The organism is Humibacillus sp. DSM 29435 (assembly GCF_001758225.1).
Taxonomy (GTDB): Bacteria; Actinomycetota; Actinomycetes; order Actinomycetales; family Dermatophilaceae; genus DSM-29435.
The window spans coordinates 115,344-172,373 of record NZ_MAST01000004.1 but is presented as its reverse complement, the minus strand read 5'-3'; the positions used below and the strand labels follow the sequence as shown (position 1 = coordinate 172,373).

51 protein-coding genes (2 of these 51 running past the window's edge) are annotated in these 57,030 nt (G+C 68.9%); 26 read left to right on the top strand and 25 right to left on the bottom strand.

What is annotated here, in order from left to right; genetic code table 11:
• From BA895_RS04615 to BA895_RS04585, 7 genes are all read right to left on the bottom strand, one after another.
• Positions 1-551: the beginning of an RNA polymerase sigma factor gene (locus tag BA895_RS04615; RefSeq protein WP_371327689.1), read on the bottom strand. It extends 739 nt beyond the left edge of the window; 551 of the gene's 1,290 nt are visible here — the first part of the coding sequence; its start codon is at positions 549-551; the stop codon falls past the left edge of the window.
• Between the two features lie 33 nt (positions 552-584).
• Positions 585-1,028, bottom strand: a complete 444-nt coding sequence (locus BA895_RS04610; RefSeq protein ID WP_070190700.1) for a YciI family protein — start codon at positions 1,026-1,028, stop codon at positions 585-587.
• Between the two features lie 103 nt (positions 1,029-1,131).
• Positions 1,132-2,100, bottom strand: coding sequence for a hypothetical protein (locus BA895_RS23850; protein WP_070190699.1), 969 nt, complete (start codon positions 2,098-2,100; stop codon positions 1,132-1,134).
• 32 nt (positions 2,101-2,132) lie between these two features.
• Positions 2,133-2,990: an HAD family hydrolase gene (locus tag BA895_RS04600; protein WP_070190698.1), complete on the bottom strand. Its 858-nt coding sequence runs from the start codon at positions 2,988-2,990 to the stop codon at positions 2,133-2,135.
• 20 nt (positions 2,991-3,010) lie between these two features.
• The gene (locus BA895_RS04595) at positions 3,011-4,390 is read right to left on the bottom strand and encodes an NAD(P)/FAD-dependent oxidoreductase (RefSeq protein ID WP_070190697.1); all 1,380 of its coding nucleotides are present in this window, start codon (positions 4,388-4,390) and stop codon (positions 3,011-3,013) included.
• Between the two features lie 125 nt (positions 4,391-4,515).
• A complete protein-coding gene (locus tag BA895_RS04590; RefSeq protein WP_070190696.1) occupies positions 4,516-4,989 on the bottom strand; it encodes a hypothetical protein in 474 nt (157 codons plus the stop codon).
• An 84-nt stretch (positions 4,990-5,073) separates the two neighbouring features.
• On the bottom strand, positions 5,074-6,441 hold the full coding sequence (locus BA895_RS04585) for an aminopeptidase C (RefSeq protein ID WP_083282969.1): 1,368 nt from the start codon (positions 6,439-6,441) through the stop codon (positions 5,074-5,076).
• 106 nt (positions 6,442-6,547) lie between these two features.
• On the opposite strand from BA895_RS04585, the gene BA895_RS04580 reads away from it, so the two are divergent.
• Both BA895_RS04580 and BA895_RS04575 read left to right on the top strand, forming a co-directional pair.
• The gene (locus BA895_RS04580; RefSeq protein ID WP_070190695.1) at positions 6,548-7,303 is read left to right on the top strand and encodes a sulfite exporter TauE/SafE family protein; all 756 of its coding nucleotides are present in this window, start codon (positions 6,548-6,550) and stop codon (positions 7,301-7,303) included.
• A 112-nt stretch (positions 7,304-7,415) separates the two neighbouring features.
• Complete coding sequence (locus BA895_RS04575; RefSeq protein WP_083282968.1) at positions 7,416-8,267, top strand: hypothetical protein; 852 nt, start codon at positions 7,416-7,418, stop codon at positions 8,265-8,267.
• A gap of 47 nt (positions 8,268-8,314) precedes the next feature.
• Here BA895_RS04575 and BA895_RS04570 read toward each other — a convergent pair whose 3' ends face one another.
• Positions 8,315-9,097, bottom strand: a complete 783-nt coding sequence (locus BA895_RS04570) for an aminoglycoside adenylyltransferase domain-containing protein (protein WP_083282967.1) — start codon at positions 9,095-9,097, stop codon at positions 8,315-8,317.
• A gap of 126 nt (positions 9,098-9,223) precedes the next feature.
• Here BA895_RS04570 and BA895_RS04565 point away from each other — a divergent pair, with 126 nt between their 5' ends.
• Both BA895_RS04565 and BA895_RS04560 read left to right on the top strand, forming a co-directional pair.
• Positions 9,224-9,640, top strand: coding sequence for an NUDIX domain-containing protein (locus BA895_RS04565; RefSeq protein ID WP_070190750.1), 417 nt, complete (start codon positions 9,224-9,226; stop codon positions 9,638-9,640).
• A 76-nt stretch (positions 9,641-9,716) separates the two neighbouring features.
• Positions 9,717-9,896 (top strand): hypothetical protein, encoded by a 180-nt coding sequence (locus BA895_RS04560; RefSeq protein ID WP_070190694.1) that lies wholly within the window; start codon positions 9,717-9,719, stop codon positions 9,894-9,896.
• A gap of 114 nt (positions 9,897-10,010) precedes the next feature.
• Here the strand turns inward: BA895_RS04560 and BA895_RS04555 are convergent, their stop codons facing one another.
• The 8 genes from BA895_RS04555 to BA895_RS04520 form a co-directional block, all read right to left on the bottom strand.
• A complete protein-coding gene (locus BA895_RS04555) occupies positions 10,011-10,421 on the bottom strand; it encodes a nitroreductase family deazaflavin-dependent oxidoreductase (protein WP_070190693.1) in 411 nt (136 codons plus the stop codon).
• A 124-nt stretch (positions 10,422-10,545) separates the two neighbouring features.
• Positions 10,546-11,550, bottom strand: a complete 1,005-nt coding sequence (locus tag BA895_RS04550; RefSeq protein WP_070190692.1) for a Gfo/Idh/MocA family protein — start codon at positions 11,548-11,550, stop codon at positions 10,546-10,548.
• 75 nt (positions 11,551-11,625) lie between these two features.
• Complete coding sequence (locus BA895_RS04545) at positions 11,626-12,558, bottom strand: TIM barrel protein (RefSeq protein ID WP_070190691.1); 933 nt, start codon at positions 12,556-12,558, stop codon at positions 11,626-11,628.
• A gap of 27 nt (positions 12,559-12,585) precedes the next feature.
• Positions 12,586-14,565 carry a 3D-(3,5/4)-trihydroxycyclohexane-1,2-dione acylhydrolase (decyclizing) gene (gene iolD, locus BA895_RS04540; RefSeq protein WP_070190690.1) on the bottom strand — a complete coding sequence of 660 codons (1,980 nt, stop codon included), beginning with the start codon at positions 14,563-14,565 and terminating at the stop codon, positions 12,586-12,588.
• Positions 14,562-15,482: a 5-deoxy-glucuronate isomerase gene (gene iolB, locus BA895_RS04535; protein ID WP_070190689.1), complete on the bottom strand. Its 921-nt coding sequence runs from the start codon at positions 15,480-15,482 to the stop codon at positions 14,562-14,564. The genes iolD and iolB overlap by 4 nt, the downstream gene beginning before the upstream one ends.
• Positions 15,479-16,369 (bottom strand): deoxyribose-phosphate aldolase, encoded by an 891-nt coding sequence (locus tag BA895_RS04530; RefSeq protein WP_070190688.1) that lies wholly within the window; start codon positions 16,367-16,369, stop codon positions 15,479-15,481. The genes iolB and BA895_RS04530 overlap by 4 nt, the downstream gene beginning before the upstream one ends.
• Entirely contained in the window at positions 16,369-17,340 is a 972-nt protein-coding gene (iolC, locus tag BA895_RS04525) for a 5-dehydro-2-deoxygluconokinase (RefSeq protein ID WP_070190749.1), read from the bottom strand. Before iolC ends, BA895_RS04530 begins: the two co-directional genes overlap by 1 nt.
• Before the next feature lie 56 nt (positions 17,341-17,396).
• Positions 17,397-18,401 (bottom strand): Gfo/Idh/MocA family oxidoreductase, encoded by a 1,005-nt coding sequence (locus BA895_RS04520; protein ID WP_070190687.1) that lies wholly within the window; start codon positions 18,399-18,401, stop codon positions 17,397-17,399.
• A 304-nt stretch (positions 18,402-18,705) separates the two neighbouring features.
• Here BA895_RS04520 and BA895_RS04515 point away from each other — a divergent pair, with 304 nt between their 5' ends.
• Positions 18,706-19,446: a GntR family transcriptional regulator gene (locus BA895_RS04515; RefSeq protein WP_070190686.1), complete on the top strand. Its 741-nt coding sequence runs from the start codon at positions 18,706-18,708 to the stop codon at positions 19,444-19,446.
• Positions 19,447-19,475: 29 nt separating this feature from the next.
• On the opposite strand, the gene BA895_RS04510 is transcribed toward BA895_RS04515, so the two are convergent.
• Together BA895_RS04510 and BA895_RS04505 are read right to left on the bottom strand one after the other, a co-directional pair.
• Positions 19,476-20,840, bottom strand: a complete 1,365-nt coding sequence (locus BA895_RS04510; RefSeq protein WP_070190685.1) for a 6-phospho-beta-glucosidase — start codon at positions 20,838-20,840, stop codon at positions 19,476-19,478.
• The gene (locus tag BA895_RS04505; RefSeq protein ID WP_254666316.1) at positions 20,837-21,595 is read right to left on the bottom strand and encodes a DeoR/GlpR family DNA-binding transcription regulator; all 759 of its coding nucleotides are present in this window, start codon (positions 21,593-21,595) and stop codon (positions 20,837-20,839) included. The genes BA895_RS04510 and BA895_RS04505 overlap by 4 nt, the downstream gene beginning before the upstream one ends.
• A gap of 137 nt (positions 21,596-21,732) precedes the next feature.
• Between BA895_RS04505 and BA895_RS04500 the strand changes: the two genes are divergently transcribed.
• From BA895_RS04500 to BA895_RS04480, 5 genes are all read left to right on the top strand, one after another.
• Positions 21,733-22,860, top strand: coding sequence for a carbohydrate kinase family protein (locus BA895_RS04500; RefSeq protein WP_070190683.1), 1,128 nt, complete (start codon positions 21,733-21,735; stop codon positions 22,858-22,860).
• Positions 22,861-22,903: 43 nt separating this feature from the next.
• Entirely contained in the window at positions 22,904-24,265 is a 1,362-nt protein-coding gene (locus BA895_RS04495) for an extracellular solute-binding protein (protein ID WP_070190682.1), read from the top strand.
• Between the two features lie 105 nt (positions 24,266-24,370).
• Entirely contained in the window at positions 24,371-25,219 is an 849-nt protein-coding gene (locus BA895_RS04490; RefSeq protein WP_070190748.1) for a carbohydrate ABC transporter permease, read from the top strand.
• Positions 25,216-26,040: a carbohydrate ABC transporter permease gene (locus BA895_RS04485; protein ID WP_070190681.1), complete on the top strand. Its 825-nt coding sequence runs from the start codon at positions 25,216-25,218 to the stop codon at positions 26,038-26,040. Before BA895_RS04490 ends, BA895_RS04485 begins: the two co-directional genes overlap by 4 nt.
• Positions 26,041-26,068: 28 nt before the next feature.
• Positions 26,069-29,215, top strand: coding sequence for a PIG-L family deacetylase (locus BA895_RS04480; protein ID WP_070190680.1), 3,147 nt, complete (start codon positions 26,069-26,071; stop codon positions 29,213-29,215).
• A gap of 227 nt (positions 29,216-29,442) precedes the next feature.
• Here the strand turns inward: BA895_RS04480 and serS are convergent, their stop codons facing one another.
• Positions 29,443-30,768: a serine--tRNA ligase gene (gene serS / locus BA895_RS04475; RefSeq protein WP_070190679.1), complete on the bottom strand. Its 1,326-nt coding sequence runs from the start codon at positions 30,766-30,768 to the stop codon at positions 29,443-29,445.
• Between the two features lie 76 nt (positions 30,769-30,844).
• Here serS and BA895_RS04470 point away from each other — a divergent pair, with 76 nt between their 5' ends.
• Positions 30,845-31,630 (top strand): YggS family pyridoxal phosphate-dependent enzyme, encoded by a 786-nt coding sequence (locus tag BA895_RS04470; RefSeq protein WP_070190678.1) that lies wholly within the window; start codon positions 30,845-30,847, stop codon positions 31,628-31,630.
• A 99-nt stretch (positions 31,631-31,729) separates the two neighbouring features.
• Here BA895_RS04470 and BA895_RS04465 read toward each other — a convergent pair whose 3' ends face one another.
• On the bottom strand, positions 31,730-32,614 hold the full coding sequence (locus tag BA895_RS04465; protein ID WP_083282966.1) for an ABC transporter permease subunit: 885 nt from the start codon (positions 32,612-32,614) through the stop codon (positions 31,730-31,732).
• Positions 32,611-33,510, bottom strand: coding sequence for an ABC transporter ATP-binding protein (locus BA895_RS04460; protein ID WP_070190677.1), 900 nt, complete (start codon positions 33,508-33,510; stop codon positions 32,611-32,613). Before BA895_RS04460 ends, BA895_RS04465 begins: the two co-directional genes overlap by 4 nt.
• A 164-nt stretch (positions 33,511-33,674) precedes the next feature.
• Between BA895_RS04460 and BA895_RS04455 the strand changes: the two genes are divergently transcribed.
• From BA895_RS04455 to zwf, 10 genes are all read left to right on the top strand, one after another.
• On the top strand, positions 33,675-34,943 hold the full coding sequence (locus BA895_RS04455; protein ID WP_175442251.1) for a histidine kinase: 1,269 nt from the start codon (positions 33,675-33,677) through the stop codon (positions 34,941-34,943).
• Positions 34,940-35,632, top strand: coding sequence for a response regulator transcription factor (locus BA895_RS04450; protein WP_070190746.1), 693 nt, complete (start codon positions 34,940-34,942; stop codon positions 35,630-35,632). The genes BA895_RS04455 and BA895_RS04450 overlap by 4 nt, the downstream gene beginning before the upstream one ends.
• 102 nt (positions 35,633-35,734) lie before the next feature.
• Positions 35,735-36,391, top strand: a complete 657-nt coding sequence (locus BA895_RS04445; protein ID WP_070190676.1) for a bifunctional 2-polyprenyl-6-hydroxyphenol methylase/3-demethylubiquinol 3-O-methyltransferase UbiG — start codon at positions 35,735-35,737, stop codon at positions 36,389-36,391.
• A complete protein-coding gene (locus BA895_RS04440) occupies positions 36,388-37,689 on the top strand; it encodes a hypothetical protein (protein ID WP_070190675.1) in 1,302 nt (433 codons plus the stop codon). The genes BA895_RS04445 and BA895_RS04440 overlap by 4 nt, the downstream gene beginning before the upstream one ends.
• Positions 37,690-37,872: 183 nt before the next feature.
• Positions 37,873-39,531 carry an ABC-F family ATP-binding cassette domain-containing protein gene (locus BA895_RS04435; RefSeq protein ID WP_070190674.1) on the top strand — a complete coding sequence of 553 codons (1,659 nt, stop codon included), beginning with the start codon at positions 37,873-37,875 and terminating at the stop codon, positions 39,529-39,531.
• A gap of 88 nt (positions 39,532-39,619) precedes the next feature.
• Positions 39,620-40,285: a hypothetical protein gene (locus BA895_RS04430; protein WP_070190673.1), complete on the top strand. Its 666-nt coding sequence runs from the start codon at positions 39,620-39,622 to the stop codon at positions 40,283-40,285.
• A gap of 154 nt (positions 40,286-40,439) precedes the next feature.
• Positions 40,440-41,069, top strand: coding sequence for a copper chaperone PCu(A)C (locus tag BA895_RS04425; protein WP_070190672.1), 630 nt, complete (start codon positions 40,440-40,442; stop codon positions 41,067-41,069).
• Positions 41,069-42,373 (top strand): Dyp-type peroxidase, encoded by a 1,305-nt coding sequence (locus BA895_RS04420; protein WP_083282964.1) that lies wholly within the window; start codon positions 41,069-41,071, stop codon positions 42,371-42,373. Before BA895_RS04425 ends, BA895_RS04420 begins: the two co-directional genes overlap by 1 nt.
• Positions 42,374-42,376: 3 nt before the next feature.
• Positions 42,377-43,228 carry a DUF929 family protein gene (locus BA895_RS04415; protein WP_083282963.1) on the top strand — a complete coding sequence of 284 codons (852 nt, stop codon included), beginning with the start codon at positions 42,377-42,379 and terminating at the stop codon, positions 43,226-43,228.
• Between the two features lie 144 nt (positions 43,229-43,372).
• On the top strand, positions 43,373-44,806 hold the full coding sequence (gene zwf / locus BA895_RS04410; RefSeq protein ID WP_070190669.1) for a glucose-6-phosphate dehydrogenase: 1,434 nt from the start codon (positions 43,373-43,375) through the stop codon (positions 44,804-44,806).
• 156 nt (positions 44,807-44,962) lie between these two features.
• Here the strand turns inward: zwf and BA895_RS04405 are convergent, their stop codons facing one another.
• Together BA895_RS04405 and BA895_RS04400 are read right to left on the bottom strand one after the other, a co-directional pair.
• Entirely contained in the window at positions 44,963-45,991 is a 1,029-nt protein-coding gene (locus BA895_RS04405; protein WP_070190668.1) for a Gfo/Idh/MocA family protein, read from the bottom strand.
• The gene (locus BA895_RS04400) at positions 45,988-46,539 is read right to left on the bottom strand and encodes a DinB family protein (protein WP_070190667.1); all 552 of its coding nucleotides are present in this window, start codon (positions 46,537-46,539) and stop codon (positions 45,988-45,990) included. Before BA895_RS04400 ends, BA895_RS04405 begins: the two co-directional genes overlap by 4 nt.
• 59 nt (positions 46,540-46,598) lie before the next feature.
• Here BA895_RS04400 and BA895_RS04395 point away from each other — a divergent pair, with 59 nt between their 5' ends.
• Entirely contained in the window at positions 46,599-47,753 is a 1,155-nt protein-coding gene (locus BA895_RS04395) for a diacylglycerol kinase family protein (RefSeq protein WP_070190666.1), read from the top strand.
• Positions 47,754-48,098: 345 nt separating this feature from the next.
• On the opposite strand, the gene BA895_RS04390 is transcribed toward BA895_RS04395, so the two are convergent.
• Entirely contained in the window at positions 48,099-50,381 is a 2,283-nt protein-coding gene (locus BA895_RS04390; RefSeq protein WP_083282962.1) for a glycosyltransferase family 2 protein, read from the bottom strand.
• A gap of 171 nt (positions 50,382-50,552) precedes the next feature.
• On the opposite strand from BA895_RS04390, the gene BA895_RS04385 reads away from it, so the two are divergent.
• From BA895_RS04385 to BA895_RS04375, 3 genes are all read left to right on the top strand, one after another.
• Positions 50,553-52,109 (top strand): chitinase, encoded by a 1,557-nt coding sequence (locus BA895_RS04385; RefSeq protein ID WP_070190665.1) that lies wholly within the window; start codon positions 50,553-50,555, stop codon positions 52,107-52,109.
• Positions 52,110-52,169: 60 nt separating this feature from the next.
• Positions 52,170-53,624 carry an EAL domain-containing protein gene (locus tag BA895_RS04380; RefSeq protein WP_070190664.1) on the top strand — a complete coding sequence of 485 codons (1,455 nt, stop codon included), beginning with the start codon at positions 52,170-52,172 and terminating at the stop codon, positions 53,622-53,624.
• Positions 53,625-53,748: 124 nt separating this feature from the next.
• Positions 53,749-54,885 (top strand): GGDEF domain-containing protein, encoded by a 1,137-nt coding sequence (locus BA895_RS04375; protein WP_070190663.1) that lies wholly within the window; start codon positions 53,749-53,751, stop codon positions 54,883-54,885.
• 164 nt (positions 54,886-55,049) lie between these two features.
• On the opposite strand, the gene xylA is transcribed toward BA895_RS04375, so the two are convergent.
• Complete coding sequence (gene xylA, locus BA895_RS04370; protein WP_070190662.1) at positions 55,050-56,237, bottom strand: xylose isomerase; 1,188 nt, start codon at positions 56,235-56,237, stop codon at positions 55,050-55,052.
• 74 nt (positions 56,238-56,311) lie between these two features.
• Here xylA and BA895_RS04365 point away from each other — a divergent pair, with 74 nt between their 5' ends.
• A protein-coding gene (locus BA895_RS04365) for an ROK family transcriptional regulator (protein ID WP_083282961.1) crosses the window boundary here: on the top strand, positions 56,312-57,030 show its 5' portion. 541 nt of this gene lie beyond the right edge of the window; 719 of the gene's 1,260 nt are visible here — the first part of the coding sequence; its start codon is at positions 56,312-56,314; its stop codon lies beyond the right edge, outside the window.

Below are 57,030 nucleotides of genomic sequence, written 5' to 3'. Positions count from 1 at the left end.
TCGGCCCCCGACGGCACCTCGATGGTGACACCGTCGGCCGACAGGCTCTTCTTCGCCCGCGAGATCCGTTGCCCGATGGTCGACTCCTGGCTAAGAAAGGCCCGGGCGATCTCGCGGGTGGTCAGGCCACCGATCATGCGCAGTGTCAAGCAGATCCGGGCCTGCGCGGTCAAGCTCGGGTGGCAGGCCGCGAAGATCAGTCCCAGCACGTCGTCGTCGATGTCCTCCAGCACGGCGTCGAGATCGCCCTCAGCCAGGTCGGCCACGCGCAGCTCCTCCGCGTGCCCGACGAGCTCGAGCTTGGCCGCCAGGTTGACGTCACGTCGGATGCGGTCGATGGCGCGCCGTCGAGCGGTGGCGGTGAGCCAAGCGCCCGGCCGGTCGGGGATGCCGTCACGCGGCCACTGCTCGATGGCCTGTACGACGGCATCCTGGGCCAGGTCCTCCGCCAGCCCGACATCACCGACGAGGCGCGCGACGACGGCCGTGATCTTGGCGGCCTCCATGCGCCAGACCGCCTCGATCGTGCGGGTGACCCGCTCGGGTGTCACCCCGCTCTCGTCCGCCGCCGGCGCCACGCTCGCTCAGCCCTGGGCGGCGGTGCGGTCCGCAGCTTCACGCATCTTCGCCTCGCGCTCCCGCAGCTCGGGGGTGAACTCGTCGCCGAAGTCGTCGGCGGCAAAGACCTGTCGCAGCTCGAGAGTGAACTCGGGGTCGTTCACGCAGGTGCGCGGCCACTTACGAAGCCACTCGATGGCCTCCTGCTTCGAGCTCACCTCGATCATGGTGAACCCGGCGATGAGCTCTTTGGCCTCGGCGAACGGGCCGTCGGTCACGACGACCTCACCGTCGGCCGTGTACGTCACCCGGGCCCCGCGCGAGCTCGGGTGCAGCCCCTCTCCAGCGACGAGCACGCCGGCTCGCAGCATCTCCTCGTTGTAGGCCGTCATGTCGGCGAGCTGCGCCTCGGTGGGCATCACGCCGCCCTCGGAGTCGTGGGTGGCCGGGACGATGATCATGAAGCGCATGGTGGTCTCCTCTGGACGGGTGGGGCGGCTGGATGATTCCCTTGCTCACTGACACGTCGAACGGCCGCCCGCCGTTTCGACACCAGCTCAGCAAGAATCCTCTCTACGTCGTCCGCCCCTCGTGTCGGCCGAGACTCGCGTGCAGCCGGTCGGCGAACTGACGGTAGAACTCGGGCGCCGAGAGGTACTTGTTGTGGTCGGTGGTCAGGCTGCCGGCAGCGAAGAAGGGCGAGTCGTCGACGCCCTCGAAGATCCCCGCCGCCCGGAAGCTGAGCAGGTCGGCGTGGTCCCACACGTTCCACCAGCCACCCAGAAACTCCCGAGAAGGCAGTGGGGTCAGTGCAGCCGGGCCCTGGCCGCGGTCGGGCCTGCTCTCGAGGAAGAGCCCGAGCTCTTCGAAGAAGCCGACCTGCGAGGCGGCCGCGGCCCAGTAGTCGATGCGCAGGGCGCGGTGCTCTGGCAGCCGCGGCAGGAAGTGCGTGACCAGGTCGTAGACGATCTGACCTCCCATGCTGTGGGTGAGCACCACGAGCGGCTCGCCCCGGCTCTCGGCCGCGAACGCAGCCACCTCGAGCCCGCCGAGCACCCGCTGGATGATCGGACCGGGGGCTTCGGCATCGCCCCGGCTCGCGATGTAGGTCATGACGTCGCCGATGAACACCGGCACGAAGTCCTCGAGCGGGCGCCGGATCGCGGTGACCGCGCCACGCACACCCCGAACCCGGCGTTCGCGCAGCGTCGGCCTTCCGGCATCCGCGACGGCCGTGGGAGTGACCGTGGCGGCTGCGTCGGCCACTTCCTCAGCGGCATCGGCGACCCGTTCGAGCCCTTCCGGGTTGCTGGGCCGAGAGACGAGTGACCCTCCGCCCCAAGCGAACCGAGCGCCAAGGTCGCCCCAGTAGATCCGCATGACCGGCACACCCTCTGGGTCGTCGGAGATCACCGGTGCCACGTGCTGTCGCAGGTGACTCTCGATGGTCGTCCAGGGCACCTCGCCGAGCGGTTGCAACCGCCGGGCGAGCACGGGATCGTCGTCGCGCACCGCGACACCGTGGATGAAGACGATCGGCATCTGGGCTCCCCCGTTCCTCAGACCCGCCCGGGTCAGGCCTCGAGCCTCGCGGTGGCCTGCGACTGAACCCCGTAGCGGAAGACCCTGCCGGCCCGGGCCGCTTCGCCGAGCCCTTCGAGGATGGGGGCGAGCCCATCGTCGTCGACGTCACCGGTCACCTCGTCGGCGATCGCCTTGACCTCATCGGGAGCGTTGCCCATCGCCACGCCCCAGGCGGCCCAGTAGAGCATCTCGAGGTCGTTGCGCTGGTCGCCGCAGGCGACCGTGTGCATCGGTTCGACCCCGACGCGGCGACGCACCAGCTCGAGGGCCGAACCCTTCGACACTCCTTCGGGGTTGATGTCGAGCCAGGCCGACCACCCCACGGCGTACGACATACCGTGCAGCCCGGCGCGCTCGACCATGCCCATGAACTCCTCGGCGCTGACCTCGGGCTGGCGCAGGGTCACCCGGGTGACCGGGTTCGCGACGAGCTCGTCCCAGCTGACCTCGCGCGACTCACCCATGAGCTCGCCGTCGGGGAAGTGCTGGGAGACCTTGAAGCCGACCCCCAGCTCCTCGACCGCGACGAGGGCGTCGGGCAGGGCCACGCGCATCTTCTCGAGCACGGGCCGTGGGTCGAAGGTCACCTGGTCGATGATGGTGTAACCGTTGGGCGCATCGGGGTCGAGAGCCAGGGTGGCGGCGCCGTTCGAGACGACCGCGTAGCCCCGCTCGAGCCCGAGCAGCTCGAGCAGGGGTGTCGTCGCCAGGATCGAGCGTCCGGTGGCGATGACGACCTCCACGCTGTCTGGAAGCGACCGCACCCCGTCGCGAACGCGGGGTGAGAGCTCACCCATGTGGTTGACGGTGGTGCCGTCGAGGTCGAGGGCCAGCAGTTGCTTGGGCATGGCCCAACGCTATCCGGCCGTCAGGCGAGGCGGTGGAGCGCGTCCTCGATACCCCGATGGAAGGTCGGGTAGGCGTAGATCATCGAGGTGAGGGTGCTGATCGGCACCTTCGCGTGGATCGCCACGGCCAGGGCGCCCATCATCTCGCCACCAGACGGGCCCGTCGTCGTCGCTCCGACCAGCACGCCTCGATCGGCGTCGGCGACGACCTTGATGAAGCCCTCGTTGCCCTGGGCGTGGATCCAGCCGCGGGTCGTCTCGGCGAGCGGGGTGAGGCCGACCTGCACGTTGTCGTAGCGCTCGCGAGCCTGCTTCTCGGTGAGACCGACTGCGCCCACCTCGGGGTCGGTGAACGTCACCCGGGGAAGCGCGTCGTAGTCGGCGGCCGGGCCCTGCTGCCCGAGGATGTCGCGCGCGACGATGGCGGCCTGGTACATGGAGATGTGGGTGAACGCACCCTTGCCGGTGATGTCTCCGATGGCCCAGATGCCGTCGGTGCCTCCGGTCACGCGACACCGGTCGTCGACGGGCGCCAGCCGGGCGTCCTTGGCCACGCCCACCGTGTCGAGCCCGACGGCCGCCGGGTCGGCCCGGCGACCTGTCGCGACCACGAGCCGTTCGGCGCGCACCACCGTGCCGTCGGCCAGGGTGACGGCCACCCCGTCGCCGTCGGCCTCCACGTGTTCGGCTCCGAGGCCGACGTGAACGGTGATCCCGTCGGCCTCGAAGACGCCCTTGAGAATGTCGCCCGCCTCGGGCTCCTCCGCCGCAACCAGGCGAGGGGCCGCTTCCACGACCGTGACGTCGACACCGAACCGGGCCATCACCTGCGAGAGCTCGCTACCGATAGCACCGCCACCGAGCAGCACGACCGACCCCGGCAGCGCCGTGGCCTCGATGAGCTCGTGGTTGGTCCAGTAGGGCACGCTCGACAGTCCGTCGATGGGTGGGATCGCGGGGGTGGTGCCGGTGTTGACGACGATCGCCCGCTGCGCCCCATAGGCCGTGCCGTCGATGTCCACCCGGCCCGGCCCGGCGATCTTGCCGGTGCCCCGCACGAAGGTGGCTCCCGCTGCGACGAGGCGGTCGACCGCCACCTGGTCGTTCCAGTCGTCGGTGGCCTCGTCGCGGACGCGGCGGGCCACGATCGACCAGTCGGGGACGACGTCGCCCACGCTGCCCGAGAGGGACGGCACCCGACGAGCCTCGGCCAGCGAGTCGGCTGCGCGGATCATCATCTTGGACGGGACGCAGCCCCAGTACGGGCACTCGCCGCCGACGAGTCGACTCTCGACCCCCAGCACGGAGAGCCCGGCTTGCGCCAGCCGCGCGGCCACATCCTCCCCACCGGGCCCGAGCCCGATCACGATGACGTCGAAGGTCTGGTTGTCGGTGCTCATGCCCCACCTTTACCCGACCAGGGCTCGAACGGAAGCCCGGGTTGCTTACCGGTCACTGACGCGGTGTCGACCGAAGCACGGTTCCAACGACACCCGCCCCGGGTGGGCTCAGCCGCTGGTGACGATCATCGGTCGGCCAGCGCGAGGTCGTCCGTCGGCAGCGGGCGCGAGCTGCGCACCCAGTCGGGGTGGAGGTACGGAAGGCAGCCCTGCAGGTCGGTGGGGCCGAGGTCGGGCACCGGGTCGAAGGGTCGGCGCGAGGAGGGGTCGGCGAGGCGCTCGATCCACGCTGAGTACGAGCTGAGCAGCACCAGCGAATCGGGCGCTTCGACCGTCAGCACGACCAGACCCCGCTCCGGCTCTCCCTCTCGCGCAACCTGGTAGGAACGGTCGGCCACGGTATCGGGGTCAGGTTCGTCGCACCAGAGCCACACGGGAGGGATGGGCCCGACATCGATACCGGCCGAGGCCATCTCGTTCGCCATCGCGCGATAGGCCCCCTGCCCCGCCCGATCGATGCGGTGCCACTGGGCTCGATGGACCTCGCCGCGTGACAGCGTGTCGGCCACCTCGGGTGTCTGCCATGTCCACAGCTTCATGACTCGACGCTATGACAGACAGCGCCCTGCTTGTAGAGCCTTTGGTCATGCCTTTTCCCATTGTTTGGCAAACTTTGCGAATGGTCAGGCCAGCGCGCCCATCGGGTCCCACGCCGGCAGCACGACCGGCTCGTCGGCGAGAACCGCCTGCAGATCTGCGGGAAGGGCGTCTCTGCGCACGGCGATCTCGAACACGTGCTCGCCGAACCAGTTGTCGTTCATCGTCATGAAGCCCTTGTCACCCTTCTCGGCGCCCCAGCTGTTCTCGACGCGCCAGCGACGCGGAAGATCGCCCTGCAGGTCGACCCCTGTGAAGAGCATCGCGTGGGTCATCATCGACTCGTGGTGGGTGAGCCGATCGGCCTTGGCCAGGTCGGGCGTCGTGGCGTAGACGGCGGCGCGGTCGAAGAGGGCGGCATCCCACAGGCCGAGCTCCGAGTTCGACATCTGGTCGGTGTCGCACCCGAACCACACGGCTTCTCCGCCGACGATGGCGGCCGCCGCCAGCTTCTTCATCAGGTCGGTCTGCACGTTGAGGTAGGCCACCGGCGGGGCGCCGACGACGTTGCCCAGGTGCTCGACGGTATACGTGCGGCCGAAGGGACTGGTCGGCCTCGGGTCGTTGACGAGGCAGACGTAGTCGGTGAGCGGCACTGTCACGTAGGCGTCGGCGAACTCACGCGGGGTCATCTCACCGGAGCGGTGAAACCCGTTGTCCTTGTCCTTCCACTGCCAAACGAACGACTGGGGCGGCGTACCGAGGTGGATGCAGAGAAGTCGGTGGATGCTGGCGAGCACCTGCTCCTTGGCGCTCTGCAGCTCATCGTCGGCGGCGCCGTTCGCTGCACTCGCCCGCAGGTCACGGGCGGCCTGCCTCAGGATCGTCGCGATGTCGCGGTTCATCGCCCTGGTGTTGCTCGAGCTCTTGGTCTCGGGCATGGCGGTCTTGGGCACGAGCCCGTGCTTGACCACCAGGGCCACGAACATGTTCCACTGACCGCCGTCTTCAGCGGGCGTCGACAACAGGTGGGCGACGGTGCGGTCGTCGACGTCGCGGTCGGCGGTGGCGATGATCGACTCGAGCCAGTGGTTGGCCTTCTCGAGCTTGTCCCAGAAGAGCAGGTGGTTCTGCGAGAACTCGAAGTCCTTCACGCCCAGCTTCTTGGCCGCCCCGACCCGCAGCAGGTTGGTGCCGGCGAACAGCCAGCAGCGACCGCTCTTCTCCTGCGAGGTGACGGCCCAGTCGTCGAGCAGGTGCGACATGGAGTGGTCGATGCTCGTCACGACCCGCCGGTCGAGCGCCACCTCGTCGACGGGGGTGACAGTCACGGCGTTCTGCAGCAGCCGGGCGGTCGGGTCGGCGTCGAAGGTTTTCGTGAAACGCTCGGTGAGGTCGTGAGGCAGGTCGTGCAGGCGATCGGCCGACGGGCCGGTTGGTCGTTCGTTGGGCATCAGCAGGCGCTCCTCGGTCGGGCATCGATACGGCTCATTCACTGTAGGCCCGCAGCTCGCGACCGAACACCACGCGTTGCGTTCGCGCGGCCTACCCTCGGGTTTCATGACCTCGACCGCGGCCCCGCCGGAGTGGCTGGCCTGGCTGCTGCTCGGCATCGCCGCCCTGTGCATCGGCTTCGCCAAGACCGCCATCGGCGGCCTGGGCAGCCTCGCCGTCGCCATCTTCGCCAGCGTGCTGCCGACCCGCGAGTCGACCGGGGCCATCCTGCTGCTGCTCATCGTGGGTGACGTGGTCGCCGTGTGGCACTACCGCCGAGACGCCGACCTCACCCTGCTCCGTCGGCTGCTGCCCTCGGTATTGCCCGGGCTCGTTCTGGGCGCCGCGTTTCTCGCCCTCGTCGACGACGCAGTGCTGCGTCGGTCGATCGGGGCGCTGCTGCTCGTCATGGCGGGCCTGCAGATCGCGCTGCGGTTCCGCAGCCCTTCCCTCGGCGCCGTCGCATCGTCGCGTGGGGCCGCGATGGCCACGGGAGCGGCATCCGGCTTCGCCACGATGACGGCCAACGCGGCCGGCCCGGTGATGACGCTCTATCTCGTTGCGCAGGGCGTGGAGAAGCGACGCTTCCTCGGCACCGGAGCCCTCTTCTTCTTCGGGGTGAACCTCTGCAAGGTGCCGTTCAGCGCCGGGCTGGGGCTGCTCGGCGGCGACACCCTGCACCGCACTGTCGTGCTGGCACCAGTCGTGCTGGTCGGTGCGTGGGCCGGGCTGCACCTGGTGCGCCGGCTGACCCAGGCCCGGTTCGAGCAGGCGGTGCTCGTGGCCACCGTGCTGTCGGCCGTGGCCCTCGTCGTGCGCTGAGCCCTGCCCCCTGCCTTCTCCGCGGTTCGAGGTGTTCCACCGCGGTAGGGCGCCGCGGAACACCTCGAACCGCGGAGGGTGAGGGGCGGTGAGCCCGCGTAGGGTGCGAAGCGTGACCGACACCGACGACGACCTCGAGCTGACCAAAGCCTCCCGGAAGGCCTGGGGCGCCCTCGAGTCGGTGCACGTGCTCGGCTATTTCGCCGACGACGTGCGCGACGCCTACGTAGCGCTGGGTCTGCGCCCGCGCCTCAGCTACTTCGTGGCCCGCTCGGCGGCTTACGGAGCGGTGGGGCCCGAGGTGCCGATCGCGACCTTCTACGTCTTCGCTCCGTGGCTGCACCGCAAGGCCCTGCCCGCGGCCTGGGAGGTGGCCTCGCCGGAGCAGGTTCAGCAGGCCCGCCGCGACGCCATGAGCACCGTGCTCCAGCGCGTCATCGGCGACACCGACCTGACCGAGCTGCTCGCGCTGGTGCGCACCGTCTGCGGTGGGCTCACCTCCCACGGCCGACCCCTGTATGCCGCTCACGCCGGTCTTACGTGGCCGGGCGAACCACGCCTCGCGCTGTGGCACGCGACGACGCTCATCCGTGAGCACCGCGGCGACGGGCACGTCGCCGTGCTGCTGCGCGCCGGGCTCGACCCAGTCGAGTCGCTCGTGCTCGGAGGGCTGTTCGCCGGCAACACCCCCTTCCTGCGTGAGACTCGAGGCTGGACCGACGAGGACTGGGACGCCGGCACCGAACGACTGAACGTGCGCGGCCTCGTCGCCGATGGCGCCCTGACCGAACAGGGCATGACCTTCCGACGCGACCTGGAACGACAGACCGACCGGCTCGCACTCGAGGGGTGGCGCCACCTCGGCCTCGACGGCACGCGTCGGGTGCTCGAGCTGGCCACGCCGCTGCGGCAGACGGCGCTGGCGAGCGGCATCCTGCCCGGCTGGATCAGCACCCGAGGCTGAGCCACGCCATGCGCGGCCGGTCGACGGCGATACGTAGCCCGTCGGCGTCAGTGCTCGGCCCCCTCGACCCTGCGCGGCCGGAGTGCGGTGATGCGGTCGGTCAGGGCCGAGGCCACGGCAGACGCTTCGCTGCCGAGCTCGGTCCAGTCGTCGTGCAGCTCGCCCCGATAGGCCTGCGCAGCAAAGTCCAGGAGCTGTGCGTGGGCCGGTGCCAGGGTCGAACGCACATCGGCTGCGGCGACATCCTTCGGTGCGATGACGCCGGTGCGAAGCGTGTAGAGGATGCGAGCGAGCGTCAGGAGGACGTTGCGTTCGTCGCCGACGAGGTCATCGAGCAGGCTCGGCAGTACGTCGAACATCGACTGCGTCAGATGCTCCCGCGGCACGAGGTCGGTGAGCTCCGCCAACGGCGGACCCATCAGCACTGACGAGTGCTCGCGGGCGACCGTCAGGATGACGGGCAGGTTGGGATCGGCCTCGCGGCAAGGCAGGTGACCGGCCTCGTAGTCGGCTCGGCGCCACTCGCCGTAGAGGAAGTCACGCATGGCCGGGTAGCGCCAGGGCTTGACGTCGCCGAGCACGAGGGAGGTCAGCTCGACCGGCCGGCCGGGTTGTTTCGTGGCACGCCTCCCCGAGTGGCCCAGGAGGTGGTCGACCAGGATGCGACGCTCGCTCGCCTGGAGCGACACGCGAGTGATGAGCAGGATGTCGAGGTCGCTGGCGGGCCGCAACCCGCCATCGCAGGAGGAGCCGGTCACGTAGGTGCCCACCGGTGAGCCCGGTGCCTCCCGCGTGATCAGCGCTTGAAGCGTCTGGATCGTCGCCTCCACAAGCGTCAGTGTTTCGCAGCTGGCACTCGACGCACAGCCCTTTACCGTCAACGCGCCTGTAGGTCAGAAGCCGTGGGCGATGTCAGGGTCGTGGGTGATGTCAGGGTCTCCTGCTTTGCTCTTCTGGTGCACACCGTGGTCGCTGGAATTCTCATCTCGCAAGGCCAGGTGCTCCTCACGCTGCGCAGTGCAGAGCGTCGCGCCTACCCCAGCACCTGGGCTCTGCCCGGAGGGCACGTTGAGTCGGGCGAGCTCGAGACCGAGGCTCTTCGACGCGAGCTGCGCGAGGAGCTCGGCATCGACGTCCTCGCCTGCGACGAGGTGCCCACCTGCCGACTGCAACTCACCGCCGGTGCGCCCAGCGACGAGCTACACCTGAGCACCTGGCGGGTCACGGCGTGGCGAGGTCGGCCCAGCAATGTGCTCAGGGAGGAACACGACCGCATCGCGTGGCTGGGCGCCGACGAGCTGGCTGGGCTGCCCTGGGCGCACCCGCAGCACCGACAGATGCTGCAAAACATGCTCATCCACCCACCGGAATGAGAAGTTCGAGGGTCTCGCGTCGGAAGCGCTTGCGCAGCGCGACCGTGCTGGGGCAGGTCGGTCTACGATCACGGGCATGACCCGATACCGCTTTCTCGACGGTATGGGCGACGTCGTGGCCGAGGCAGACCATGCCTCCCATGCCGACGCTCTGGCGTGGGCTCGCGACGAGGAGGAGACCCCTGAGGGGGTCAACCGCGTCGAGTACCTCGGGCCCGAAGGCGACTGGCGTTGGGCCGGAGCGCTCGAAGGCTGACCCGCCTCCAGGTGCAGAACGCGGTCAGCTTGGTCGACCCCGGGGATGCCGCGGTGCTCGACCTGGCACCCAGGCTCGGTGTACCCGCGGCTCGAGCTGGGTCGGCCTGGCTGCTCAGGCTTGTCGTGGGGTCAACAGCACCACGGGGATGACGCGGTCGGTCTTCTGCTCGTAGTCGGCGAAGCCGGAGTACTGCTCCTTCTGTTGCTGCCACACCGGATCGCGTTCCTCGAGGGTCAGCTCCCGTGCCGTCACCTCAACGGTGTCGCTGCCGACCTCGATCGCGGCCTCGGGGTTGGCCTTGAGGTTGTGGTACCAAGCCGGGTTGAGGTCCATGCCATCGTTGGAGGCGAAAACGGCCCATCGGCCGTCGACCTGTCGGTACATCATCGGGCTGACGCGCACCTGCCCGGACTTGGCGCCGGTGCTGTGCAGCAGCAACAGCGGAGCACCCTCGAAGTCGCCACCCACCTTGCCGCCGTTGGCCCGAAACTCCTCGATGATCTTGTCGTTCCAGTCGCTCATCCGACCAGCGTAGCGGCGGCCTTCGGGAGTCACGTCCAGCTCTGTCGAGATCGGTGGAGGTTGGGGAGGTTCACCGGCGCCAGATGCCGAAAGCACTCCCCGACCTCGTCGGCCTGACGCCGGCTCAGGCGTAGAAGACGGGTTTCGCGATCATCTCGACCGGCACCACACCGCTGTCGGTCAGGGCCTTGACGCCGGCGTCGCAGACACTCGCCGCGGCGTAGCCGTCCCACGAGGTCGAGCCGGTGTGCTTGCCTTCGGTGACCGCGGTGATCCACTCCTGCACCTCCGTCACGAACGCTCCCCGGAAGCGGTCGTTGTGGTCGCGGGCGATGGAGTTGCGATGCCCCGCACCGTCACGCACCACGACCGCGTTCTGGTCGGCCAGGCTCACCGTGCCCCTCTCGGCCACTACCTCGCAGCGGATGTCGTAGCCGAACTGACAGTTGACGAAGATCTCGTCGTCGACCCGCACGCCGGACTCGGTCTCGAGCACAAGCACGAGCGGGTCCTGCAGATGCTCTGACCGCAGCGAGGTCTTCTTCGGCTTGTCGACGCGGGCCGTGACGAACTCCTCCCCGAGCAGCCATCGCATCGTGTCGATCTCATGGATCGCAGTGTCGTTGATGGCCATGTCCCAGGTGTAGTTCGCCGGCACGGTCGGGTTGCGGTGGGCGCAGTGCACCATGAGCGTCTCGCCCAGGTCACCCGAGTCGAGCAGGGCCTTCATCTCACGGTAGCTGCGGTCGAACCGCCGCATGAACCCGACGGTGACGAGTCGGCGCCCGCTCACCTGCTCAGCCGCCATGATCCGCAGCGCTGCGGCCGCCGTGGGAGTGAGAGGCTTCTCGCAGAGCACCGGCTTGCCGGCCGCGATGCATTCGAGCACGTCGACCTCGTGCGCGGGGCCGTAGCTGCCGATGATCACGGCATCCACGTCGGCGGCGTTGATCAGCCCGGCCGAGTCGGGGTGGACGGTCGCGTCGATGCGCGCAGCGACCTCCGTGGCCCGCATCTGGTCGACGTCGGAGACCGCGACGACACGGCCCCCGGCGATGACCGAGTGGATGCGGGCGATGTGCGCCTGGCCCATCCCGCCGGGGCCGATCATGCCGATGCGCAAGGTCATGAGGTCACTCCTTCGTGAAGCTCAGCGTCGGTGAGGGTCGAGGTGGTCCGTGTTCAGGGCAGGATCAGGGCAGGATCACGGCAGGCCGAGGCCGATCGAGGCCAGGTACTCCCGGGTCTGGATCGCGTTCGGCAGCGGCACCGAAGGGTCGCAGGGGTACATGTCCTGCTCGCACACGACGTAGAGCTGCTTGTCGAGGTCGGCGAGCGCCTCGATGAGTGCTGGCATGTCGGGGGCGCCGGCGGGCGGAGCGACCGAACACCCCTTGGCCACTGCCTGCCCGAACGGCCAGTCCTCGTCGTGGGCCTGCTTCACCAAGGCTTCGTCCATGGCCTTGATGTGCACGTAGGAGATGCGCTCCGGGTACCTGCGGCACAGCTCGACCGGGTCGCCGCCGCCGTAGACGACGTGCCCCGTGTCGAGGCAGAAGCCCACGTAGTCGGGGTCGGTCGCCGAGAAGACCCGGTCGATGTCGTCTGGAGTCTCGATGTGGCTGTCACCGTGCGGGTGCAGCACCATCTGCAGGCCGTAGTCCTCCTTGAGGAGGCGGCCCAGCCGGTCGGCGTTGGAGATGTAGGTGTTCCACGCCTTCGTCGACAGCACCCTGTCGTCGGTGTACTCCCAGCTCTTCTCGTCGCGGAACATCGGCGGCAGGTGCACGATGTACTCCGCCCCGACCGCCGCATGGGTCTCGGCGATGGCGCGGAACGTTCTCTCAGTGTCGGCCCAGGCCTCCGGCTGGTGCAGGATGCCCCACCCGGTGCCGGCTACGACGCGGAACCCGCGCTGGTCCATCGCCTCCCGCAGCCGCTCCGCGTCCTTAGGGAAGTAGCCGAAAGGGCCTGTCTCCATCACCGAGAAGCCTGCGTCGGCCATCTCGTCGAGCGCGGTCTCCCACGGGATCTGCTGGTCGTCCTCCGGGAACCACACCCCCCACTGGTCGGGGCAGACTCCGATGGTCAGCCGGTCGTAGCGCGGGTCGGTGTTGCGGGCCCTGTCGTCGGCCATGGTGCCGTTCCTCTCAGACAAGATGGGTCACGGCTTGCTCGCCGGGTCGGTCGGGCCCACGAGAGGTCGCTGCGAGCGCTTGTGGTCGGTGTAGTCGGCGTAGGCCGCCTGGGTCGTGTCGAGCGTGGAGGCCGCGCTGACCGGTACGTCCCACCAGCCGTTTCCGTCTGGTGCGTAGACGGTCGGGTCGGTCTCGACGTGAATGACGATGGGGCCGCCGTCAGACGGCGCCGCCTTCGCCTCCCTGATGGCCCGCAACAGATCGCCGCGCGAGTGCACCTCGATGACGTGCGCCCCGAGACTGCGGGCGTTCGCGGCCAGGTCGACCGGCAGCCGGTCGCCGTCGAGGCGCCGGCTCAGCTCACCGCGGTAGCGGTAGGCCGTGCCGAAACGCTGCGAACCGAGTGACTCTGACAGAGAGCCGATCGAGTGGAACCCGTGGTTCTGCACCAGCACCACGACCACCTTGATGCGCTCCTGAACGGCTGTGACGAGCTCCGTTGGCATCATGAGGTATCCGCCATCGCCCACCATGGCGAAAACATCACGGGTCTGGTCGGCCAGCCGCACGCCGATCGACGCCGGCACCTCGTAGCCCATGCACGAGTAGCCGTACTCGACGTGGTAGGCCTTGCGGTCGCGCACGCGCCAGAGCTTGTGCAGGTCGCCCGGCATGGAGCCGGCGGCACAGAGCACGACGTCACGAGCATCCGTCAGCTCGTTGACCGCACCGATCACCTCCGCCTGGGTGAGCAGCCCGTCGTTCAGTGCGTCTCTCACCTCGGATGACGGGTGATAGGCGGCCTCGACGGCGCGGTCCCACTCGCTCCAGAGCTCGGCCTGGCGCGCCCGGTAGACACGGTCGACGGTGTAGCCCTCGAGTGCCGCCGAAAGGGCGGTCAGCGCCTCGCGAGCGTCGGCCACCACCGCGAGGCCGGCCTGCTTGCCCGCGTCGAAGCGCGCGACGTTGATGTTGACGAAACGAACTCCGCTGTCTTGGAACGCTGTTCGTGATGCGGTCGTGAAGTCGCCCCATCTTGTGCCGATGCCTACGACCACGTCGGCCTGGGCGGCCAAGGCGTTCGCCGCCGACGTACCGGTCGAGCCGACTGCCCCCATCTGCTGGGGGTGGCCGTGGGGCAGCGACCCCTTGCCCGCCTGAGTCTCGCTGACGGGGATGCCGCTCTGCTCGCATAGCGCCTGGAGCGCCGCCTCGGCTCCCGAGTAGTGCACCCCCCCACCCGCGACGATGAGGGGCCGCGCTGCCGCCCGGATGACGGCGGCGGCGTCTGCGATGTCGACCGCCTCGGGCCGCGGCCGTGCCACCCGCCAGGTGCGCACCGCGAAGAGCTCGACGGGCCAGTCGAAGGCCTCGGCCTGCACGTCCTGTGGCAGCACGATCGTCACGGCGCCGGTCTCGGCGGGATCGGTGAGCACACGCATGGCGCCGAGCAGCGCCGAGGGCAGCTGCTCCGGCCGGCTCACCCGGTCGAAGAACCGCGAGAGCGGCCGGAAGGCGTCGTTGACCGTGACGTCAGCGGCATACGGCACCTCGAGCTCTTGCAGCACCGGCGCGCTCACCCGCGTGGCGAAGGTGCCGGACGGAAGCAGCAGCACCGGCAGCCGGTTGATCGTCGCGAGGGCCGCCCCGGTGAGCATGTTGGTCGAACCCGGACCCACGGATGCCGTACACACCCACGTCTGTAGACGGTCCTTCTGACGGGCGTAGGCGACGGACGTGTGCACCATGGCCTGCTCGTTGCGGGCCAGTACGTAGGGCAGGTGCTGGTCGTCGGGCCGGCTGGACCCGTCGGACGCCGCGCCGTGCTCGACCTCGTTCTGCAGCAGGGCCTGCCCGATGCCGGCGACGTTGCCGTGGCCGAAGATGCCGAAGCATCCGGCGAACAGCTTCTGCCGCTCACCGTCGCGCTCACTCCACTGGTTGGCGAGGAAGCGCACCACGGCCTGCGCCACCGTGAGCCGAACGCTGCTACGAGCCTGAGTCATGGCATGCCTCCCAGAGGCAGTCGGGGGTCGACGGGCAAGGCGGCCCAGGTGTCGCGCACCCAGCCGTGGGCCGGGTCGTCACAGATCAGCCAGGCCCGTTCCGGCCCGGGCCCGGCCATCACGTTGAGGTAGTAGAGGTCGTAGCCGGGAACTGCCATCGCAGGTCCGTGCCAGCCGTGCGGCACTAGCACGACATCGCCTGAGCGCACGTCGGTCAGCACGTCGATGGGACGCTCTTGCGTGCCGTAGACCCGTTGGTAGCCGATCGGGTCGGCCCCCGCTGCGTCAGGTGATGCGGCAGTCGGGGCCACCTCGAAGTAGTAGATCTCCTCGAGCTCGCTCTCGACCCCCGGGCGCTCCTCGTCGTGCTTGTGCGGTGGGTAGCTGCTCCAGTTGCCGGCCGGGGTGATGACCTCGCAGGCAATCATCGAGTCGGCGTCGAGCACCCCCGGTGTGCCGAAGTTGCGCACCTCGCGGGAAGCGATGCCGGCGCCGCGCAGCTCGACGGGCACGTCGGCCGCGGCCAGATGCCGAAAGGAGTGGGCAGCGTCGCTCTTGGTGGCGACGGCGGTGCAGACGGCCACCCGGGCGTCGCCTACAGCGCTGATCTGGAGGCGGGCGCCCCGGGGAACGTACGCGGTGTCGGTGGGGCCGGTGAAAACCGAGGCCCGGCCGGCCAGCACGACGTCGTGCCGAGCACCGGAGCCCTCGACACAGGTCACTGTGACCGAACCCGACAGGGGCACGACGAGCAGCTCACGATCACCGGCTTCGAGGGTGCGCCGCTCACGGTCGCTGAGGACGCCGATGTAGAGCCCCGTGTGCGACCAGCTCGAAGCGTCGGGCTCGATGACGACGTCCCAGCCCTCGCGGGCGGCCGAGCCCAACGGCCGCACCCACTGCGCATTGTCGGTCACGAGGCCACCCCGTGCACGAGCTCGGCGGCGATGTCGACGGCGGCCGCGACGTCACCGTCGGGGGGAAAGAGCAGCGCTCGCCCGCCGACCAGCCCACGCACGGCGGGCAGCTCGAGGGCTCGACCCCACAAGGCGTAGGTGTCGTGCGGGTCGCCTTGCGGGTCGCCACCGAGCAGGAGCGTCGGGAGCGTCGTGGCGTCCATGACCCGTTCGAGCTGTTCGACGACGGGCACCTTGAGCCAGGTGTAGGCGCTGGATGCTCCGAGGCCTGCCGCGATGTGCATCGAGAGGATCGTGGAGTCGGGGTCGAGCAGGTTCGAGACCCTCCCGCCGGTGTGAACCGACATGAAGGGCTCGACCATAGCCATCAGCCGGTGCTCGGCAAGCTCGGTGACCGCACGCGCACTGCCCTCGAGGGTCGCTGACGTGCCCGCGTCATCGAGGCAGATGCGCGTGAGCATCTTGCCGCCGTCCATCCTGTTCGCGGCGATGTCGGACGCCCGATAGGCCGTGAACCGGTCGTCGAGCTCGAACGTGGCTCCCTGCAGGCCACCGCGGTTCATCGACCCGATGACGATCTTGCCGTCGAGCGCCCCGAGCAGCAACAGATCGTCGAGGATGTCGGGGGTGCCGAGCACGCCGTCGACCCCGGGCCGAGAGACTGCGGTAGCCAGCCGTTCGAGGAAGCTGCTGCGGCTCTCCATGGCAGTGGAGCCGCGCACGCCGAGAGCCCCGCGAGCGGGGTGGTCGGCAGCGACGACGAGCAGGCGCCCGTCGACGCCGACCAGCTCGCGGCGTCGGCGCACCTGCCACTGTTCGGCGATACGGTGCGGCTCGCGCACCCGGATCTCGGTCAGGTCTCTCACCGACACGCTGCTGGTGGTCATCAGCCCTCCTCGTGGGTGGCGGCGAAGTCAGGCGAACCCCTGGAGGCGAGCTGCTCACGCACCTCGAGCGAGGTGGGCATGGCCGTGGAGCACTCGAGCTTCGAGGCGACGAGCGCTCCTGCCACGTTGGCGAACTCGACAACGCGCCGTAGGTCCCACCCACTGAGCAGCCCATGGCACAAGGCTCCGCCGAAGGCATCACCGGCCCCAAGACCATTGACCACCTCGACCGGGAACGGAGGCACCTCCACACGTTCGTCACGGGTGGCCGCCAGCACCCCCTTCGGGCCCTGCTTGACGATCGCCAGCTCGACGCCTCGCTCGAGCAGGGCGTCGGCCGCGCGCTGCGGGTCGGTCTCACCGACGGCCACCTCGCACTCCTCACGGTTGCCCACCGCCACGGTGGCGTGATCAAGAGCCGCATCGACCTGCAGGCTCGCCTCGGCGGCGTTCGGCCAGAACATCGGCCGGTAGTCGAGGTCGAGCACCGTATGGGTGCCCCGGCCCCGGGCCCGCAGCGCGACGAGATGGGCGGCCCGGCTCGGCTCCTGCGACAGCCCGGTGACCGTGGCCCAGAAGATTCGGGCGAGCGTGATCGCCTCGAGCGGCAGCTCGCTCGCCTCGATCATGAGGTCGGGCGCGGTCGGATAGCGGTAGAAGTAGAGCGGGAAGTCGTCTGGGGGAAACACCTCGCAGAAGGTCACCGGAGTGGGCGGGCCGTCTACTGACGTGACGAAGCGGTCGTCGACCCCGAAGTCGACCAGGGCTTCGTGGATGTAGCGGCCGAACGGGTCGTTCCCGGTGCGAGTGACGAGTGCCACCCGTCTGCCGTGCCGCGCTGCCGCCACCGCCACGTTCGTGGCGCTGCCGCCGAGGAACTTCTCGAAGGTGCGCACCTTCTCGAGCCCCACCCCATGCTGGAGGGGATAGATGTCGACACCGGTGCGCCCGATCGCCACGAGGTCGTACACCCCGACGCCGGCCGAGAGCCGAGGGCCGCCCGACTGATGGGCCGTGTAGTCGGTGCTCACAGCGTGTCGATCTCGTCGAGCCGCACGACGCGCCCCTCGCGGCGCGAGACCTCACAGGCCTCGGAGACGCGGAACGCCTCCAGCGCGTCGCCCACCGTGCACGCCGAGACCCGGTGACCGCCTACGACCTCCGCGAAGGCCTTCAGCTCGGCCTGGTAGGCGGGCAGAAAACGTTCCATGAACGACCGGTGGCGCGCGCCGGTCGGGTAGCCGGCTCCCGGTTCCGCAGAGGTGACCGCGAGGGAGTTGTCGAAGCCGACGCCCAGCGTGGCCTCGCTGCCCATCACCTCCAGGCGCACGTCGTGGCCGGCGCCGTTGTAGCGCGTGGCGGTGACCGTGGCGAGGGTGCCGTCGTCGAGGGTCAGCACGGCCGCCGCCGTGTCGACGTCTCCAGCCTCGGAGAAGAACGGGGCCCCCTTGTTCGCCCCGGTCGCGTAGACCGAGGCGACCTCGCGCCCCGTGACAAACCGGATGATGTCGAAGTCGTGCACCGAGCAGTCGCGGAGCAGGCCCCCACTTGTCGGGATGTAGGTGGCGTGGGGCGGGGCCTGGTCGTGGGTGTTGGCCCGGATGGTGTGCACGAAGCCGAGCTCGCCGCGGGCGACGGCGGCAGCGACCCGGCCGTAGCCGGAGTCGAACCGTCGCTGGAAACCGACCTGCACCGGCACACTCGACGCATCGACGAGCTTCGCGAGCTCGATGGTCTCGGCGAGCGTCGCCGCCAGCGGCTTCTCGCAGAAGGTCGGGAGTCCGGCCGCGACAGCCTGCCTCAGAAGGGCGGCGTGGCCCGGGGTGGCGGTGGCGACGACGAGGCCGTCGATGTCGGAGGCGAGCAGCTCGGTCGGCGATGCGGCGAACGACACTCCGAGGCGGTCGGCCAGGGCGCGAGCCGCGTCGGTGACGACGTCGGTGACCACCAGCTCGTCGACGAGGTCGAGACCCCTCAGCGTCTCGGCGTGGAAGGCGCCGATGCGACCCACTCCCGCCAAGCCGATCCGCATGGGTCTCCGATCGAGTCAGGTCGTGCTGAGCGAGGCGGCGATCTTCGGCCAAACGTGATCGTGCCGCACCAGCTCGCGGCTGTCAAACATATGTCAGAACATTAAGATGTCGGATCTTTTCTTGACAGTCTGGCCGGCAGCCGGGATGCTTCTCGCTGTTCGGCGCCGCCGACAACAGGAGCCTTGATGAAGAGCTGGACGTCATGCACCCCGTGTGAAGCCCGGGCGCGGCCGTGGAGCAGAAGGGCGGCGGTCGCTGGCGCACGGTCAGCCTTGGCCCTGCGGGCGATTGCCGAACCCCGCCATGGCTGAGCGGCTGGACGTACGGATCGACCGCGACACCCCGGTGCCGCTCTACCACCAGCTGGCCCAGCAGCTGCAGGTCGCCATCACCAGCGGGGCCCTCGCCCCCGGTGACCCGTTCGAGAACGAGGTCGCGATGGCCGACCGGCTGGGTCTCTCACGCCCCACCGTGCGGCGCGCCATCCAGGTGCTCGTGGCCCAGGGTCTGCTGCTGCGCCGTCGCGGTCTCGGCACAACCGTCGCCCGCCGCCAGATCCACCGCAGGGCCGAGCTGACCAGCCTCTACGACGACCTGCTGCGCGAGAGGGGCGTGGCGCCCAGCACCTCCGTGCTCAGTCACGAGATGGTCACCGACGAGGTCGCGGCGAGTGCCATGGGCCTTGCGGTCGACACTCCTCTGTTGCACATCGTGCGGTTGCGCAGGGCCGGTGATATCGACCTGGCCGTGCTGCACAACTGGTTGCCTCCCGCCTACTCCGACCTCACCCGCGACGAGCTGGAGGGTGACGGCCTGTACTCGCTGTTGCGCGTGCGCGGCGCCAAGCCCGTCGTGGCTCATCAGCGCATCGGTGCGCGGCCGCCCTCGTCATCGGAGCGAAAGTACCTGGGTCTGACCCCGTCACAACCGGTGCTCACCATGACGCGCGCCGCTTTCGACGGCATGGGCAACCCGGTCGAGTACGGCGACCACTGCTACCGCGCCCAGGACTACGCCATCGAGGTCATGGTCGACGAGCGCTGACCCCCCGGACCGTCGGTCGGAGCAGAGCGTCAAAGGCCTGACCCGCCTGGCTCAGGGCGGTCGAAGACTGCGGCCAGGGTCGGGATCCGGCCGCAGTAGCCCTGGAACAGCACGCGGGCCGTGGTGACGGAGTCGACCAGGGGATGCAGGGCGAGAGCGTGTACGGCCAGGCTCGCTGAGTGTGTTCGGGCCGCTTGGATCGCCAGGCGCTCGACCGCTTTCACCTGCTGAACGAGTCCGAGCTGGGCTCCGGCGAGCGGCGGCGCACCCACGGGTCGAGGGCCCTTCGCATCAACCTCACAGAGAACCTCCACCACGGCGTCAGGCGGTAGGCCCGGCACCGCAGACCCGTTGCGAACATTGAGGATCATCTGCTTCGGACGGTCGTGCCTGATGGCGGCCATGATGTCGAGGGCCACACCCTCGTAGCCGCCGCCCGCGACATCGGCCGCATCACGCGACTCGTCGTCGGTACGGCTCTCCTTCATATACGTCTCGTCACGTTCCGCCCGCACCTGGCGCCATCGCCCGACCGCACTGCCGGGGTCGCGCGCGACGGCGTCGTAGAAGGCGGTCTGCTGGCTGAGCAGGAACTCCCCGCGGGTCTGGGCATCACCTCGGATCGCCGATACGGCATCCCGTGTGAAGTAGTAGTAGTAGAGGTACTCGTTGGGAATGGCGCCGAGCGACTGGATCCACTCCGCGCCGAAGAGCCGGCCTTCTTCGATGCCCGACAGCAGCCCGGGGTCAGCGATGAGATCGGGCAGCACGTTGCGCCCCTCGTGCCCGAGCGCCTGCAGCCAGCCCAGGTGGTTGAGACCCACGTAGTCAAGCGAAGTCGTGTCGGGATCATGGCCGAGGGCACGAGCAGCTCGCCTCCCCAAGCCGATCGGTGAGTCGCAGATGCCGATGACCCGCTCTCCCAGCACCTGCTGCATCGCTTCGGTGATCATGCCAGCCGGGTTGGTGAAGTTGATGACCCAGGCCCTCGGGCAGACCGCGGCCACTCGTTCAGCGATGCGCACGGCGACCGGCACGGTGCGCAAACCGAAGGACAGACCTCCTGGGCCCGTGGTCTCCTGGCCCAACAGTCCGAGGTCGAGCGCGACCCGCTCGTCGACCGTGCGACCGGCCAGCCCGCCGACGCGAACCGCCGAGAACACGAAGTCAGCCCCGGCCAAGGCCGTGTCGAGGTCATCGGTGACGTCGATGACGGCAGCGCCGTCGAAGCCCTGCGCCATACCCCGCAGAACATGGCCGATGGCCTCGAGGCGGGCCGGGTCGCGGTCGTAGAGCGACACGTGGGTCACCCGCTGCGGGTTCGGGTCGTTGAGTACCGCTTCGTAGACCAACGGCACGCGGAACCCGCCGCCGCCCAGAATCGCCAGCTTCATGCGATGACCACTTCCACGCTCGTCTTGGCCAGGAGGGCCAATGTGTCGGCGTCGGCTCCCGGGTTGGTGACGACAGCAGTCAACTCTCCGGCGCCGCAGACACGGAGGGTGCCGGTCCCCGGGAACTTGTGCTGGTCGGCCACGAGTACGACGCGGTCAGAAGCAGCGATCAGAGCGCGTTTGACCGGAACCTCGACGAGCGTGGTGTCGAGCACGGCGCCGTCGGCGCGCACCCCACTCGCCCCGACGAAGGCCACATCAGCGTGAACCTGACGAAGCGCGTCCTCGGTCAGCACGCCCACCAGCGAGTGGTAGGGCCTGCGGACGTAGCCGCCGAGCAACACGAGCTCGACCCGTGAGTCGTCACGCAGCGCGTCGAGCACCGCCAGGCTCGCCGTGATGACCGTGATCGGTCGCTCGCGCAGCTCGAGGGCCAACAGGTGGGTCGTCGTGCCGATGTCGAGCAGAACCGTGTCACCGTCTTCCACCATCTGCCCCGCCCGCCGCGCCACGGCCCGTTTGCACTCCACGTGCGCGGCGGCAACCGTGGAGAAGGGGCGGCTGAGGTCGGCATCGTCTGTCAGCAAGAGCGCACCGCCGTTGACGCGGACGAGCTGGCCGGAGGCGTCGAGCAGCTGGAGGTCGCGGCGGATCGTTGAGGCACTGACGCCGAAGGTATGGACCAGATCGTCGACCGACGCGACACCGCGCAGCTTCAGCTGTTGGACGATCTCAAGATGCCGATGCTGTCGCACACCAGGCAACATAACAGTCGACGCCGCGCACATCTGCGCATTGACGCGCATTCTGTGACTCAAAATGCTTGTCATCCTCGTCGAGGTGCGGGCAGGATGTGCAACACGCTCCGACTGACGCAGAAAGGTGCTCGCCCGTGGCTGGTTGTGGCTATGACCCTCTCGCGAAGAGCCGTGCGCCCGGATCGCCCACCTACGACGTCCTGTTGTCGGGCACCGTCTTCCTGGACGTCATCTTCACGGGGATGAGCCAGCTGCCGTCCCCGGGAACGGAGGTCTGGGCCGACGGCATGGGGTCGAGCCCCGGCGGGATCGCCAATCTCGCCGTCGCCGCGAGCCGGCTGGGCCTGCGCACCTCGCTGGCTGCCGCCTTCGGCGACGACGTCTACGCCGACTTCTGCTGGGACGCACTCTGCAACCAGGAGAACGTCGACCTCAGCCGGTCACGGCGTTTCGACGGCTGGCACTCCCCGGTGACGATGTCGATGGCGGTCAACCATGACCGCAGCATGGTGACGCACGCCCACGCCTCTCCTCTCAGCGCGACCGAGCTCATCCAGTCTCCGCCTCACAGCCGGGCCGTCATGGTCGACCTCGGCAACACCGACCCCCTCGGCGATTCTGAGAACCCGACGTGGGTCGACCGCGCCCGGGCGCAGGGCTCGCTCGTCTTCGCTGATATCGGCTGGGACCCGACCGGCACCTGGAGCAGCTCCATGCTCGACCAGCTGGGCTGCTGTCACGCCTTCTTACCCAACGCCGGCGAGGCGATGGCCTACACCCGCACCGAAACGGCGCACGACGCGCTCTACGCATTGGCCGACCGGGTGCCCATGGCGGTCGTCACGAACGGCGCCCAGGGAGCGCTCGCCATCGACGCGACGACCGGTGAGGAGGCTCAGGTTCCAGCCCTGCGGGTCCGAGCCCTCGACCCGACCGGCGCCGGTGACGTCTTCGGTGCCGGCGTCGTCCTGGGCACCCTGGCTGGATGGCCACTTCAGGACCGGCTGGCGTTCGCCGCGTTGTGCTCCGGCCTGGCAGTGCAGCACTTCGGCGGTTCGCTCTCCGCGCCCGGGTGGGGCGACATCGGTGACTGGTGGCACGGGGTCCGCGATGCCAACGAACGGTCGAGCTACCACCTCTCGCTGCGTCGCCGCTACGCCTTCCTCGAAGACCTGGTGCCCGACATCCCAGTGGGTGCCGTGCACCGCGCCCACGCCACCATCGCTCGCAACGCCGACATCGCCCAGTTCACGACCCAGTGACGGAGCGCTCATCACCCCTGCACGAACTCAAAGGAGTCCCGACATGATCCGCTCTCGAGCAGTCACGCTGATGACTGGTGTGCTCGGCGTCGCCCTGCTGGCGACCGCCTGCACGCCGGGAAGCAACACCCCCACCACCGCCGCGCCCACCGTCAGCTCGGTCAAGACCGATGCGGCCGGCCTCGGCAACGTGACCCTGACGGTGTGGGACCAGGAGGTGCGCGGTGGTCAAGCGGCCCAGATGAAGAAGCTCAACGACGAGTTCCAGAAGAAGTACCCCAACATCAAGATCAAGCGAGTGTCGCGTTCCTTCGAGGACCTCAAAACCACCCTCCGTCTCGCGCTCAGTGGCAACGAACCTCCCGATGTCGTTCAGGCCAACAACGGCCGCTCCGACATGGGGGAGTTCGTCAAGGCCAACGAGCTGCTACCGCTCGACACCTGGGCCAAGGCCTACGGCTGGAACGATCGCTACCCGGCTTCGGTTCGTCAGTACGTCTCCTACAGCCCCGACGGCAAGACGTTCGGCGAAGGCAACCTCTACGGTCTGCCCCAGGTCGGTGAGGTGGTGGGCATCTACTACGACAAGAAGGTGCTGGCCGCTGCCGGAGTGAAGCAACCGGCGACGTGGGCCGAGTTCGAGCAGTCGCTGCAGACGCTGAAGGACGACGGCGCCGTACCGCTGATGTTCGGCAACCTCGAGAAATGGCCGGCCATCCACATCTTCGGCACGATCCAGGGCCGTACCACCCCCGTCGACCAGATTCGCGGGCTCGCCTTCGGTCGTAAAGGTCCCACCTGGAACACGCCCGAGAACCAGAAGGCGGCCCAGACGCTCGTCACCTGGGTCGACAAGGGGTACTTCAACTCCGGCTTCAACGGCAAGGACTACGACCCCGCGTGGCAGGACTTCAGCAAGGGCACCGGTGCCTACCTCATCGGTGGCACGTGGCTGCAGGCCGACCTTCAGAAGACGATGGGTGCCAACGTCGGCTTCATGCTGCCCCCCGGCGCTAGCGCAGACGCCAAGCCCATCGCCACCGGCGGAACGGGCCTGCCGTTCTCGATCACGACCAAGAGCAAGAACCCGGATGCCGCAGCGGCCTACCTCGACTTCATCACGAACAAGAACGCGGCCACGGTGCTGACCGAGACCGAGAACCTCCCGCTCGCCTACGTTGCCGACCAGAAGACCGGTGGCGGGCTGCAGAAGGACGTGTTCAGCAGCTTCGCGACGGTGGTCGACGGTGAGGGCCTGGTGCCCTACCTCGACTTCGCGACGCCGACGATGTACGACACGCTCGGGGCCGCGCTGCAGGACCTGCTGGCCAAGAAGAGCACCCCCGACCAGTTCCTGGCCACGATCGAGAAGGACCGCAGCGCCTTCGTCACGAAGAACGGCTAAGTGACGCTGGGGGCGGGCCTCGGGGTTCGGGGCGGCAACGCCGACCCGAACCGCCGACCCGGCACGACCAAGGGTTCCCGGGGTGCGCCGGGTGAGCCGCGCCGCATCGCCTACCTCTACATCCTGCCGGCCTTCCTCGTGTACGCCGCGTTCCTGCTCTACCCGCTGTTGCGGGCCGTCCAGCTCTCGTTCTACGACTGGGACGGCCTGACCCTCGCCTCGTGGGTGGGCTTCGACAACTACGCCGCGGTGCTGCAGGACGAGGGCCTGCGTGGCGCGTTCGGGCACGCCCTCGTGCTCATCTTCTTCTTCGCGGTTCTTCCGGTGGCCGTGGGTCTGGTGCTCGCCTCGATCCTGAACCGAGCACGGGTGCGAGGCCTGCCGTTCTTCCGCACCGTCGTCTTCCTCCCGCAGGTCATCGCCATGGTCGTGGTGGCCGTCGCCTGGCGGCGCATCTATGCCCCCGACGGCAGCCTGAACGGCATCCTGGATGCCGTTGGGCTGGGTTCGCTCGGCCGAGCGTGGCTCGGTGACTACAGCGCCGCCCTGCCGGCCATCGGCTTCATCGGCACCTGGTTCGAGACCGGCCTGGTCACGGTGCTGCTGCTCGCTGGGATGGGCCGCATCGGCAACGAGCTCTACGAGGCGGCCCGCCTCGACGGGGCCGGGCCGGTGCGCGAGTTCTTCGCGGTCACGCTGCCTTCCGTCCGGGGTGAGATCGCCGTCGCCCTGACGCTCACGGTCATCGCCGCGCTGCGCACCTTCGACCTCGTGTACGTCACCACCCGTGGCGGTCCGGGAAACACGACGTCGGTGCCGTCGTACGAGGTCTACAACCGGGCCTTCCAGCTCGGGCAGGTCGGTTCGGCGGCTGCCATCGGCGTCTGCCTGACTCTCGTTATCTTCTCGATCGCCTTTCTCATCAACCGTATCGGCGACCGGGGTGACGCATGAAGGTCTCGAGCGGCGAGCGGACCGCCAACTACGTCATCCTCCTCGCCTTCGCGACCTTCGCGCTGTGGCCGATCCTGACGGTGCTCGCCTCGGCGCTCGGGGCGCCCGACTCGGGCGACAGCGGCGGCCTCACCGTTGCCGGCCTGCACCTCGGCAACTTCGCCGAAGCGTGGCAGATCGGCCAGTTCGGCACCTACCTGCGGATGTCGTTGTTGGTCTCGGTGTTCACCGTGGTCGTCAGCGTGGTGCTCTCGGTGCTGAGCGGCTACGCCTTCGGCTGCATGAGCTTCCGAGGTTCGCAGGTGCTCTTCTACGTGTTCCTGCTCGGCATCATGATGCCGAGCGAGGCCGTCGTCGTGCCGCTGTTCTTCGACCTGCGCGCCATCGGCCTGACCAACACGTTCTGGGCGGTCGTGCTGCCGCAGGTGGCCCAGTCGGTGGCGTTCGGAACCTTCTGGATGCGCGCCTACTTCCGTTCGAGCAGCAGGGTGCTGGTCGAAGCGGCTCGCGTCGACGGCGCCTCGACCCGGCGCATCCTGTGGCAGGTGCTGGTGCCGCTCGCCCGACCGGCCATCGTCACCATGATCGTGCTCGTCTTCATGTGGACCTGGAACGAGTTCCTGATCCCTCTGGTCATGGTCACCGACGAGTCGCTGCGCACCGCGCCGCTCGGGCTGGCCTTCTTCCAGGGCCAGTACACCTCGGGGTTCACCCTGCTGGCCGCCGGCGCCGTCATCGTCGCGACACCGGTCGTCGTGCTCTATCTCTTCCTCCAACGCCATTTCATCGCAGGGATGCTCGAGGGCGCCATCAGGGAGTAATGCAGTACCCACACCAAGGAGACTCGCAATGAAGCGATATCGCACGACGGTCGCCAGGCTCACTGCCGCGGCCGCGACTCTCACCCTCGCGGTCGGGGCGGTCGGCGCCGCCGGCGCGGCCCAGGCCGCCGACCCACCACCGACCGCTCCGCCGAAGGCCGCCGACAGCACGGATGCCGCCGGCTCCGGCCTTGCGGCGAAGAAGTACACCGCCCCGGCCGCCACGAAGATCAACGTGATGGGCGAATGGGCCCACCCCGACGACGACACCAGCATCATCGGGCCGTGCGGGGTGTGGCACCAGCGCTACGGCGTCAAGTGCGGGGTCATCATGGTCACCCGGGGCGAGGGCGGCGGCAACGCCGTCGGCACTGAGATCGGTCCCGATCTCGGCCTGCGCCGCGAGAACGAGGATCGCGTCGCCCACTATCGCTCCGGCACGGTCGACATCTTCAACCTCGACCGAGTCGACTTCTTCTACAACCAGAGCGCCCCCCTGACCCAGAAGTTCTGGGACCACGACGAGACTCTGCGACGCATCACCCAGGTGATCCGCCAGACCCAGCCCGACGTCTACGTCGGCTTCACCCCCACGCTCGCGGCGGGTCACGGAAACCACCAGCAGGCGGGGCGATTCATCTGGGAGGGCGTGCTGGCCGCGGCCGACCCGACCAAGTTCCCCGAGCAGCTGAAGGGCCCGAACGCCCTGAGCACCTGGCAGGTCAAGAAGATCTTCTCGGGCGGTAGCACCCTCGGCACCGGTGGGTCGACCACGGCCACCAACTGCGCCATCGGCTTCACCCCCGACGCGGCCAACAACGACACCGTCGCCGGGGTCTGGACCGGGTACGACTCGCCCTACCTCTGGCCCGCCGGCAACCTGCAGGGCCAGCCGGTCGGCACCCCCAAGATCTGGCAGCAGGTGGCCGACGAGGGCCGTTCGGCCTACCCCACGCAGAGCCGCGTGATGTTCAAGGGTTCGTCAGTGCCGGCCTGCTCACGCTTCGCGATGACCCAGTCGTTCGTGCCCTTCCAGCCGAACCTGCTGCCGAACGGTCAGACCAACCCGGCGGCGGGCCGCGACAACGCGATCCTGTTCGGGGCCGCCGTCGCCGACCCGGGCGGCCTGCCGCTCGGCACCACCCAGCGGCTGAGCTTCTCACGCTTCTACAACGTCGCCGGGGTGTCGTTCACCGCCACCGTTTCGCTGCGCTCCGGCGCCGGCGCCCTCGATGCCGGATCGGTGGCCCTCAGCGTCCCGGCCGGCTGGAGCGTCTCGGCCCCGAAGCGCGTCGGGCGCGTCAACGCCAACCGGGAGACCGCGGTCGACTTCGAGGTCACCCCCGGCGCTGCCCTCACCCCCAACACCAACGCCAAGATCTCGGCCACCTACACGACCGGTTCCAAGACCGGCTACACCGACAACGTCGTTCGTGCGGTGTCACCGGTCGAGGGTCGCTTCCTGCGGTGGGGCAACTGGGCCGAGTACGACGCTTGGCTCACCGACGTGGCCCCCCAGGCGCAGCGCCTCGGGCGCTCCGCCGCCATCGCCTCGGTCGGGGTCGGCCAGACACGCGACGTCGCTGTCGTCGTGCACAACTGGTCTGACACGCGTCAGTCAGGCGCGGTGAGCCTCACCCTGCCGACCGGCCTCACCGCCCCGGCCACCAGCCTCCCCTACACGGATCTCGCTGCCGGAGAAGAGACCACGGTGACCTTCCAGGTGAAGAGCACCGACACGGCGCTGCCCCCGGTGCAGAACCTGGTCATCCCCATCACGACGACCTACGGTGACGCTGGCACCGGTAGCGAGAACCTGACGATGTCGATCGTGCCCACCACCTCGATCCCCGAGGTCGAGACGGCTCCCAAGGTCGACGGCCTCGGCTCGGCGGAGGAGTACCCGGGCTCCACGCTCGACCTCGGCCGCATCTGGCAGGGCGCCACCGGCTGCACGGGCACGGCCGACTGCGGCTCGTCGACCACCGGTGAGGGCAACACCGCCAAGGTGACCCGCACCGCCGACGCGCTCTACGTCTTCGCCCACATCAAGGACGACTACCAGTCGTACGCCGTCACTCCCCAGGAGTGCGTCGCCCACTGGCAGGCCGACTCGGTCGAGATCCTGCTCGACCCGCGCGGCAACAGCTCGGAGCAGCTGACCGACACGGCCAGCACGTTCAAGCTCGGGGTGTTCCCGTTCACGAACGACCCCGGCAACACCAACGGCAACGGCGCCAACGGCCCCTGCTGGTCGCGTGACGCCGACAACCACCAGGGCTACGCCACCGGGCCGCTGGCCCGCACGGTGAGTGACGCCCCGAACGCCCCCGGCATCCAGGTCGCCTCAACGGCCACGTGGGTGGGCACCAACGAGACGACGACCGACCACGCCTACACCGGTGGCGGCTACGACCTCGAGGTGAAGATCCCGTTGGCCGACCTGCCGGCGGCGGTCGACCCTGACCGGATGGGCCTGAACATCACGCCGTACGACAACGACGACACGTCGGCGGCCGGCACGACGACGCTGCGCCACATCGACAACAGCACGCGACTCGGCTGGTCGGCACTGGGCAGCGTGCAGTCCGACCCCTACCGCTGGGGTCTGGCCACCCTGCCGGGCTACACCCCGCCGGCCGACCAGCCGACGACTGCTCCCCCGGCCAACGTGTCCAGCCCCAACCTCAACGGTGCGCTCTCGCCGCAGACCATCGCCCAGTCGGCGCGCAACGGCGTGCCGATCTCGGGCCGGGCTGCGGTGGCGCCGAACAAGCAGCTCCAGCTGGCATCGGTCAAGCTGGCCAGGTCGGCGCTGAACGTGCAGCTGCGCTCGCGTGGAACGGGCACCGTTCGAATGTTCCTCTGGTCGGGTGACACCGGGGCCATCCCGGTCTACCTGACCAGCTGCAGCATCACCGACGACCCGGCCCCCGACTACGGCCTCACCCCGTGTGCGGTCACCGACGGCGGCATCCCCGCCTGGTCACCCGACATGAGTGGCCGAGTGGTCGCGAAGTCCACCAAGAGGGTGCGGCCCGGCACCTCGTACATCTCGCAGACGCTGTCGCGGGCAGATCGGGCGCTGGTAGCGGCCGGTGGAGCGCGCCTGCTCGTCTCGTACGAGACGCCGGACGGCCAGGTGCAGGCGATCGACCGGCCCATCAAGCCGTAACGTTCGCGTCATCCAGCGAAGTGGCTACCCGACCGGCTCCACGGTCGGGTGGCCACTTCCGCGAACCGCCGGCTCCCGCCGTTCACTCAGGGTTGGGTCGGTTGCGCCCCTGTGCGGCCTCGAGGCCATCTCTCGACACGAGCTTCTGTCGCCTCAGGTGTTCACCAAACCGCCACCCTTGCCGGTCAGGCCAACTCGGTCAGGTGAGTGCGGTCAGGTGAATGCGGTCAGGTCAGGGGCGTCAGCACGTCGAGGCCGAGGAAGGGGCGCAGCGCCGCCGGCACGACGACCGAGCCGTCGGCCTGCTGATGGTTCTCGAGGATCGCCACCAGCCACCGGGTCGTGCCCAGCGTTCCGTTCAGGGTGGCCACCGTGCGGGTGCCCGAGCCGTTGGGGTCACGTTCGCGCGTGTTCAGCCGGCGTGCCTGGTACGTGGTGCAGTTCGAGGTCGAGGTCAGCTCGCGGTAGCGCCCCTGGGTCGGCACCCACGCCTCACAGTCGAACTTGCGCGCGGCTGGGCCGCCGAGGTCGCCGGCCGCGGTGTCGATGATGCGGTAAGGCACTTCGATCTTGGCCAGCATCTGCCGTTCCCAGTCGAGCATCCGCTCGTGCTCGGCCTCGGCATCCTCGGGTCGGCAGTAGCTGAACATCTCGACCTTGTGGAACTGGTGCACCCGGATGATGCCCCGGGTGTCCTTGCCGTGCGATCCGGCCTCACGCCGGTAGCAGGCCGACCAGGCGACATAGCGCTCGGGCCCGGCCGACAGGTCGATGATCTCGTCGGCGTGGTACCCGGCGAGCGCGACCTCCGACGTGCCCGTGAGGTAGAGGTCGTCGGCCTCGAGCCGGTAGACCTCCTCGGCGTGCGCGTCCATGAACCCGGCGCCGTGCATGATGTCGCTGCGCGCCAGCGTGGGCGTGATCATCGGCGTGAAGCCGTTCGCCGTCGCCTGGGCCATCGCCATGTTGAGCAGCGCCAGCTCGAGCAGGGCACCGACCCCGGTGAGGTAGTAGAAGCGGGCACCGCCGACCTTGGCCCCGCGCTCCATGTCGATGGCGCCGAGCCGCTCACCGAGGGCGAGGTGGTCGAGCGGCTCGAAACCCTCAGCCGCGAAGTCCCTTGCCTGTCCGACGGTTTCGAGCACGACGAAGTCGTCTTCGCCACCGCCTGGCACCCCGTCGATAATGACGTTGCCCGCGCGACGCAACAGGGTCGCGAGCTCGGCGCCGGCCTGTGCGGCATCCGCCTCGAGCGACTTGACCTGCTCGCTCAGCTCGCCGGCCTGGGCCCGGGCGTGGTGCGCCGCCTTCTCGAGGTGGTCGGCGTCAGCCGCGCCGGCCTTCTTCGCCTTCTGGAAGGCGCCCATCGCGGCGCCGACCGACCGGCTCACGACCTTCTGCTCGGCCCGCAGCGACTCGAACTCGCTGAGCGACGATCGGCGCTTCTCGTCGGCGGCGAGGATGGCGTCGACGACCCCGGGATCTTCGCCGCGAGCGGTCTGTGAGGCGCGCACCCGGTCGGGTTCGTCGCGCACGAGCTTGATGTCGATCACGCGGGCCAGCCTAACGGCGACCGGATGCCGCCCACGACCGAGTTATCACCCCTGGGCCGGTGCGTAGCCTGTGGCCATGACAGCCGAGCACGACGCAGCATCGGGCGACGCCTCCTTCCCGCAGGCCCAGACCCGCCACGACTTCCCCCGCAACCTCGGCGTCGTGCGGGCCCGCATCGCGGCCGCGGCCGAACGCAGTGGTCGTCGCTCGGAGGAGGTGCGACTGCTCCCGGTCAGCAAGACCGTGCCGGAGGTGCGGCTCCGGCTGGCCGTGCAGGCGGGCTGTCGCGAGTTCGGTGAGAACAAGGTGCAGGAGGCCCGACGCAAACACGACAACCTGGCCGACCTCGACCTGCGCTGGTCGGTCATCGGCCATCTGCAGACCAACAAGGCCAAGGACGTCGCCGCTATCGCCGCCGAGTTCCAGGCCCTCGACCGAGTGCGCGTGGCCGAAGTGCTCGATCGACGCCTGCAGGCGGTCGGCCGCGGCCTGGACGTCTACGTGCAGGTCAACACCTCCGGCGAGGACTCCAAGTACGGCCTGCCCCCGGAGGAGGCGCTCGCCTTCCTGCGCCAGCTACCCCGCTTCACCGCATTGCGTGTGCAGGGGCTGATGACCCTCGCAGTGTTCACCGACGACACCGACCGGGTGCGCGCCTGCTTCACGCGTCTGCGTGAGCTGCGCGACCGCGCCCGCGAGCACGACCCCGACCTGATCGGCGCTGGCGGCCTGTCGATGGGCATGTCCGGCGACTACGAGACAGCGATCGAGCAGGGGTCCACGGTGGTGCGGGTCGGTCAGGCCATCTTCGGCGCCCGCGCGCTCCCTGACAGCTACTACTGGCCCGGCGCCGGCGGCTGAACCTCCCCACCACCGTGTGCCCCCACCAGGCCGACCAAGAGGCAGAAGGATGCCGTTCACCCCCATCGAGTGAACGGCATCCTGGCTGGTGGGTGGCGGCTACTTCACCTCGGCCCGGCGCAGCAGCGCGATGCCGACGACGAGCGGCAGCACGACCCAGACCGCAACGGACGTGCCCAGCTGGGCCCACTGCTCGCCCGTGAGGTCGCCGCCGAAGAGGGGCTGCATGGTGCGGTTCATGTCGAGCCACTTCGACGGGGTGTCGAGCCAGCTGATGAGCCCGCCGAGAATGCCCCAGACGGTCGGCAGCACGAAGTAGACGACGATCGCGGCCGGGGTGTTGCGGAACAGGGCACCGAAGGCGACACCCTGCATCAGACCGAGCAGTACATACAGCCCAGCACCGAGCACGACGAGGCCGCCGACGCTCCAGTCGCCGTCGATGCCGCGGAAGGTGATGGCGGCCTGGTGCACCAGAGCGGCCAGGGCGAAGGCGAGCACGAAGGCGGCGACGCCGATGAGCAGGGCCGAGACCAGCTTGGCCATCGCGACCCGCGTGCGGCGCGGCTCGAGCGCGAAGGTCACCAGACCGGTGCGCTGGCTCCACTCCGACGTGACGGCCAGGATGCCGATGACGGGCAGGATGATCGCCGTCGGCAGCATCGTGGCCGACAGGTAGTCCTCGAAGGAGTGTTCGCCGCCGTCGGTGAAGAAGTTGATGGCCAGGGCGGCCCCGATGACCAGACCGATGGCGATGATCAGCCAGCGGCCGGCCCGGGTGTCGAGCTGCTTGCGCAGCTCGACCCGCGTCAGGCGGGAGAAGGGGATGCCGGTCGTCGGCCGCTCGCCGGGCAACCGGCTCGGCATCTTGGCGACGGTCGGCAACGCCGACTCGGCCTTCGCCGACACGTTGGGGTGGGCCGCAGCCGGCGCCCCCGAGCTGGTCGGGCTGTTCGGGCTGGTCTGGGTGGCCGGCGTGGTCATGCCGCCACCTCCTCTCGGGCTGATCCGGATGTGAGCTCGAGGAACATCTCCTCGAGGCCGCGGGTGTCGCCGCCGCGCAGCTCGGTGAGCACGATGCCCTTGGCAGCGGCCACGCGGCCCACCTCGAGCGGCTCGGCCTCGACCTGCAGCCCGCCGGTGGCGGTGCGCCGAGAGACGAGCGAGCCTTCGGCGAGCGCCCCCATCAGCGCGTCGTCGTCGGTCGAGCGAACGAGGGTGCCGGCGCCGGCCAGCAGCTCGTCCTTGGTGCCGTGGGCGACGATGGTGCCGTTGCCGATGACGATGAGCTCGTCGGCGACGCGTTCGATCTCGTTGAGCAGGTGCGAGCTGAGCAGCACGGTGCCGCCCTCGCCGGCGAAGCCGCGCAGCAGGTCGCGCATCCAGCGGATGCCGGCCGGGTCGAGCCCGTTGGCCGGTTCGTCGAGGATCATCACCTCGGGGTCACCGAGCAGCGCGTGGGCGATACCCAGCCGCTGGCGCATGCCGAGGGAGTAGTTGCGCACCTTGCGCCCGGCCTCCTTGTCGGTGAGGCCGACGACGTCGAGCATCTCGGCGACACGGCTCTTGTCGATGCCCATGAGGGCGGCCCCGAGCGACAGCACCTCTCGGCCGGTGCGACCGGCGTGCTGGGCCGAGGCGTCGAGCAGCACCCCCACGTGGCGGCCGGGGTTCGGCAGCGCGGAATACGGCCGGCCGAGCACGGTGGCCGTGCCCGACGTGGGCGGGGTGAGGCCGGCCATGATGCGCATGGCGGTGGTCTTACCGGCCCCGTTCGGCCCGAGGAAGCCGGTGACGAGCCCGGGCTTGACCTCGAACGAGATGTCATCGACGGCCGTGAAGGGGCCGTACCTCTTGGTGAGTCGTTCGACGGTGATCATGGGCTCCAGCCTGCCGCACCAGGCAGGGTGAGCACATCCGTCATGAGCCTGATTTCGACCCCTACCTAAGTCGCGGCGACCCTGACCCGAGTCAGGGTCGCCACCCTGAGTGAACAGACTTCGGTCGGATGCCGTTGGGCTCGCCGCGCGCCTACGCTGGCTGGGTGCCCCTGCCCCGAGTCGCGCTCACCCGACGTTCGCACGTCTGGGGCGAGACCTGGCGGCTCACCACCGCGCTGCTGCTGGGCCTGGCGCTCTGGGCGCTGATCCGGGTGGCGGTGGCCGACACCTCGGTCACGCCGGCCTTCGGGATGGCCTGGTTCGGCGTCGATCTCGCCCTCGGGTTCGTATCGACGGGGCTGCTGCTGCTTCGACGACGGTGGCCCGTCACCGTGACTACGGTCACGGCCCTGCTCAGCGGGCTCTCGGCGGTCTCTGCCGGCGCGTCGGCGTTCGCGCTCGTCTCGCTCTCGACCCGCCGGCGGTGGCGTGAGATCGCCCTGGTGGCGGTGCCGTGGACCCTCGCCGGTCTGCTCAACACGGGGGTGTATCCCGACACGGGGAGCGGCTCGACGATGGCCAACATCGTCATCGGCGTGCTCAGCTTCACGGTGGGGGTCTCGATCGGCTGGGCCATCGGCGAGCGTCGCGCCTTCGTTGCCTCGCTGCAGGACCGTGCCCTCACCGCCGAACGGGAGCAGACGATGCGGGTGGCCCAGGCCAAGGTCGCCGAGCGCGCCCGGATCGCCCGCGAGATGCACGACGTGCTGGCGCACCGCATCTCGTTGGTGGCCATGCACTCCGGCGCTCTCACCTATCGCACCGACCTCACCCCCACCGAGGTCGCCACCACGGCCGAGGTGGTGCGCGCCAACGCCAACCTTGCGCTCACCGAGCTGCGGGAGGTGCTCGGGGTGCTGCGTGACGTGCCCGCGAGCACCGATGACACGCTGGCCCTCGACAGCGGCCGGCCCGCTCCACCGCAGCCGACTCTGTCTGATCTGCCCCGCCTGGTGGCCGATGTCGAGGCGGCCGAGACCCGCGTTCGCGTCGACGTGCTCGGTGACCTCGAAGCCGTGCCCGAACGGGTGTCGCGCAGCGCCTACCGGATCATCCAGGAGTGTCTGACCAACGCCCGCAAGCACGCCCCTTCGATGCCCGTGGGCCTGACGATCGAGGTGCTGCCGGCTGACGCCAACGCGGCGGCCGGGTCTGGTTCGGTGGCCCTGATGGTGCGCAACGGCAGTCCGGTGCTGCCGATCGGGCCGCGGCGCCGGATGGCCGGTGCGCCCGCGCCGGCAGATGTCGTCGGGTCGGGCCTGGGCCTCGTCGGGGTGACCGAACGGGCCGTGCTCGCCGGCGGAGAGCTGACCTACGGGCACGACCGGCGCGGCGACTTCGTGGTCACGGCCCGGTTACCGTGGTCGGCATGAGTCTGTCGGCGACCACGCGGGTCGTGCTCGTCGACGACGACGCGCTGGTGCGCGCCGGCCTCCGGCTGATCCTCGGCGGGGACCCTGACCTGCAGGTCGTGGGCGAGGCCGGCGACGGCGTGGAGGCGATCGACGTCGTGGCCGCGGCCGAACCCGACGTCGTGCTCATGGACATCCGGATGCCGCGCCGTGACGGTCTTGAGGCGACCCGACTGTTGCTGTCCGACGCAGCCCGCAGCAAGCGCACCAGGGAGGTGCGCATCATCGTGCTGACCACCTTCGACGCCGACGACATGGTCGTGCAGGCGTTGCGGGCCGGTGCGCACGGCTTCCTGCTGAAAGACACCGAGCCCCATCGGCTCGTCGAGGCCGTGCGGCTCGTCGCGGCCGGGCAGCCGATCCTCTCCCCCAGCGTCGTGGCCCAGCTGATGTCGCACGTGGCCGCACGGGGCGGCGACGCGAGCGATGCCCGACGTCGTGATGCGAGCGAGCGGCTCACGGCGCTCACCGAGCGGGAGCACGAAGTGGCTCTCGCCATCGGCCGCGGACTGTCCAACGCCGACATCTCTCGAGAGCTCTACCTCAGTATCCCGACGGTCAAGGCGCACGTGTCGAGGGTGCTGGCCAAGCTCGGCGCCGACAACCGGGTGCAGGTGGCGATCACCGTGCACGACGCCGATCAGCGCTGATCCGCCCGCGGCTACCGTACCCAGGAGGTGGGGTCCCCTATAGTCGGGCGCAGCGCCTGAGCACCGCGGCTGAGGGCGACCGAATGACACGGCGAAGGACTCATGAGCAGCAACAGCCCAGACGTGGCCACGAACGATCGATCCGGGTACTGGAACGACTACTACGCGTCAGGCACCGCCGCCCAGCGACCGCTGCCGTCGCAGTTCGCGACCTTCGTGGCCGGCGAGCTCGAGGGGCCGCACCGCGTGCTGGAGTTCGGCTGTGGCGGCGGCCGAGACTCGCTGTTCTTCTCCTCCTACGGTCATGACGTCGTGGGCGTCGACGCCTCCGAGGCCGCGGTCGAGGCCTGCGAAGCGCTCGCCCAGGCCCTGGGTGAACGGTCGACGTTCATGGCGGCCCGCATCGACGAGTCCGATCTGGTCGAACGACTCCACGTCGAGACCACGACGCCGCTCGTCGTGTACGCCCGCTTCTTCGTCCACGCCATCACCGACCGGGAGGAGCTGACGTTCCTCGACCTCGCGGCGGCCTTGACGAGGCCAGGTGACAGGCTGGCCGTCGAGTACCGCACGGTTCGCGACCAGAGCGGCTCCAAGGTCACCGGCGCGCACTACCGCCGCTTCGTGTCTCCGGCAGCGTTCCAGGCGAACACGCTGGCCCGTTCCTTCGAGGAGACCTACTCCGTCGAGGGGTTCGGCTTCGCGAAGTACAAGCAGGACGACGCGTACGTGGCTCGAGCGATCTACACGAAGCGATGACCCCCGCCGTGGTCATGAGCCAGCTCTCCGACCTTGTCGCTGCGGCCGTGACGCTCACTCCCGAGCTCTCCTTCCTGACCTCCGGAGGCGTGCTGGCCCTCAACGGCCCATGGTCTGAGGTCAGGGCGATCAGGATCGACCTGCCGTCCGCACAGTTCCTGCACCTGCAGTCGATCGACGTCGACGCGCCGGGCACAGAGTCGGTCTCGACGATTGCCACGGTGTCGGTGAGCAGCTGGTACAAGGACTTCGACACCCGGTTCGACGCCAGGGCCTTCTTCGACTTCGAGTCAGACACCCGCACGACAGCTGTCCACACGACCAATGCCGGTGACGAGTGGATCTCGATCGTCTTCGACCACCCCATCGACGTCAGGTCGCTGCGGTTGCGCAACGTCGAGGGCAACAACTGCCTCCGGGCCCGACTCCTGCGCGTGACCATCGAGCGGGTCGACGGCTCCGAGGTCGTGTTCGACGGCGCCGAGAGCGCCGCGGCCTTCGAGGCGACCCTGACCAACGCCGTGCGCCGACGGGCCGGGGCTGCCGAGCTGATGCCCTTCGTGCCCATCGTCGCCATGACCATGCGGGGGGAGTACCGCAACGGTCGGTTGGCCCTCGACGCCGTCGAGGTGGATGCCGACACCAAGAAGGGGTTCCGCAAGCTGATGAGCTCAGAGCTGCTCACGCAGCGATCGATGGAGTGGACGAGCCACGGCACCCAGCGCAGCTTCCGATTCTGGTCCGACTACGAGAAGGCCGCCTACACCAGGCTGACGGCGCGGGTGGCCGACACCCTTTCCGAGCTGACGCCCAACGTGTGCTTCGGCTTCGGCGCCGCCCTCGCGGTGGTTCGCGACGGTGACTTGATCCCGCACGATGACGACCTCGACCTCATTGTCGGCTTCGAGCCCGAGGAGGCCGCGAACCTCCCCGACGCACTCCGACTCATCGAGGAGTTCCTGCGCTCGCGCGGCTTCACGGTGAAGGGCAGCTTCACCGCCCACCGACACGTGCAGTGGCAGAACGGCAAGATGATCGACGTCTTCGCCGGGCTCTTCGAGGGTGACACCATCTCGTGGTACCCCGGCCGACGGGGCAGTCTCGACCGGGCCACCATGTTCCCGACCTCGCAGGCCAAGCTGCACGGGGTCACCGTGCCGCTGCCCAGAAGCCCGTTCGTCTACCTCGAGAAGGTCTACGGCCCGGGTTGGCGCTGGCCCGACCCCGGCTTCACCCACCTCTGGGACAACAAGAGCTACCTGGACCTCGTCCAGCGCCCGGGTGACACCAGCGGCTGACCGGGGTCATTCAGGCCACTGAGGCCAGTTTGGCCAGTGGCGCGGTGGGATGGTGGGCGGTCAGGGGCCGTCTGAAAACGGGTTGAGCGCAGGCGAGCGTCGGCCTACCGTTGGGGAGTGGACATCTCCTGACGACCTCGCGACCACCCGCTGCCTCGCTACCACTCGCCTGCCAGGAATCTCATGTCTGCCACCCTCACCGTGTCGAACCTGCACGTCGGTTTCGGGGCACGCGTGCTCTTCTCCGGGCTCGACCTGACCCTCACCGACGGTGACGTGACAGCGATCGTCGGCCCGAACGGGTCGGGCAAGTCGTCACTGATGCGCACCATCGTCGGCGAACTGCCCATCGAGTCGGGTTCGATCACCCGCTCCCCGCCTGACGCGACCATCGCCTGGCTTCCTCAGGTCGCGCCCGACGACGAGGAGACGCTGCTGGCCTACTGCCGTCGCCGCACGGGGGTCGAAGGCGCTGACCGAGAGCTCGGGCTCGCCGCTGCCGCCATCGCCGCCGGTGAGCAGGGGGCCGACGACCGCTACTCCCTCGCCCTGCACCGCTGGCTGTCGCTGGGCGCGGCCGACCTCGACGAGCGACTGCCCGAGGTCGCCGCCGCCGTGGGGCTCACCGTCGACCCCGGTCGCGCCCACGGTTCGCTCTCAGGGGGTCAGGCCGCCCGGGCCGCCCTGGTCGCGGTGCTGCTCAGCCAGTTCGACGTGCTGCTGCTCGACGAACCCACGAACAACCTCGACGCCCGAGGGCTGCGCCTGATGGCCGACTTCGTGCGCGGCCGCCCCGGCCCGGTGCTCGTCGCGAGCCACGACCGCGACTGGCTCGACGAGGTCACGACGAGCGTCGTCGAGCTCGACCTCCCGCAACAGCGGATCGCCCACTACACCGGTGGTTACAGCGACCTCGTGGCCCAACGCACACTGGCCCGCGCTCAGGCGTGGCGAGCCTACGGTGAGTATGCGGCCGAACGCGACTCCCTCCGGGCTCAGAGCCGGCAGCGCCACGAGTGGGCCGACCGGGGCCGGCGCAACGTCGCCCAGGGCAACGAGCCCGACAAGCACATCCGCGAGAAGCACCGGGCCCGCGCCGACCGTCAGGGCGCGAAGGGTGCGCGGCTCGAACGTGCGGCCGACCGGCTCGACGGCGTCGAGCAGCCCCGCAGGGAGTGGAACCTGCGCTACACCATCGCGGAGGGACGCCCCTCCTCCGATGTGGTGGCCACCCTCAGCGAGGCTGTCGTCGTGCGGGGGGAGTTCGTCCTCGGGCCCGCGAGCCTCGCCCTCGGCCGGGGCGACCGCGTCGCCATCACCGGCGACAACGGGGGCGGCAAGACCACGCTCATCCAGGCCCTGCTCGGCGAGCTCACGCTGACGAGCGGGCGCCAGTCGCTCGGCACCCGGGTCGCCGTCGGGCTCATCGACCAGCGACGGGACCTGCTCGACGTGGGTGAGCCGCTGTCGGAGGTGGCCAGGGCTGCTCTCGTAACCGATCCAGCGACCTCGACCCAGTGGGACCCTGCCGCCGTGCGCACGCTGCTCGCCAAGTTCGGGCTCGGCGCCGCCCACGTCCAGCGCCCGGCGCGCAGCCTCTCGATGGGCGAGCGCACCCGGGCGATGATGGCGATCTTCCAGGGGCGGGAGGTCAACCTGCTCGTGCTCGACGAGCCGACGAACCACGTCGATGTCGACGGCATCGAGCAGCTCGAGGCGGCGGTCGCCGCCTTCACCGGCACCGTACTCGTGGTCAGCCACGACGAGAGCCTGCTGCGCGGCATCCGGCTGACCCATCGCTGGAACGTGCGCGACGGTCACGTGCACATCGACGCCCGCTGAGCCCGCCGAGGCCGCCGAGCTGGCTGAGTCCACCGAGTCCACCGAGTCCGCCGAGGCCCGGATGCCGCTGAGTCCTTAGGATGGAACGGTGATCGAGGCGGGAGCAGGCGCGACGCGTCTGTTGCGCGCGCTCGTCTTCGTGACGGCCTGCGTGATGATCACCACCGGGGCGCACGCCCTCGGCGGGGGTGAGGTGTCGCTGCCGGCCCTGGCCCTGCTCGCCGGAGCCTGCTGGCCGGTGGCCTTGCTCTCGTCGGCCAAGCGCGTCACCACGCCTCGCCTTCTGCTCGGGTTGGGCGCCGCCCAGGTCGTCGGCCATCTGCTCATGTCGGCCCTGGGCCACGCGGTGCCGGCCTCCGTTGCGTCGGTCGCCGGGTGCCTGGCGACGAGCCCCCACCTCGGGCACGCCCAGGCAGGAGCCGCGACGTGTGAGGCGGTGACCGCACCGGACACCGCGAGCAGCATGGCGAGCAGCGTGGCGGGCATGGCGGGCATGCCGGGGATGCCGGGGATGAACACCCTGTCCCTCTCGATGGTGCTCTCGCACGTGGTGGCCGTCACCGTGCTGGCCTACCTGCTCGGTCGCGGCGAGGCCGTGCTGTGGCGCGTGCTGGCTGCCGTGTTGCCCCGCCTGCTTGCCCCGGTGCGGTTCGCCCGTCCGCGCCCGGGTCTGGTCATCACCGTCTCGGCGCGACCGCACCGGCACCTGCTGCTCGTCGTTCCCCGACGTGGCCCTCCGGGGGCTGCCCTCTGACCGAGTGGCCCTTGCCACCCGAGTCAGTCACGCCAGCCCATCCTCGACCCGCTGTCAGCCGGCCAGCCCCGCTGCCGCGTCTGCGTCGTCTGCGTCGTTGGTGGCCTCGCGAACGCAACCCCCGGAACGTCCAGCCGACCCTGAAGGAACACCCATGTCTCGCTCCACGCTGTTCACCCACGTCACCCTGTCTGCCATCTCCCCCAGGGCACGCCTGACCGCCACCGTCGCAGTGGTGGGTTGCGCGTTCGCCCTCTCGGGCTGCGGCACCTCGACGAGCGCCGCCGACACCGCCCCAGCCGGCTCCGGCGCCTCGTCCACCGCCCCTGCTGCCGCGGCCCCGAAAGCCGAGGTTACCCTCGACTCCGGCTGGGTCAAGGCCGGCTCGGGCATGACGGCCGCCTTCGGCACCATCACCAACCACTCCTCCGTGCCGGTCACCCTCGTCAAGGGCACCAGCGACAAGGCCGGCATGGTCGCGTTGCACACGATGGAGAAGCAGACCGACGGCACGATGAAGATGACCGAGAAGAAAGGTGGCTTCCTCATCCCGGCAGGGGGCAACCTCTCCCTGAACCCGGGCGGCGACCACATCATGCTGATGGAGGTGTCAGGCCCGCTGGCCAACGGCCAGAAGGTGGCCCTGAACATGGTCGCCACCGATGGCACGACGTTCGCCTGGTCGGTTCCGGTGCGCTCGTTCGCCGGAGCGCAGGAGACCTACGCACCGGCCGTCCCGGGCATGACCGGCATGACCAGCACCGCGCCGGCTGCCACCAAGTGATGGTCCCCCACCCACCCCGGCGGCCCGGGAGTGACGAACAGGCTGTCACCCCGCCGGCCGGGGCCGGTCACGGCCCCGGCCGGCGGGCGGTGCTGCGCGGCGGTCTCGTCGCAGCAGCCGGTGTCGCGGCAACCGCCGCGGTCTCGAGCTGCCAGGTGGGCTCCAACGGCTCATCGACCGTCGCCACGACCCGGCCGGCAGCGGCAGGGTCTGAACCCACCGACGCGGCCACGGTCGCCTTCCGTGGCGCCCGTCAGGCCGGTGTGGTCACCGATCCGCAGCCCTTCGCCGCGTTCGTCGGCCTCGACCTGCCGAAGGGCGCCGACCGCGACACGTGTAGGCGGCTGATGGGCGTGTGGACCGACGACATCGAACGGCTGATGGCGGCCCGCGGCCCGCTGACCGACCTCGAGGCCGAGCTGGCGCAGGTGCCGTCGCGGCTCACGGTGACGGTGGGGGTCGGCCCCGGCTTCTATGCGGCTGCCGACCTGAGGGCACACGCACCCTCCTGGCTGGCCCCGCTGCCGCGGTTCAGTATCGACCGGCTCGACCAGGCCTGGCGTCAGACCGATGTCGTGCTGCAGGTCAGAGCCGACTCCCCCGTCGCGGTGGCCCACGCCACCCGACGGCTGGTCGTCGGTGCCGACCCGCTGGCCAACCAGGTCTGGGTGCAACGCGGCTTCCGCGAGCCGCTCACGGCGACCGACGCCGGTCTACCGTTCCGCAACCAGTTCGGGCAGATCGACGGAACCGTGCAACCGGCTACGAACGGGCCCGACGACCCGCTGCTCTGGATCGGCGCGGGCGACCCGAAGCCCCCGAAGGGCCTCGCCGGGGGCACGTCGATGGTGATCCGGCGGATCGCGATGAACATGGACACCTGGGACCGCGCCGACCGCGTCGCCCGCGAGAACGCCATCGGCCGCCGCCTCGACAACGGAGCGCCGCTGACCGGCACGAAGCCCACCGACCACCCGAACCTCCAGGCCAAGGACGCGCTCGGGTTCCCGGTCATCGACGACGCCTCGCACCTGCGGCGGGCGATGCCGGCCCAACCCCACGAGCGCATCCTGCGGGCCCCGTACGCCTACGACGACCCGCCGGTCGGCTCGGCCCGGACGAACACCGGTCTGGTCTTCGTGGCCTTCCAGGCTGACCCGGTTCGCCAGTTCGTGCCGATCCAGACGAGGCTGGCCGAGGCCGACCTGATGAACATCTGGACCACGCCGATCGGAAGCAGCGTCTACGCGGTGCTCCCCGGGGCCGGGGCGGGGGAGACACTCGGGCAGGCGCTACTGTCCTGAGCCATGGCCAAGAGCACGAGGACGGCGGCGAAACAACGAGCCAGGGAGGTGCGCGAGGCACAGGCCCGCAAGGAACGTCAGCGCACCCAGCTGGTCGCGGCCGCCGTCGGGGTGGTCGTCATCGTGATCGCCGTCGCCGTCGGCATCGTCATCGGGAACCGGCCGGCGCCCGCCCCGGTGGGCGGCAACGGCGCCGCCGCCCTGGCGAAGCTGAAGACGATACCGGCCGCGACCCTCGACAAGGCGCCCGCACCAACGGCCCAGCAGGCACCGACCAAGCTCGACGGCGCCACCGCCCGTACGACCGACGGCAAGCCCGTCGTGCTCTACGTCGGCGCCGAGTTCTGCCCCTACTGCGCCGTGGAACGGTGGGCCCTCATCGGCGCCCTGTCGCGGTTCGGCACCTTCAGTGGGCTCACCGAGACGACGAGCAGCAGCACCGACGCGCTGCCCGACACCCCGACCTTCTCGTTCCTGAAGTCGAGCTTCACCAGTGACCACCTCGTCTTCAAGGCCGTCGAGACCCAGGACCGGAACGGCCAGCCCCTGCAGAAGCTCGAGGGTGACGATGCCGCGCTGGTGCAGAAGTACAACCCCAAAGGCAGCATCCCGTGGATCAACTACGGCGGTACCCGCGCGACCACCGGGCCCACCGTCGACTCGAACGCCTTCGAGGGCAAGACCTACGACCAGATCATGGCCGGCATCCTCGACCCCGCCTCGGCGATCGGCAAGAGCGTCGGGCCGGCGATCAACGTCATGACGGCCCAGGTCTGCGCGCAGAACGGGGGCCAGCCCACGGCCGTCTGCGCGGCGACGGGAGTCAAGGCGGCCTCGGCCGTGCTCACCAAGTAGCCCGAGCGACCCCGGCAGCGACCAGACGGATGCCGCGAAGCCGCGGGGGCAGCGGTATCCGGACACAGTCCGGGCGCGGTCACGCGCCTGAGACCGCACACCTCAGCCCTCGCACCGGGCGCCGAAGTGCGACAGGGTGAACCCATGCCAGCCACAACCGTCGTTCTGTTCGGAGCCACCGGTGACCTCGCGAGGCGCAAGCTGCTGCCCGGGATGCTGCACCTGCACGAGTCGCAGCTCATCGACGGCCTGCGCGTCGTCGCGACCTCGCTCGACGACCTGAGCCGAGACGAGTTTCTCGAGATCGTCTTCGCCTCGGTGCGAGAGCACAGCCCGCACAACCCGAGCGAGGCCGATCTCACGGAGTTCGCCGAGCGCATCCACTGGGTGCCCGGGGGCGCCGGCCCGCAGGGTCTGCGTGACGCGGTGGCCGAGTCGGAGGCCATCCTCGGGCCTGAGTCCTGGCGGCTGCACTACCTCAGCGTGCCGCCGAAGGCCGCGCTCGCGGTGGTCAAGCAGCTCGGCGAGGCCGGACTCGTCGAGCGCAGCCGCATCATCATGGAGAAGCCCTTCGGCACCGACCTCGCGAGCGCCCGAAAGCTCAACGCCGAGCTGCACCAGGTGTTCGACGAGGAGCAGATCTTTCGCATCGACCACTTCCTCGGCAAGGAGGCAGCGCAGAACATCCTCGCCTTTCGCTTTGCCAACGGCCTCTTCGAGCCGATCTGGCACCGCAACCACATCGACCACGTGCAGATCGACGTGCCCGAGACCCTCGGCCTCAGCCAACGCGCCGACTTCTACGAGGGCACCGGTGCGTACCGCGACATGGTCGTGACGCACCTGTTCCAGGTGCTCGCGTTCACCGCGATGGAACCACCGACCGCCTTGGAGCCGAGGGCGATCAGTGAAGAGAAGAACAAGGTCTTCCGGTCGATGACCCCCATCGAGCCGCACAACGTCGTGCGCGGTCAGTACGTCGGCTATCGCGACGAGCCCGGGGTCAAGAGCGACTCGCAGACCGAGACCTTCGTGGCCCTGAAGTGTTTCGTCGACAACTGGCGCTGGGCCGGGGTGCCCTTCTACCTGCGCACGGGCAAGCGGCTGGCCCAGGGGGCCCGCATCATCTCGATCGCGTTCAAGGAGCCGCCCCGCTCGATGTTCCCGCCCGAGTCGGGGGTCGGTGACAACGGCCCCGACCACCTCACCTTCGACCTCGCCGACAAGTCACGGATGTCGTTGTCGTTCTACGGGAAGCGGCCCGGGCCCGGTATGAAGCTCGACAAGCTGTCGATGCAGTTCTCGATGCAGGAGACCGACTGGGCCGGCTCCGTGCTCGAGGCCTACGAGCGGCTGATCTACGACGCAGCGCGTGGCGACCGCACCCTGTTCACCTCGGCCGAGGGCATCGAGCGGCTGTGGGAGATCTCGGCGCCCCTGATCGAGCAGCCGCCGATCGTGCGGCCCTACGACCCCGGCACCTGGGGGCCCAACCAGATCCACCAGCTGGTCGCCCCCTTCACCTGGCGCCTGCCCTTCGAGCGCCGCTGGCGCGACCCGAACGTGATGGGGTCCTGACACGATGAGGCTGTGGTCGATGAGGCTGTGGTCGATGAGGCTGTGATCCGGGAGCTCACCGCAGGGGTCGAACCGTCTGTTCGCCGCCTGTGAAGGCGTCAGAACCCTAGTCGTCGATCTCGCCGGGCTGCCTCACCCGCATCGGGCGAGGAACTCTCACTCGCCGGGGTAGCGCAGCCCCATCTGCCGCCGAACCTCGTCCATGGTCTCCATCACGCGCAACGTGGCCGCCCACGGCATCGTCGCGCTCTCGTGTCGGCCGGCCACGAGGCAGCGGGCAAAATCGGCCGCCTCGTAGCTGAACCCCCGCACGCCGTCGACCAAGCCGCCAGGCCGCTCGTCGACGAGGTGATGCTCCCGGTCGAAGAGCCGCACGGATGCCGCCCCGTAGAACGTGCCACTCAGCTCGAGCCGGCCGGCCGTGCCGCTGACGATGGCGGTGCACGGAGTAGCCGCGGCCATCGTGCACGACAGCACCCCGTGGGCGCCGGCCGCATTGGTCACGATGATGCTCGTCGTCGCATCGACGCCGAGGTCGGTGAGCGTGCCTGCGGCGTGAACGCTGGTGGCCGGGCCGAGCACGTGGTCGGCAAACGACACGGGGTAGACACCGAGGTCGAGCAGCGCGCCACCGGCCAGCTCGGGCTGCGACAGTCTGGCGGGCCCGTTCGGGTAGAGATACTGGCCGTGGTCGGCGAACACTGTCGTGACCTCGCCTATCAGGCCCGACTCGGCCACCTGTCTCACGACGTCGTAGTGCGGCAGGTGGCGGCTCCACATCGCCTCGGCGGCGAGCAGACCCCGCTCGTTGGCGGCCGCGAACACCTCCCGAGCCTCGGCGGCGTTGCGGGCGAACGCCTTCTCCACGAGCACCGGCTTGCCCGCGCCGATCGCGAGCAGGGCGTGAGCGTGATGTTCGGAGTGGGGCGAGGCCACGTAGATGGCATCGACGCCCTCGTCGGCCACGAGGGCCTCGTAGCTGCCGTGGGCCCGGTCGATCCCGAACTCGGCGGCGAAGGTCTGCGCCCGGTCGAGGCTGCGGGAGCCGACGGCGACCACCGTCGATGCGGTGCCGACGGCGACGGCATCCGCGAAGGTGTGCGCGATGCCTCCCGGCCCGAGCACACCCCAGCGGATGCCGGGCGCCTCGTGGGGGTCGGGGGTGGTTGTTTCGGGCAGCTTCATGCGCTCACGTCCCAGAGGTGGTGGTGGATGTCGTGCACGAAGTAGCGGCTGAGGGTGGCGGCGGTGAACGTCGAGCCGTTGCTGCGTTCGGCGGGCCACGACCACTGCTCGGCCGTCGGCGCCGCATAGGCCTGCGCCGCCAGCTCGAAGGCGGTGGCGATGCGATCACCGACCTGGGCCGGCTCGGCCCGCCAGTACTGCGCGGCGATGGCCGCCTCGTCCTGATTCCAGTCGGGAAAACGAACGAGCCCGCCCTCACCGGCGACGATCTGCTCGAGCCGACCGCGCATCACGTCGCAGACGTCACCCACATGACAGGCGTACTCAAGCGGCGACCACACCCCGACGGCCGGGCGGGCGGCCGCGTCGGGCCGCTCCAGCACCATCAGGAAGCGACCAGCGGCATCCCGCAGGATCGTCGACACGCCGTCGCCTCGGATGTCGTCGGGGTCGAAACCACAGTCGGGGCAGGGCCGGGTGAGCACCCAGGTCCAGTCGGACCCGTCAGGGCTGGAGGGGCCGGGGTCGACGCGCGAGGCCGCAGGCATGGGATCACCCTACGACCGCCGACTACAGGCGCACGCCTTGACTCGGATAGCGTGCACAGGTGCTGAAGGAACACCTCCCGTGGATCATCGTCGCGGTCGTCGTACTGGTCGTGATCGTCGTGGGGGTGCTGCTCTCTCGCAGCTCCGGCGACGCCTACCACGGCCTGTTGCGCCGCGGAAAGGCCCGGCCGCCTCGCGAGCACTTCCGCTCCGACGACGACCCGTCACCGGTGGCCCTCAAGCACGCGGCGGTGATCATCAACCCCACCAAGTTCGCTGATCTGGTGGCGATCCGGGCGCGGATCACCGCCGGCTGTCACGCGGCCGGCTGGGGCGACCCGGTCTTCTACGAGACGACCGTCGCCGACCCGGGCCGAGGTCAGGCCCGGCAGGCCGTGCACGACGGGGTCGACCTCGTGTGCAGCCTCGGTGGAGACGGCACGGTGCGCTCGGTCGCCTCCGGCCTCATCGGCACCGACACTCCCCTGGGCATCCTCCCGGCCGGCACCGGCAACCTGTTGGCCCGCAACCTCGACCTGCCCTTCGACAACATCGACACCGCCGTGACCGTGGCGATCACCGGGCGCAACCGTCGCATCGACGTCGGCGAGCTCGTCATCGGCGACCCCGAGCACGATCTCGACGGCGACACCCGAGACGCGACCGAGCCGGGCGACCCCGCCGACCCCGAGCACCCCGGCACGACGACCTACCACTTCCTCGTGATGGGTGGCCTCGGGATGGACGCCGCGATCATGGCCGGCACCAACGAGAACCTCAAGAACAAGGTGGGTTGGCCGGCCTACATGCTCTCGGGCGTCAAGCACCTGGTCTCGCCCGAGTTTCGCACCAGGGTGCAGATCGACAACGGAGACCCCTTCCGGCGTCGGGCCCGGATGGTCGTCATCGGCAACTGCGGCCGCCTGCTGGGTGGTCTTGTGCTGATGCCGAACGCCCGCGTCGACGACGGTCAGCTGGATGTCGTCATCGCCTCACCGCGCGGCGTCGTCGGTTGGGTGCCGGTGGCGACCCGTATCGCGACCCGTCAGCGCAAGGGCCACCCCACGCTCGACCATCGCACCTGTCAGGAGATCTCCGTGCGCACCGACCGGCCGGTGCCGGTGCAGATCGACGGCGACGTCGTCGGCGAGGCGAGCTCGGTGCGGGCCACGGTTCGACCCGGCGTGCTCACGGTGCGCGTCAGCCACGTCTGACGACCCCAGCTGGGCCCGCAGCTCGCTTCGGGACGTGTCGATGGTCGCGAGCCGGGCTCGAAAGTCGTCGGGAGCCGACCGCTTTCGACGGACCGTCTGCGCGAGAGCTGCTGCGCCACGAGCGCGCCCTCGACACGTAAGGGCAGAAGCCAGATCCATCAGGTCGGGCCGGCATCCGTCGCCTCGTTGTCCGTGCTGGTCACGGTCGTCGTCGGCCAACGCTGACCGCCGCACGAATCGGACCACGGCTCCAGAGGTCGCGGATAGTCGTTGGCGCCCTGACGGGGACGACTCCGCGCGATCTCTTACTCATCTCGACGTCGGTGACGAAAGGGAGGGGGTGGCTCAACGCGCACGATGCTTGACCCGGCGTCGACGGTCACCCCGAACCCGCAGATCCCGGGCGAGCCGTCGGTCGCCGTAGTAGAGGATCGCGGCCCAGTTCACCTCCTCGGCCGCTGGAGGAGCGGGAGTGCGCGCCTTCTTCGAGTCGTCGACGTAGAGCCAGTTCACGAATCCCAGTCCCATGTCGACGGCGGCCGCAGCCACCCCGATGTATGCGCGGATCGCGTAAGCGGCCAGAACGGCGTTGAAGGTCGCGAAGGCGAAGTTGCCCCAGTTGTGGTTGTTGAAGTCGCGCCACGCGGTCAGCAGCGAGAAACCGACGACGAGGAACGGGACGAAGACGTGCAAGGCTGGCGCGGCCGTCCGGTTGCGGACCTTGGGGGTTCTGGCAAAGGGGATCTTCTCTCCCGTGAACGCCTGTTGGATGGACTTCAGCACCCCGGCGAGATTGACCGGCAGCAGCACCAGATTGAAGCCGTAGATGCGGAAGATGTCACCGAAGCGGTGTCCGCAGGCGCGCAGATCGCTGCCCATGGCGAGGAAGTAGGGCAGAGCTGCGCCGAGCACGAGCGGGCTCAGGAGACGGCTGTCGTACGGGTAGAACAACAAGAAGAGCAGACCGAAGCTCGACCAGGTGATCGATGCCATGTAGTTGACCCGCAGGGCCAGCTCGTGCAGGTGCACCCGCTCCCGGTCAAAACGTCGTTGGCGCACCTGGTCCCACAGCTTGGGCAAGATCAGCAGACCACCGTTGGCCCACCGTCGACGTTGCACCACGAGCGAGCCGAAGTCCGGAGGGGTCGCGCTGTAGCTGAGCCGCTCCGGGTAGTTCACCAGTGACCAACCCGCCGAAACCATATCGACGCTGGACTCGGTGTCCTCGATGACGGTGCGGTCCTGGATGTAGGTCTTGACCTCGAAACCGCTGACATCCTCGACCTCGACAATGTCCTCGAGGGCGCGCTTGCGGATGACCGCGTTGGCGCCCACCCAGAACGTGGCGCCGTAGTGGGTCATGCCCTGATGATGGATGTGCTGCAGATCGGTCGTCGCCCCCGCGATCCGCTCGATCCGGGTCGGGGCTCCCCGGAACGACGAGTAGGGCGTCTGGATGATCGCCACCTGCAGGTTGGCCGGCTGCTCGAGATAGTGCACGAGCCGGATGCAATAGTCACGCAGCAGTTGGGAGTCGGCGTCCAAGGTCAGGACGTAGCCGGTGTCCTCAATCACGAGGTCGCCCTCGATCACCTCCTCCACGAGATGGAGGGCAGGACCCTTCGGGGTCGCCTCGGGACGCCAGCTGTGCCCCATGAGCCCCAAGTACGCGTTGATGTTCATCGCCTTGTTCGCTTCATGGGACAACGAGGCGTACTTCTTGCGCTCAAAAGAGTCGAGCCGGGCGCGGAAGATCCAGACGAGGCGGCGGTGCAGCTCGAGCAGACGAGTCGCATCGAGGTTCGCAGCTTGCTCGTAAGCGGCGTCGAGTGCGAGAAGGGTCAGCCGGAGGTCGCTCGCCAGGCCCATCAGTACCTGGTCGACGAAGAACTCACTGACGTGGTCGGGGACACTCTCCGACACAGCCATGGCCTCGAGCCACTCTGCTGCCCCGCGGTACTCCCCAGCAAGAGTTCCGATGTCCTTGCGCGTGGGCTCGCTGGACGCGAAGCGTGATGCCGCCTCTTCATGCGCCCGGGCAAAGCGTTCGGCGGGCTCCCGCAGCGTCCGTTCGATCTCATCGGCGAGTCGACGAGTCGCATTCAGCCGAGCGAGGACCTCGTGGTCCGTCGGGTGCGGCGGGTCGTCGATGAGCAGGACGATGCGAAGGTCGGGATACTCCTGGAGGGCGGCGCTCCACAGCGTGAGCCGCACCACGTCGGGCTCTTCGGCGTAGGAAGGAATGAGGATCGTCAAGGCCTCGCTCTGGTCGCTGAAGTGACTGTCGATGAGGCCGCGAGGAGCGCGCTGGTGCAAGCGAAAGCGGTGCAGTGCCCCCTGGCGCGCCACGAGATACATCAAAGCCGAGAAGGTCAGGACCGTCACGACGATCAGATACGAGGCCGCCTCCATGGTGAAGCGGAAGTTGGTCCCAACGTCGAGGAACTCCCTGATGATGGTGGTGATGACGTAGCCGATCCACGAAAGAATCGTGACGACGATTCCGATGCGACCCCACGTGATGGTGGCCTGGCTCGGACGTGGATGGAGGATCGACAGGGGCTCGGACCGCCGCTCGGAGCCCCATTGGCGACGCGGGGCGGTCACAGTCGCGGTGGAGTCAGTCATCTACTCTGCTACCAGCCTTCCGGCCACCCGTTGTCGCGCCGCGCCGAGACTACCGGTGACGCGCGGGGTCGTGGAGTATGGGTTTGATCGCGTGAGGTGTAAAGATATGCGAAGCGCAGGCCGAAAGCGACATATGCGAAGCGCAAGCCGAAAGCGACCAGGGGGCATCACGTGGCGCAGTTCGATGAGCGAAGGTTCTCATGGCTGCGCCTGGCTGTGTCAGTCACCGCTGTCGTCGGCCTGGTCTTCACGATCTTGTCCGGCTGGCGCTGGTTCGCGGACTCCCAGGAGGCTGACAAGAACAACGGGTGGTTCGCGGCTTATGCGGATGTCACCACCACCCCTCAACTGCACTTCGAAAATCCCACGTCAACGGCGGCGCGCGATGTCGTCCTGTCCTTCGTCGTCGCCTCGCCCGGTAAGCCGTGTGTGCCGTCGTGGGGTAAGGACTACACGCTGGACGCCGCTGCCGAAGACCTTGACCTCGACCGCCGGATCGCGCGGCTGCGGCAGAACGGGGGCGAGGTCGTCGTGTCGTTCGGGGGGGCCCTCAACGACGAGCTGGCCACGGTATGCCAAGACGGCGATCAACTCCTTGCGGCCTACAACACCGTCGTCGACCGGTACGACCTTCGCACGATTGATCTCGACCTGGAGGGGGCTGGCCTCGACGACACCGGAGCGGCCGGTCGACGCGCCTCGGCGATCGCGAAGCTGCAGGCTGCGCGTGCTGCCAAACATCAGGATCTGCGTGTCTGGCTCACCCTCCCGGTGACACCTCAAGGACTCTCCTCAACCGGCATCCAGACTGTCAGCTCGATGCTCGCCGCCGGCGTCGAGGTCTCCGGCGTCAACGTCATGACGATGGACTTCGGGAACAGCAGAGGGGGGCGGTCGATGGCCGGTGCAGCGATCGCGTCCCTCAACGCAACGCATGGTCAACTCGGCAAGGTCTACGCCGCTGCTGGCAGGCCGCTCGGCCCCGCCACGCTGTGGAGTCGGATGGGTGCCACCCCCATGATCGGGCAGAACGACATATCCGATGAGGTGTTCAGGCTCGATGCAGCGGGTGGGCTCAACCAGTTTGCCCACGACAAGGGTCTCGGGAGGCTCTCCATGTGGTCGCTCAATCGCGATCGCACCTGCGGGGAGAACTATCCCGACATCGACGTGGTGTCGAACTCATGCAGCGGGATCGATCAGGGCAGCAGCACCTACGCGCAGACACTGCGCGAGGGACTGACCGGCCGGCCGGACGCTGCAGCGGTGACACCGAGCGAAGCAGAACCCATGCCTGCTCGCCCCACGCCCGATGACCCGAAGAGCAGCCCATACCCGATCTGGGAAGCGGGTCTGGCCTACGTACAGGGCACCCGGATCGTCTGGCATCACAACGTCTACGTCTCGAAATGGTGGACGACGGGAAACCTGCCGGATGACCCGACTGTTGACGAGTTCTCCTCGCCGTGGCAGCTCATGGGGCCGGTGTTGCCGGGCGAGAAGCCCATTCCGGTGCCCGTGCTGCCCAAGGGAACCTACCCCGAATGGGAAGCCGGCACGGTCTACACGATGGGTCAGCGGGTGCTGTTCGAGGGTGTGGCGTTCTCTGCGAAATGGTGGACTCAGGGAGTCAGCCCGGTAGCCCGTTCAACGCAATCCAACCCGTCGCCGTGGGAGCGGCTCACCGACGCCGAGACCCGCCGGGTGGTGACCGGTGACGGTCTCTAGCCCGCCCGTCCAGGGCCTCGATGGCTACATCCCTGGACGAGGATCCCGGAGGCTCAGCTCATGACGATCGACGACTTCTCGGGTGCGCTCGACATGCCGCTGCCGCAGTCCCTGCTCCTTCGCGCCCTGAGAACGGTGACCCAGGGACTGGTCATCACCGACGCGGCGCAGACCATCATTTTCGTCAACGCCGCGTTCACGGCCGTGACCGGTTACGGTGAGGCCGAGCTGCTGGGTCGGAACTGCCGGATGCTGCAAGGGCCCGGGTCCGATCCGGAGGTAGTCAGGCTGATACGACTGCGTCTTACGAAGGGCGAGACGTTCCGCGGACAGATCCTCAACTACCGCAAGGACGGCACCTCGTTCTGGCATGAGCTCAGCATCTCCCCCGTGCGCGAGGATGACGGTGTCATCTCACACTTCATCAGCGTTCAACGGGACGTCACCGCGCAGGTACTCGCTCCTGCGAACCTTCCGTTTCCTTCCGTCATCCCACAGCGACCGGCACCGGAGGAGAGGTCGCCCGACTACCGCGAAGGTCTGCTCTCGGGACGCCTGCGCATGCACATGCAGCCGGTCGTCGACCTTCGCACAGGTGCAACACACTTCGTCGAGGCGTTGGCTCGCCTCGAACTCGAAGACGGAACCCTGATCTCGCCCGGAGCGTTCCTCCCTCTCCTGACCGAGTCAGACGTGGCGTTGTTGTTCCGGCAGGCGCTGGAACAGGTGCTGGGGCAGATTGCCGAGTGGGACGCTGCAGGCCTGAGTCTGGATGCGAGCATCAACCTCGCACCATCCACACTGAGCGAACCGGAGTGTGCGCGGTGGGTAGCCGACGCCTTGAAACGTCACGGCATCGCACCGACGCGTCTCAGCATCGAGTTGCTCGAGACCGAAGTGCTGCACGACAGGGTGCAGCTGGAGACGTTCGCCGCGCTGGGGGCGCTCGGGGTGGCTATGGCGATGGACGACCTCGGTTCTGGCCACAGTGGCCTGCGCCGTCTGCTGAAGTTGCCTTTCCACGCCGTAAAGGTCGACGTGGCCATCGTGGCGCAACTCAGGAACAGGCCGGTCCCCACTCTCGGGATGCTCACCACATTGATCCAGATGGGGCATGACCAGGGATGGGACATCATCATCGAAGGCCTCGAGGACGAGGCACTGACCGAGGTCGCGGCAATCCTGGGCGCCTCGTACGGACAGGGATACTTCCTTTGTCCACCCGTTCCTGCTCGGGACATCCCCGGCTGGGTGACTCAGTCCCACCGGGTGCCGGACAGTGGCCTGGTGCGCACGCCGCTCGGCTCTCTTGCCTACCACTGGACCTTCCACCGGACGCAGAAGCAGCACACCACGTCGTATGAGACGTGTCCGATCACCGACCTTCTTGTCGAGCACGGTGATCAGATAGCGGTGAAACTGCATCGTCAGCAACACCACCTCGTGCCGGGAAGCGCTGCGTCGAGCGGAGATCTGTTGGCCTGGCTCATCCAGTGGTCCCGAGTGGATGGCTGACCACGCTGGTCACCAGCGACGCTCGTCAACATCTCGTTACACCGATATGGGGTATTATGGGGCTTCGCCGATGTGACCCACCCTCACGGGGCCATCTTCGGCTGACCGGGTCAGGGGACTGTTGATGGAACTCGACAAGGCGACCCTGCACCTTTCGTTCGGTGTGGTCGCGGCCACCATGCTGGTCCTGTTCTACTTTGTCGTTTTTCGGACCACTCGCTCGCCATACAGCGGTTGGTGGTGTGCCACGCTGACTTTCTACCTCATCGGCGCAGGCGTCCGTATTCTCGATGACGCTTTGCAGCATTTCTGGGCCCTCCCGGTGAGCAACATGCTGATCGTGCTGGGTGCTTCCAGCGCGTGGGCAGCCGCTCGCTCCCTCAACGGTGCCGCCAGTCGGTGGTGGCAGTTGACAGCCGCCGCGGCGCTGATAGGCATTGCGTCGTTGGTTGACCACCGCACCACCGACGTCTCGGCTGGAGGGCTCGTCTTTCTCGCCATGATGCCGGTCATATCCGGACTCACCGCGCGCGAATTGTGGCGCATGGACCACAGACGCACCGGGACCCGGACCTCGCTGGCAATAGCGGCAACAGTGATCAGCGCGTACCACGCTGCTCGCTGCGCCGCGTTCATCATCGACGGTACGGGCGGAGACGCCACCTCGCGGTACTTCGGATACGAGGTCACGTCGATATTCGGCCTCGTGTTCCTGGTGGTGGTCTCGTTCAGCATGTCCATGCTGAGCACCGAGCAGACGACCAAGGAGCTTCAGATCCGGGCCACTCAGGACGGGCTCACTGGGATGCTCAATCGCGCAGAATTCCTGCGACTTGCCACCCGCGCGACCCGTCCGATGGGGCACGGTGACGCCAACGCCGCCCTGATTCTCGCCGACCTCGACAACTTCAAGGAGATCAACGATACGCACGGCCATCAGGCCGGCGACCGCGTGCTACAGGAATTCGCGCAGGTGGCTAAGCGAACCGTCCGATCCTCAGACTTGGTCGGCCGATATGGCGGCGAAGAATTCATGCTGCTCCTGCCGCACACCGGGTTGGATCGAGCCGAACAGGTCACCGTTGAGATCAGTTCGATGCTGAGTGCTCTTGACCAGAAAGTCGGCTTCCGGATGCCAACCGTCAGCTACGGGCTCACCTCGCTAGCTCCGGGTGCCAGTTTGGAGGCGGCGATTGCGTCGGCAGACGTGGCGCTCTACCGGGCGAAGACGCTCGGTAGAGACCGTGCTGTCCGCGATTGACGCCCTGAGGAAACCGATCCTGTAAGCGGCAACGACGGCCCTCGAGCTCTGCACCGTGCGCTCCCTCTCGTCGTGGGGCTGGCTCCGTCGATCCTCACCCTCGCACGACGAAGGGGGCATCACCCGGAACGGGTGATGCCCCCTTCGTCTCGTGCATTGCGGGGTCAGCGACCGCCGAGGGCGTGCTCGACGCCCAGCTGGTTCAGGGCGACGAACGCGTAGCCGGCCTCGGCCACCGCCTCGACGTCGAACTCCTCGTAGGCCGCCGGGTTGGCGAGCAGGTCGGCCAAGGTCTCACCCTCGGACAGGGTGGGCTGCGACAGCTCGAGCACCTTGCTCGCCTCGAAGGCTGCCTGCACGGCCGGGTCGGCCCGGTAGGCGATCGCACGTTCCTTCAGCAGCAGGTAGGTGCTCATGTTCGCCGCAGCCGAGACCCACACGCCCTCCATGTCCTCGGTGCGTGACGGCTTGTAGTCGAAGTGGCGGGGGCCGTCGTAGCGCGGTCCGCCGCCGACGAAGCCGTTCTCGACGAGGTCGACGGTGAAGAAGGCCGACAACAGGTCACCGTGACCGAAGGCGAGGTCCTGGTCGTACTTGATCGACCGCTGGCCGTTGAGGTCGATGTGGAAGAGCTTCTCGGCCCACAGCGCCTGCGCGATGCCGGTCGTGTAGTTGAGGGCGGCCATCTGCTCGTGCCCCACCTCGGGGTTCACCCCGACGATGTCGCCGTGCTCGAGCTCGGCGATGAAGGCCAAGGCGTGCCCGACGGTGGGAAGCAGGATGTCGCCGCGGGGCTCATTGGGCTTGGGCTCGATCGCGATCCGCATGTCGTAGCCACGGTCCTTGATGTAGGCGGCGACGGTGTCAATGCCTTCGCGGTAGCGGTTCAGCGCCGCGTTGACGTCTTTGGCCCCGTCGTACTCGGCGCCTTCCCGACCGCCCCACATCACGAAGGTCTCGGCTCCGAGCTCGGCGGCGAGGTCGACGTTGCGGATGACCTTGCGCAGGCCGTAGCGCCGCACCTCACGGTTGTTCGACGTGAACGCGCCGTCCTTGAAGATGGGGTGGCTGAAGGTGTTGGTCGTGACCATCTCGACGACGATCCCCGTGTCGTCGAGAGCCTTGCGGAACCGACCGAGGATGCGGTCGCGCTCGGCGTCGCTGCTGCCGAACGGGATGACGTCATCGTCGTGGAAGGTCACGCCCCAGGCCCCGAGGTCGGCGAGCCGGTGCACCGACTCGACCGGGTCGAGAGGCGGTCGTGACGCGTCACCGAACTGGTCACGTGCCTCCCAGCCGACGGTCCAGAGCCCGAACGAGAAACGGTCTTCTGGAGTGGGTCTACGGGTCATGAATCCTCCTGCGCAGTGCGAACACAATTTGTTTGTCCATTTAACATATTGCCCCTGACCGATAAGGTCAATGGGTGAACAAACGTGGAGGCGGGAGCTCAAGGCCAGGCCCGCTGCTGTCCCCGGTCGGTGCAGCGCGACAGCAGTCGCTACGCACCCACAACCTGGCGCTCGTGCTCCGCGCCGTCGTCGAGGCACCAGGGCCCCTGACTCGGGCGCGCATCGCGGGCGCCCTGGGGTTGACCCGATCCACGGCATCCGACCTCGTCGACCGTCTCATCGCGGCGCGGCTCGTCGACGAGCTGGAGCCCGAGCTGGTAGGCCGCGCCGGCCGCCCGGGGATGCTGCTGGCCCCGCACCGCGGCGGGGTCGCCGGGCTGGGTCTCGAGATCCAGGTCGACCATCTCGCAGTGCGCGTCACCGCGCTCGACGGGTCGTCACTGGGTGAGGCCCGAGAGGCCGGTGACCACCGGGCGAGTGACCCTGCCGTCGTGGCCCGCAGCCTCGGCCGTCTCGCCGCGCAGGTCGTCACGCAGTTACCGGCGCAGATCGAGCTGGCGGGGGCCTGCGTCTCGGTCCCCGCTCTGCTGCGGTCGGGCAGCGGCATCGTGGCGCTGGCCCCCAACCTCGCCTGGAGCGGGGTCGACCTCGTCGCCCTGCTCTGCGAGCAACCCGGCCTGAGGGCCCTGCCCATCGAGCTGGGCAACGACGCCGACCTCTCGGCTCGGGCCGAAGCCCGAGCTCGGGCCGTGGCAGGCGGCACGGCCCGGGAGGAGCAGAGCTTTCTCTACAT

Excerpts from the sequence above, each read along its gene's own strand:
- BA895_RS04590 (WP_070190696.1), bottom strand. The coding sequence starts at position 4,989 with ATGAAGCTGTGGACATGGCAGACACCCGAGGTGGCCGACACGCTGTCA.
- BA895_RS04445 (WP_070190676.1), top strand. The coding sequence starts at position 35,735 with ATGAGCAGCAACAGCCCAGACGTGGCCACGAACGATCGATCCGGGTAC.
- BA895_RS04580 (WP_070190695.1), top strand. The coding sequence starts at position 6,548 with ATGACCTCGACCGCGGCCCCGCCGGAGTGGCTGGCCTGGCTGCTGCTC.
- BA895_RS04425 (WP_070190672.1), top strand. The coding sequence starts at position 40,440 with ATGTCTCGCTCCACGCTGTTCACCCACGTCACCCTGTCTGCCATCTCC.
- BA895_RS04555 (WP_070190693.1), bottom strand. The coding sequence starts at position 10,421 with ATGAGCGACTGGAACGACAAGATCATCGAGGAGTTTCGGGCCAACGGC.
- BA895_RS04400 (WP_070190667.1), bottom strand. The coding sequence starts at position 46,539 with ATGCCTGCGGCCTCGCGCGTCGACCCCGGCCCCTCCAGCCCTGACGGG.
- BA895_RS04415 (WP_083282963.1), top strand. The coding sequence starts at position 42,377 with ATGGCCAAGAGCACGAGGACGGCGGCGAAACAACGAGCCAGGGAGGTG.
- BA895_RS04520 (WP_070190687.1), bottom strand. The coding sequence starts at position 18,401 with ATGCGGATCGGCTTGGCGGGAGTGGGTCGCATCGGCGCCTTCCACGCC.
- BA895_RS23850 (WP_070190699.1), bottom strand. The coding sequence starts at position 2,100 with ATGCCGATCGTCTTCATCCACGGTGTCGCGGTGCGCGACGACGATCCC.
- BA895_RS04515 (WP_070190686.1), top strand. The coding sequence starts at position 18,706 with ATGGCTGAGCGGCTGGACGTACGGATCGACCGCGACACCCCGGTGCCG.
- BA895_RS04530 (WP_070190688.1), bottom strand. The coding sequence starts at position 16,369 with ATGACCACCAGCAGCGTGTCGGTGAGAGACCTGACCGAGATCCGGGTG.
- BA895_RS04380 (WP_070190664.1), top strand. The coding sequence starts at position 52,170 with ATGACGATCGACGACTTCTCGGGTGCGCTCGACATGCCGCTGCCGCAG.
- iolD (WP_070190690.1), bottom strand. The coding sequence starts at position 14,565 with ATGACTCAGGCTCGTAGCAGCGTTCGGCTCACGGTGGCGCAGGCCGTG.
- BA895_RS04550 (WP_070190692.1), bottom strand. The coding sequence starts at position 11,550 with ATGACCTTGCGCATCGGCATGATCGGCCCCGGCGGGATGGGCCAGGCG.
- BA895_RS04585 (WP_083282969.1), bottom strand. The coding sequence starts at position 6,441 with ATGCCCAACGAACGACCAACCGGCCCGTCGGCCGATCGCCTGCACGAC.
- BA895_RS04495 (WP_070190682.1), top strand. The coding sequence starts at position 22,904 with ATGATCCGCTCTCGAGCAGTCACGCTGATGACTGGTGTGCTCGGCGTC.
- zwf (WP_070190669.1), top strand. The coding sequence starts at position 43,373 with ATGCCAGCCACAACCGTCGTTCTGTTCGGAGCCACCGGTGACCTCGCG.
- BA895_RS04560 (WP_070190694.1), top strand. The coding sequence starts at position 9,717 with ATGACCCGATACCGCTTTCTCGACGGTATGGGCGACGTCGTGGCCGAG.
- BA895_RS04390 (WP_083282962.1), bottom strand. The coding sequence starts at position 50,381 with ATGACTGACTCCACCGCGACTGTGACCGCCCCGCGTCGCCAATGGGGC.
- BA895_RS04450 (WP_070190746.1), top strand. The coding sequence starts at position 34,940 with ATGAGTCTGTCGGCGACCACGCGGGTCGTGCTCGTCGACGACGACGCG.
- BA895_RS04510 (WP_070190685.1), bottom strand. The coding sequence starts at position 20,840 with ATGAAGCTGGCGATTCTGGGCGGCGGCGGGTTCCGCGTGCCGTTGGTC.
- BA895_RS04600 (WP_070190698.1), bottom strand. The coding sequence starts at position 2,990 with ATGCCCAAGCAACTGCTGGCCCTCGACCTCGACGGCACCACCGTCAAC.
- BA895_RS04545 (WP_070190691.1), bottom strand. The coding sequence starts at position 12,558 with ATGGCCGACGACAGGGCCCGCAACACCGACCCGCGCTACGACCGGCTG.
- BA895_RS04420 (WP_083282964.1), top strand. The coding sequence starts at position 41,069 with ATGGTCCCCCACCCACCCCGGCGGCCCGGGAGTGACGAACAGGCTGTC.
- BA895_RS04470 (WP_070190678.1), top strand. The coding sequence starts at position 30,845 with ATGACAGCCGAGCACGACGCAGCATCGGGCGACGCCTCCTTCCCGCAG.
- BA895_RS04405 (WP_070190668.1), bottom strand. The coding sequence starts at position 45,991 with ATGAAGCTGCCCGAAACAACCACCCCCGACCCCCACGAGGCGCCCGGC.
- BA895_RS04595 (WP_070190697.1), bottom strand. The coding sequence starts at position 4,390 with ATGAGCACCGACAACCAGACCTTCGACGTCATCGTGATCGGGCTCGGG.
- BA895_RS04465 (WP_083282966.1), bottom strand. The coding sequence starts at position 32,614 with ATGACCACGCCGGCCACCCAGACCAGCCCGAACAGCCCGACCAGCTCG.
- BA895_RS04480 (WP_070190680.1), top strand. The coding sequence starts at position 26,069 with ATGAAGCGATATCGCACGACGGTCGCCAGGCTCACTGCCGCGGCCGCG.
- BA895_RS04460 (WP_070190677.1), bottom strand. The coding sequence starts at position 33,510 with ATGATCACCGTCGAACGACTCACCAAGAGGTACGGCCCCTTCACGGCC.
- xylA (WP_070190662.1), bottom strand. The coding sequence starts at position 56,237 with ATGACCCGTAGACCCACTCCAGAAGACCGTTTCTCGTTCGGGCTCTGG.
- BA895_RS04610 (WP_070190700.1), bottom strand. The coding sequence starts at position 1,028 with ATGCGCTTCATGATCATCGTCCCGGCCACCCACGACTCCGAGGGCGGC.
- BA895_RS04435 (WP_070190674.1), top strand. The coding sequence starts at position 37,873 with ATGTCTGCCACCCTCACCGTGTCGAACCTGCACGTCGGTTTCGGGGCA.
- BA895_RS04440 (WP_070190675.1), top strand. The coding sequence starts at position 36,388 with ATGACCCCCGCCGTGGTCATGAGCCAGCTCTCCGACCTTGTCGCTGCG.
- BA895_RS04485 (WP_070190681.1), top strand. The coding sequence starts at position 25,216 with ATGAAGGTCTCGAGCGGCGAGCGGACCGCCAACTACGTCATCCTCCTC.
- BA895_RS04375 (WP_070190663.1), top strand. The coding sequence starts at position 53,749 with ATGGAACTCGACAAGGCGACCCTGCACCTTTCGTTCGGTGTGGTCGCG.